This is a genomic window from Companilactobacillus nantensis DSM 16982 (assembly GCF_001435815.1).
GTDB lineage: Bacteria > Bacillota > Bacilli > Lactobacillales > Lactobacillaceae > Companilactobacillus > Companilactobacillus nantensis.
This window is the reverse complement of sequence record NZ_AZFV01000005.1, coordinates 57,672-115,342: the sequence shown is the minus strand read 5'-3', so window position 1 is coordinate 115,342 and position 57,671 is coordinate 57,672. Positions and strand designations below refer to the sequence as shown.

The following is a 57,671-nucleotide window of genomic DNA, read 5'->3' as shown; positions in this document are numbered from 1 at the left end:
CAACAACGATTGGCAAACGTAAGTTGACTGAAGGAACAGCCATCTTACCAACAACAGCTGCATCATTATTAACAGACGCTTTGGCAACTTGACTAGCTGAAATGGGTTTTACCTTGTTAAAATCAAATTGACCCTTTTTCTTAGCATTTTCTTTAGCTTTTTTAGCAGTTAAAGTCGTTAAATTTTGATTAGAAATACGTTTAACAGCATATTCTTTAATCGGTTGATTAAAAATCAAAGCTAACGCAACGATAAGCAAAAGGACAGTTCCAAAAATCGAAAAGAATTTCTTCATGTTTTTCATTCCATTCTCATGAATTTACAAAAAATATTTAATAATGCCTTCCCCAAATCTGGGAAATATCCTACGACTATAAGAAATAAGGACATAGTATCTGTCAACCTTTTTCAACCCTTACAACTAATTTGGAGGAAAGAAATAATCTAGTTTCCGGTTGTGAGTGATTAACCAGCAGTGACGTGATGTTAGGGCTTTAGCCCTTACATCTGGACGTATTTTGAAATTCGCGTATTTTGCGAAGTTCAAATCGAGGTTCGAGACCTTGGCTCGAACCGGTCCCACAGCAGGTAAAATCACTCACAACCGGAAACGGCATGCTTAATTACAATATAATTTATATTTTAGAACATTAGTCTTAAAAAGTTAAATCTTTAATTTCTTGTAATGTTTACCAAGTTTACTAAAATTAATCTTAAAGAGATAAGCTATAATAGACTTATGATATTAGAACCATAAACGAATCTGGAGGTAATTTTATGAGCATTCTTGTTTTAGGTGGTGCCGGTTATATCGGTTCCCACACTGTTGACCATCTTTGTGAACTTGGCTATGACGTAATTGTAGCAGATAATCTATCAACGGGTCACGTCCAAGCTGTTAACGAAAAAGCTAAGTTTTACGAAGGTGATGTTCGTGACAAAGAGTTTTTAATCAAACTATTCCAACATGAGACCATCACGGATGTCATTCACTTTGCGGCCTTTTCAATCGTCCCTGAATCAATGAAAGACCCTCTGAAATATTTTGATAACAACACTTATGGAATGATTACTCTACTCCAAGTGATGCATAACTTTGGCGTTAAACACATTGTCTTCTCGTCAACTGCTGCCACATATGGTGAGCCTAAACAGATTCCGATTAAGGAAACAGATCCAACCGTTCCAACTAACCCTTATGGTGAAAGCAAACTAGCTATGGAAAAAATCATGCACTGGTGTGATGTTGCCTATGGTATTAAGTTTGTTGCCTTGAGATACTTCAATGTTGGTGGCGCAAAGCCAGACGGTTCAATCGGTGAAGATCACAACCCGGAAACGCACTTGATTCCAGTTGTACTCCAAGTAGCCGCTGGTCAACGAGACGAATTGACCATTTTCGGTGATGACTATGATACTAAAGATGGTACAAATGTCCGTGACTATGTCCACGTTGAAGATTTAGCTGAAGCACATCGCCTAGCTATGGAATACTTACGTGCTGACAACGACAGTGATGTCTTTAACCTTGGTTCTTCAAATGGTTTCTCAAACAAAGAAATTTTGGAAGCCGCTAGAAAAGCTACTGGCAAGGAAATTCCCGCTAAGATTGGTCCTAGACGTCCTGGCGATCCAAGTACTTTGATTGCTGATTCAACTAAGGCAAGAACTATCCTTAAATGGCAACCTAAGTATGATGATGTTGAAAAAGTTATCAGCGATGCTTGGAACTTCAAATCAAAGCATTTAAATGGTTACGAAGAAGAATAATAAAATGTTTTCACAAAAGGAGAAACTCAAATGAGTTTCTCCTTTTTAGCGTGCTCGTAAAACAGTATGCACTATTTGCGAAATAATCATAATAACAATTACACCAAGTATTCCACTTAATATTGATTTAGTAAAAAATATTAGCCAAACGGTGATTGCCAGTAATTCAATTACAAAGATTATATATTTCATTCTAATTACTCGTTTCTATTAAGAAAGCCGTTAATTCCTGAAGGCAGCACACTACCAAAACAAAACCGTATTTAGCTTTCAACCTTTAGCAACAGATAAAATTAATTGTTTCTTTTAAAGCATCATCCGCCTGTGCGAAATCACCAACTTTATCCATAAAGGCATGAATCATCCCATTATAACGAAGATAAGTAATATCACATCCAGCTAACTTAGCCTTATTGTAGAAAGCTTCTCCCTGTAATCTCAAAGGATCAAACTCGCCAACCATAAACAATGTTTTAGGTAATTTTTTTAACATTTCCTCTGATGCATTTAATGGGGAAATATAAATGCTTTCAGGATCACTATCTTTGATATACCAACTATTAATTAGTCCTTGGCTGTCATTAAAATTATTGATGTATGTCTTAATTTCACTGGGAATTTCATTTGCAATAATCGGCTCAGGATCATCAAACATTTTTCTAAGTTGAACATTATTACCTTGATATGTTACTGGATATAAAGCAACAGCCTTATCTATATAATTTGTGCCCAATTGCCGATCTAATAATGATAACGTATAAGTCAAATTTCCACCTGCTGAGTCGCCCATTGCGGTAATTGACTTAACATGCAATTGGTTTTTATGTTGTCCCACATAATTTAAAACCTGATAACAATCAAGCAAATTTTGTGGATATGGATGTTCTGGAGCCAATCCATAGTCAATCGAAATAACTCTGACTTGACCACAATCAGCTAATTCTCGACATGGAAACTCAACGTTATCGAGACTGCCACCGAAAAAACCACCACCGTGCATGAACAAAATCACTGGTAATTCCGCATCCACTAACTTTTCTTGAACATAAATTCTTACCTTAATATTGTCCAGTTCCGTATTTTCAATTTTCAAAATATTTTTATTTTTATGATTAGCTTTTTTCCAACCCATTGTTGCACGAATATCTGCAGCATTTACATCTTGATTAACTTCACTACCAAAATCTCCTGTATCAGTCTGTTGAATAGAATCTTCCAATTCCTTTTTTGCCTGTGGATCAAGTAGTCCCTCACTTGAAAATCCCGGAACCAACTTCATTTGATAATCAGTATTTTTAACATTAATTTTTTTCATTAAATTATTTAACAATTTCCTTACCTCCTTGAGAAACTTTTTGATAAATTAAGACAATTGTTGAAACTACAAACAAAATAGCGAAACCAACTGAACAAACTTTCATATTCGTATCAGGCTGACTATTTCCTAAAAACCCAGACAAATAGTTGATCAATGTTGGCGATAAAAAGACACCAATATTAGTAAAAATAAGCATGATCGATGAGGCTAGATTCTTTGATCCTGCTGGTGCCACAGTATTTATCATAGTGTAAATATATGGAATAACTACGGCAAAACCTAAGCCAATTATGATTACACCCAATGTTACCCAAGTTAATGTGTTAGCATTTGCTAAAATCAAAAAGCCAATCGTCATAACTAAGAATCCTAACGGCAATGTTGAATTTTTCAGGAACTTATGAATCAGTCCGTAAACTAACCCTACCAACATTGAAACCATCGTAAATCCACCCAATATCGTGGCTGCCTGACTAGCTGTTCCAATATTTTTATAGGTTAACAAATCCGCCAATTTTACAGTTACGACCATGAAAAACACATAGATAAAGAAGGTCAAAATTGAAATTATCATGATGGGAACATTGATACTTTGATGTTTCGAAGCCTTTGTTGTCTCCTTTACCTCTGTCTTAACATTAGGAATAACCATCCCAAAAATTATCAATATCGGCAAAGAAATCGCATAGATCCAAAAAGTCGCATGCCAACCGAAGGTAATTAGATATCCAACAAGAAAGGACAAAACTGAACTTCCTAGTGAATTGACTGCATTTTGAAATCCCATCATTGTTGAAAGCTCATCCCCCTCATAAAAGTCCGAAATCATACTAATAGCTAACGAATTGAAAAGTCCAATCCCAAATCCTAATAATAGCCGTGATATTAAGACAATATAATAATTAGCAACGAAAACTGGTGTGATGCCAAACACTAAAGCAATCGACAATCCTAACATAACCGTCTTTTTTTGACCCATGAGATTAGTCAAAATACTACTGATAAAAATTCCGGCAATAATCCCCAAGTTGGGAATCGTTGAAATTGTTTCAATTGCTGAGGCTGACTGCCCGATAAATGTTTTACTCATTAATGGAATGGCAGCCGCTATATTAGGGGCCGCCATTAATAACATTGAAATTGATAACAACGCTATTTTAAAAATAAACGATTTTGATTTTTCCTTTGACATAATATGTTACTCCTTTAACTTATTCTCCTTGATGACAAGTTAATAATATTATGTAACCGTTTACAGTGGGCGCCATAAAGAAACCATTTTTAGGTCATTTACTGACCTTTCAGATTATTTCGATACTTTCCAGGTGTTGTTTGATAAACCTTAGTGAACAGTCTCCGAAAAGATTTAACATTAGCAAAGCCCACTGAATCCGAAATAGTTTCAATATCTTTTTCAGTATTAGTTAATATTTCAAATGCATTTTTCAAACGGATTAAATTGACATATTCCATTACACCCACACCCATTTGTTGCATAAAAATCCTAGATAAATAACCTTCACTTAAATGAACATACTGTGCTATTTGAGTCATCGATAATTCTTCTGTACTGTGCTCATTAATAAAGTCAATAACACCTGCTAACTTGTGTAATGTCGGAACTGCAGGCAAATCAATCATTTTAGATTTATTTTCTAAAAAGTAATGAAATAAATCATATAAAATCAAATAAATGTCACTCTTCAACAAAAATTTTTGCTCGACTCTGTCTGTTTGCGAATTTTTATAATAATTAAATAACGTTTGCTTTAATAAATTCACTTGCAATGAATTGTTGGATATTTTAAACCAGCAATCACCCATTGCATCCCACTCCTGTTGCAAAAATTCATATGGAAATAAAAAGGTTAACGACAAGGTATGATTCATTGTTTTTAAAGGTTGTACTGAATGAATTTCATTAGGATTAATAACTATGATATCGTCTGAAGTGGCGGTTATTTTTTGACCACTGACGACAAACTCAGCATCCCCACGAATAATATAATCAATTTCTAAAGCTTGATGCCAATGACGTAAGACATTTTGACTCTCAAGATATTCCGTATGAACGATTAATTTGACTGGTAAATCAGTTGTTGATACTTGTTCGTGCCGATACATAATTTCACCTCAAAAAAAGACTGTGATAGTTTCTCACAGTCAATTTTAAATCAACAATTTATATAACGCATTGTGCTAGTTGATTAATTACTAAAATATTAATTTTAATTACAATAACTGACTTACAGTAAAACATTTTCATCTTGTAATCTTTGAAAATTAAAACAAATATTCCAAATCACTGGCAGCTGTTGGATAAGCCATAATTTCCTTAATCACATCAGCATGCGTCATCTGGCGTTTAATGGCCATCGTCAACAAATTGATCAAACTATCAGCATTGTTGCTCAACAAAGTGGCCCCAGTGATTTCTGATTTATCATTCAAAACGATTCTAATTTTAGCCTTAGGATCATTAGTGTGGCTATAAGTAAACCAACTTGTAACTTCTTGGTCAACTACCTTAGCACCTTCTTGTGCACCAACCTTGGCTAATTTGGGGCTGCCATAAACGACGGTTGGAATCAAAGGTAATTCCAAATCTTGATCCGTCTTACCAGTCAAAAGGTCGGTTACATAATTAGCTTCAAAACCACCAACTGGTGTCAATTTGGGTTGTTTCGTTGCAACAACATCCCCAATGGCATAAATATTTTCATTAGTTGATTGCAATTTGCTGTTAACTTTCACACCATGACGCGTATATTCAACACCGGCTTTTTCCAAATCTAAAAAATCGGCATTAGCAATTCGACCAGTTGCTCCAATAATCAAATCAGTCGTTAATTCAAAATTGTCTGCTTTAATCAAGTATTGCCCATCAGCTTGTTGTTCGATGGCTTGCGTATCAATATTAAAGTTAAAATCAACACCCTTAGCCTCAAGTTGTTTAACTAATTCCAAAGCATAACTTTCATTAAATTCCTTCAATGGATGGTCATTGTGATGAATAATGTGAACCTTGGCACCTGTTGCATTAGCAATCGTTGCTAATTCAAAAGCAATGTAACCCGCACCGATAATCGTAATGTCCTCAGGCATTTTCTTCAGTGATAGAAAATCCGTACTTGAAAGCAAATGTTGCTTGCCAGGGATATTCAAATAACTAGGACGTTGCCCTGTCGCAATGATAAATTTATCAGTTTGATAATGATCTTGTCCATTTACAACAATTTCATTTGCTGAAACAAACTTTGGCTGCCCATCAACTGCTGTAATACCAGCTTTGACAATACCATTACGGCTGCCTGCTGAGACAGGATCAGTGAACGTTTCTTTAAAAGCTTCTAGCTCTTTCCAATTAACATAGGGAACATCGTCAAAGCCTTTACCTTGCAGTTGCGCTACGCGATCTCTAGCTTCAACTCCACTTAAGAGCACTTTTTTAGGATCACAGCCACGGTTCGGACAAGTTCCACCCCAAAGGTTATTTTCCACAATCGCTACCTTTTGACCATTGCCCTTCAAGTTATGTGCTGCCGCTAATCCTGCTGGACCAGCACCGATGATGATCGTATCAAATTTTTCCATAAGAATTCCTCCAACAAAAAAACGTTTATAACGTAATCAATAATTACATTATAAACGTCAATGACATATTCTTTTAAAATTGTGCTCTAACTAAATTATTTACTGTCTTCGTTTCCACGATTGAGGTTCAAGACAGCCATGAAAGCTTCTTGCGGAACAGAAACCTTACCGATTTCCTTCATCCGTTTCTTACCTTCTTTTTGCTTGTTCAAAAGCTTGTCACGACGAGTTCTATCACCACCATAAAGTTTGGCGGTAACATCCTTCCGATAAGCCTTAACATTCGAACGGGCAACAATCTTATTACCAACAGCTGCTTGAATCGGAATTTCAAACATTTGTCTAGGAATTACTTCCTTCAACTTAGCAACGATATCACGACCACGTTTTTGGGCAAAATCTTTATGAACGATGAAACTCAAGGCATCAATTGGTTCACCATTAAGCAAGATATCCATCTTAACCAATTCACTTGGCTCATAATCTTCGACATCATAATCCAATGAAGCATATCCTTTAGTGCTTGATTTCAAATCATCAAAGAAATCAAAGATAATTTCCAACAATGGCAACTTGTAAACAACGTTAACACGATATTTGTCCAAATAGTCCATTGTGACGAATTCACCACGTTTATGTTGACAAAGCTCCATAACGGGACCAACGAAATCCTCAGGCACCATAATTTCTGCTCTAACAAATGGTTCACGAATTTCTTTGATTTCTGAAGCATCTGGCAACTCAGCTGGGTTATCAACGATGACTTCAGTTCCGTCAGTAGTTGTAACATGATAATCAACTGATGGTGAAGTCGTAATCAATTCCAAATTGAAATCACGCTCTAGTCGCTCTTGAACAACATCCATGTGCAATAAGCCTAGGAACCCAACACGGAAACCAAAACCTAAAGCTTGTGATGTTTCTGGCTCATACTCAAGTGCAGCGTCATTTAGTTGTAATTTATCCAAAGCTTCATGTAAATCTTCATACTTAGCATTATCAACTGGATAAAGTCCGGCATAAACCATTGGTGTACTCTTACGATAACCTGTTAAAGGTTCATCAGTTGGATTATTTGCTAATGTGACAGTATCACCAACTTGTGTATCCTTAACGGTCTTGATAGCAGCTGTAATATAACCAACATCTCCAGCCATTAGGTAATCACGTTTAACAGCCTTAGGAGACATCACACCAACTTCTGTAACTTCAAAGGTCTTCTTATTGCTCATCAATTCAATCGTGTCTCCGACCTTTACAACTCCTTCACGGACACGTACGTCCAACACAACGCCACGATAACTGTCATAAACAGAATCAAAGATCAAAGCTTTCAGTGGTTTGTCCAGATCACCTTCGGGTGCAGGAACATCTGAAACGATGCGTTCCAACAATTCATCAACACCAATACCAGTTTTAGCACTCATCAAAATTGAAGAATCAGCTTCAATGCCAATCATTTCTTCAATTTCTTCTTTGACCTTATCTGGTTCAGCTGAAGGTAAATCGATTTTATTAATAACTGGTACAATTTCCAAATCATTATCAATCGCTAAATAGGCATTAGCTAACGTTTGGGCCTCAACACCTTGAGCAGCATCAACAACGAGTAAAGCTCCCTCACAGGCCGCTAGAGAACGTGAAACTTCGTATGAAAAGTCCACGTGTCCTGGTGTATCGATTAAATGGAAAATGTACGTTTTCCCATCTTTTGCTTCATATTCAAGTTCTACCGCATTTAACTTGATAGTAATACCACGTTCACGTTCCAAATCCATATCATCAAGGATTTGAGCTTTCATTTCACGTTTTGATACCGTCTTAGTTCTTTCCAAAATTCGATCAGCAATCGTTGATTTACCATGATCGATATGCGCTACGATAGAAAAATTACGAATTCTTTTTTGTCGTTCTTTTAATTTATCAAGATCTAAATCCATAAATTATTCCCTTCTATCAGAAATTTTCTCATTCTGTCTATTTTACACTATTTTAACCTATACCACCACGTAACAAACTATTCTTCTTTATCATCAAAATGCGGTCTAAGATTTTCTACTTGAATAATATGTAATTTGAAAATATATGCAAATAGATCACCATATCCGCTTAAAAAGAGTACCCAAATCATTACTCCAGCAGTAATTGTTAGAATCATAACGGTCTCTCCAACACTATTTTTGTTCAAAATAACTGCCAACTGTGCTATCCCGCCTGCTATTAGCGAGCCAATAATTATTTTCGACATCACATATACTATTTGAAGATTTTTAGCTCGGAGAGAAATAATATATCTTCGATTTATGTACTCTGAAGAATTAGAAATAAAAATTGGTAAATGAATATTGCCCTGATCATAACCATCTATTTCGGCGCCCTTCGAAGTCGAATGCCAACCTAATGCGTACAGAATTTTATAATTAAATTCATTAAGCAATAACAAAACAAAAATTGAAATTGTCGTTGCATAAAACATTTTCATAAAATTGCTCTTAAAAAGTACTTCTGTATAGATAATGAAATGTACCATAGCAATTACAAATGAAACCCCTTGTAAAACAATCCATCCGAAAAACGCTGTACCTGAGGAACCCAATGAGTATGTTTCATCCCTCTTTATGTCTGCAGAAACAATCACTTTATTACTCTCATGATTATCCTTTTTCAATACTTGTGTAATGTTTGAATGGGTGGCATTTTGTTCTCGTAAAAACAACTCATTAGCGTCATTATTACCACGTAATAAATTATTTATCAATGCCGCAAAGTTCTCAACCTTACGATCATCTGCACCATTGCATTTTATGTGTCTCTTAGTATCGTCTCTTAAATATAAAACCAAATTTGGAAATTCTATATTATCCTGAATAAAATATTCACATTCGCAATATTTAATATCATTCAAAGGTAAACTTTCTTTGATTGTAAAAAAATTAGCTCTAAATGAAATCCTTTGATTATCGATCAAAACAATCGGTCTTTTGGTCAAACAACCGATTGTAATGTTAAGACTAAAAAAGGATAAAATTAGTAATATAATCCCAAATATCAAATAAAATGTTGAATCATGCATAAAAATCAAAATGAATAGAGAAAAAATGAAACCAATTAATGTTTCAAAAAAGTACATCATAACTGAGTCTCTTTCCCGTGTCAAAGCATGTCTATGTTCCATAATAAATCCCCTAAAAGTACAAACTGTTTAAAGTATAACAAAAAAGAAGCTCTGGTTTCCTTAAAACCAAAACTTCTTTTTTTATAAGTATATAGATTTATTTAACCATTAAAAGCATCTTTGATCTTGTTAAAGAAATTACTATCCTTTTCCTTAACCTTATCGCCACCAGCTTCAGCAAACTTCTTCAAAGCACTACGTTGTTCAGCTGACAACTTACGTGGTGTCACGATATTAACTGTAACTTTTTCGTCACCGATACTCTTGCTATTTAAAACAGGAGCACCTTTGCCACGTAGTCTAAATGTTGTCCCTGTTTGCGTACCACTAGGAATGTTCAAGTTAACTGGCCCGTGGACTGTATTAACCTTGATTTCATCCCCTAATGTAGCTTGTGGGAAACTGATATTGACTGATGCATAAATTGTTGATCCGTCACGTCTGAACTCCTTACTTGGAGCAACGTGAAAGACGATGTACAAGTCACCATAAGGTCCACCGTTAGTTCCGGCTTCACCTTGACCATCAAGACGCATTTGTTGTCCATCTTCAACACCAGCTGGCACAGTAACCTTAAGTTCGTGCTTTTCATTTACCTTACCTGAACCATGGCAAATATTGCACTTTTCTTTGATTTCCTTACCAGTACCATTGCAGACATCACAGACAACTCGTGTACGCATACGGCCAAGTGGAGTTTGACGGTCAACTTCAACATAACCTGAACCATGACACTTCGAACATGTCTCTGGATGTGTACCAGGTTTAGCACCTGAACCATCACAAGTTGAACATTCTTCTTCACGATTGTATGAAATGTTAGTCTTCTTACCGAAAACTCCCTCTTCAAAAGTTAAATCCATGCGATATTGCAAGTCGGAACCTTGTCTTGGGGCATTAGGATTTTGACGAGCAGCACCGCCGCCACCGAAGAATTGGCTGAAGATATCTTCAAATCCACCAAATTGATCAGAGCCAGCTCCGCCACCGAAGCCGCCAAATCCACCTTGACCACCATTCATGCCGGCAGAACCATATTGATCATATTGAGCACGTTTTTGCGGATCTTTTAATATTTCGTAAGCTGCATTAACTTCCTTAAACTTAGCTTCAGCATCAGGGGCTTTATTCAAGTCGGGGTGATACTGCTTGGAAAGTTTACGGAATGCCTTTCTTATATCGTCATCAGAAGCGTTCTTATCAACGCCAAGTACGTCATATGGATTTTTATCTGCCATTAAATCACCTTTATGTAATAAGACACACAGTCTTATTCCTTTTTAACGCTCAAAAGAGCAGTTATTATTTTTACTATACCATAACTGGTTTTAGTAATTAAACCACTGCCCTTTATCACAAATATTATTTCTTGTCTTTATCAGGATCTACTTCTGAGAAGTCTCCGTCAACAGTGTTGTCGTCAGATTTCTTCTTATCGTCAGTTGAACCAGTTGCTCCATCAGCACCCTTAGCTTGTTGTGCTTCTTGAGCTTGTTGATAAAGTTTTACAGAAAGGTCTTGAACAATCTTATTCAAATCGTCACGTTTCTTCTTCATGTCTTCAAGGTCACCAGAGTCTTGAGCCTTCTTCAAAGCATCACGAGCATCTTGGGCTTTCTTGATTTCATCATCAGAAACTTTACCCTTAACGTCTTTTAGAGTCTTGTCTGTTGCAAACAATGTTTGTTCAACGTCGTTCTTAACATCAACCTCTTCCTTACGTTTGTTATCTTCTTCTTCGTGTTCCTTAGCTTCTTTCATCATCTTGTCGATTTCTTCATCGCTCAAGCCTGATGAACTCTTGATAGTAATCTTTTGTTCCTTGTTAGTACCCATATCTTTAGCAGATACATTAACAATACCGTTCTTATCGATATCAAATGTAACTTGGATTTGTGGTACGCCACGAGGTGCAGCAGGAATATCTGTTAATTGGAAACGACCTAAAGTCTTGTTGTCGGCAGCCATTGGACGTTCACCTTGTAGAACGTGAATATCAACAGCACTTTGGTTATCAGCAGCAGTTGAGAAGACTTGTGACTTGCTTGTTGGGATAGTTGTATTTCTATCGATCAACTTAGTGAAGACACCACCCATTGTTTCGATACCAAGTGACAATGGAGTAACATCAAGTAAAACAACGTCCTTAACATCACCAGAGATAACACCACCTTGGATAGCAGCACCTAAAGCAACAGCTTCGTCAGGGTTGATTGAGTGATCTGGTGCTTTACCAGTCCATTTAGCAACAGCATCTTGAACAGCAGGAATACGTGTTGAACCACCATTTAAGATAACTTTATCGATATCAGCGTTTGTTAAGTTAGCATCCTTCAAAGCATTGTCAACTGGAATCTTTGTTCTTTCAACAAGATCAGATGTCAATTCGTCGAATTTAGCACGTGTCAATGTTTCTTCCAAGTGAAGTGGGCCATTAGCACCTGATGAAATAAATGGAAGACTGATTGATGTTTGAGCAACACCTGATAAGTCCTTCTTAGCTTTTTCAGCAGCATCCTTCAAACGTTGTAAAGCCATCTTGTCTTGACCCAAATCAACGCCATTCTTAGCCTTGAATTGTTCAACTAACCAGTCGATAACCTTTTGGTCAAAGTCATCACCACCAAGATGTGTATCACCATTTGTTGAAAGTACTTCGAAGACACCATCGCCTAATTGAAGTACAGAAACATCAAATGTACCACCACCAAGGTCATAAACAAGAACTTTTTCGTCACCCTTGTCATTATCTAGACCATAAGCAAGTGCTGAAGCTGTTGGTTCGTTAACGATACGTTGAACGTTCAAACCAGCAATTTTACCAGCATCTTTAGTAGCTTGTCTTTGTGAATCATTGAAGTAGGCAGGAACTGTAATAACAGCATCTGTAACCTTTTCACCTAAGTAGTCTTCAGAGAACTTCTTGATGTGTTGCAAAATGAAAGCTGAAATTTCTTGTGGTGTGTATGACTTGCCGGCTACAGTAACCTTGTAACCTGCTTCGCCCATGTGACGCTTGATTGATGAAACTGTATCTGGGTTAGTGATTGCTTGTCTCTTTGCAACTTCACCAACTTGAATTTCACCATCTTTGAAAGCAACAACTGAAGGAGTTGTTCTTGCGCCTTCTGGGTTTGTAATAATCTTTGGAGAGCCACCTTCAAGAACGGCTACAGCAGAGTTTGTAGTACCTAAATCAATACCAATAACTTTAGACATAAACCTAAACCTCTTTTATATTTTATATTTATTATTAATTTTATTGTGCAACGACAACCATTGCTGGACGAAGTACACGATCTTCAAGTTTATAACCTTTTTGAAGAACTTGTACAACAGTATCTTTTGCATGCTTATCATCGGCTGGAACAGTTTGTACTGCTTGACTAGAAGTTGGATCAAACTTTTCACCAACATTATCAATTGCAGTCACATGGTTAGCTTCAACGGCTTTGACCAAATGTTCTTGAACCATTTCAATACCCTTTTTAAGTTGTTTGCTGGCATCATCGTCAGCTTCAACACTCAAAGCACGTTCGAGATTGTCTAAAACAGGTAGAATTTCTGTTGCCAATTTTTGACCGTCATATTTAAGGATGTCAGCGACTTCCTTGCTGTGACGTTTAGTCATATTTTGCATTTCTGCTTGGCTTCTTAGAAGATTATCCTCTAAGTCAGAATTCTTTTGCTTAAGATCGGCAATCTCTTTATCTTTGGGATCGACTTTCTTAGCCTGTTCTTTTACAGAACTTTTATCAGTCTTTGGAGCTGCTTCTTTTTTAGAAGTCTTCAAATCTTGGTCTTTTTCTTTATCTGCCATTACTTCCTCCTAAAAATTTCAAGAATCATCATACCTTGAATAATAATCAATTAGCCTTTTGGCCAACTCAACTCTAAATTCTCCAAGCAAACCGATCAATTGTGAATAATGCATTGTCGTTGGACCAAGTAAGGCAATTACACCCTTACCGTGATGTCCAACATCATAATTAGCAGTAATAATACTGTAATTCTTCAACGCATCACTTCCAAGCTCACTTCCGAGACGAACACGAATGCCGTCATCAGAAATACTTGGATCAATCAATTTTCTCAAATCAGTACTCTGATTGATGATTGAGAATAACGACTGAACTTGTGATAAGTCATCGTTGTTAGCATAATTCAATAAATTCAATTGCCCATCAACGTAATACTTTTCGGCACCAGCCTTTTTGAAAAGCTGATCCATCATATCCAACAAACCATCACTGGAGTACATGTACTCGGATAGAATTGCTGGCACATCGGTGTGTAACATTTGAATAACCTTTGGTAACGGTTGTCCAACTAATTTATCATTCACGATGTTAACAATTTTTTCAATCAATGAAGTATCAAAATCGTCATCTATTGTATAAATATTATTCTCAACATTATTATCACTTGTAACAATGATTGCCATAAGTTGATGTGGATTCAAGGGAACGATTCTAAATCCTGTTAGAAGGATCGAACTACTCTCTGGACCCAATGTGATAGCTGTGTAACTGGTCAGATGAGATAAGATTTTGGCAGATTGTTCAATGATATCATCGATTTGATGATAAGTTTTACCAAAATCATCGTCAATTCTCTGCGCTATATCTTGCGGTACGCTTGTAGGCTGTACTAAATGATCAAGATAATAACGATATCCCATCGCTGAAGGAATTCTACCAGATGAAAGATGGGTTTTCTCGAGATAACCGACTTCCTCTAGCATTGCCATTTCATTTCTGATTGTCGCAGAACTTACATGGAAAGGTAATTCATTCATCAATGTCTTCGAACCAACCGGCTGGCCGGTATCTGTAAATATGCGCACGACTTCTCTCAAGATTGCATCTTGGCGTTGTGATAGCATTATACCGTCCTCCTTTTTAGCACTATTCATACCTGAGTGCTAACAATGTAAAATATAACAATCTATCCTAATAGTGTCAAGTATGCACGCTCATTTTTTCAGACTTTTCAGCTATTATTTTCAAATTATTCGATTATGGTTAAAAAATGGCACATTTAATTAAGATAACTGCAGGTTGAACGTCTGTGGAGATAGTAATGGGCCGCCTCCAGAAGCAAGAGTTTAGGTCGCTGTGGGGACCGATTGAAGCCAAAGAACGGTCTTCAATCTCGATTTTGAACTTCGCAAAGTACGCGAATTTCAAAAGTCGTCCCGTGGTGTAAGGGATAAATCCCTAACGCCACCTTCACAGCGACCTAAACTCTTGCTTCTTCCGGCTAATCTATTCTTTGTTTTGGATTAAGAGTAAATAAATTGAAGTATTACTGTTTAGTACGGTTACTTTTACATTAGTGATGAATAGAATACCAAGGCTTAAAGGCTGTTATCATCAATCACAATTAGCAAAATAGCTATTACAGGAAAATTTATCCCTGTAATAGCTATTTTGTTAGATAACTTTTTGTAGAGCTTTTAAAGCATTAGTTTTATCAAGTTCCAATTGTTTAACAAGACCTTCAGCGTCATTGAATTTAACTTCGCCACGCAAATACTGAACCCATTCCAATTCAACGTGTTGACCATAAATTTTTTCATCAAAATCGAAGATATTGGTTTCAATCGTTACACCTGTATTTTCTTTAAAAGTCACATTATAACCAACGGATGTCATCCCACCGTACCATTTACCAGCAATTTTCATTCTCGTTGCGTATACTCCAATACCCGGAACCAACTGTGAACCATCGACTGCTAAGTTAGCTGTCGGATAACCAAGAGTTCGCCCTCGTTGTAAACCATGAATAATTTCACCTTGGTTTTGGTAATTATAACCGAGAAACATGTTGGCTGTTTGAATATGTCCTTGAGCAATAAACTCTTTGATTGCACTAGAACCGATTTTTTGACCATTAATAATTTGTTCAGGAACTGTTACCGTTTCAAATGCTCCATGAGCATACTCAGGTAATCGTTCCATATTAGCAATGTCTTTTTTACCGTAAGTATAGTCAAAACCAGCCACGACATACTTAGCTTTTAAGCCAATCATATATTGATCCACAAAATCTTGCGGTTGTAAGTGGGCAAAATCATCACTAAAGTGAACAAAATAAAGATAATCTACGCCCAACTTTTTAACTAATTGAGCCTTTCGATCCATTGTCGACAAGTATTTAAAATTTTTCTCATGTTGATAAACTGTTCTTGGCGAACAGTCAAACGTCATCAAAACAGCTTTAAGATTGTGTTCTCGAGCTAACTCAACACCAGTTTTAATAACCTTCTGATGTCCCAAGTGCACACCATCAAAGAAACCCATTATCAAGACGGTGTCACTTGCTGGGCGTTGTTGTTCCAATAACGGATGTTTAACGTTTATAATCTGCATTTTTTTACTCTTTTATTTATTATTCAATAACATTAAATCAGGAATCCACATATCTCTTACCTTATCATACTTGTAAAGGGCTTTCGTAACGCCACCACGTTGAACACGTAATTGTTTGGTCTTATCTTCGTCAGCTAATTCTAGAAAACCACCATGTAAGACGCGAACTTCCCACTCTTCATCAGTCAATTCATGACTAGGCACATCTGTTAAAACATCATCAATGGATCTAATAAAACTGTGATCGTTATTTTCCATCATTGTTTCAATTTGACCTAATGTAAATGTTTCAGCAATCGGAAAACCGGCACTCTTAACACGTGTCAATTGAGACATATAAGCTGGCAATCCTAACATATGACCGTATTCAACTGCCAAAGTTCTAACATACGTTCCTTTAGAACATTTAACGTGGAACTTTACTGTTTGGTAACCAGTTGCTTCATCGAAAACTGGTTCACCCATAATATGAAAATCAAAAATATGAATGTGACGCTCAGGGCGTTCCACTTCTAGTCCTGCTCGAGCATACTCGTAAAGTTTTTTCCCATTAACTCTGACCGCTGAAAACATTGGTGGGATTTGCGTTAAGTCACCTGTCATTTTCTCAAAAATAGGATTCAATTCGTCCAAGGTAAAAGGCTTAGTTAACTTTTGTTCATCAACTGTTTCACCCTCTCGATCCTCAGTTGTTGTTGACTTGCCTAAGGTGATTTCACCCTCATACTCCTTAGGAGAGCCTGTAAGCGTATTTACAAGTTTCGTAGCTTGTCCCACGCAAATTGGTAAAACGCCGTTCACTAGTGGGTCTAAGGTCCCTGTATGGCCAATTTTTCTTGTATGCAATATTTTTCTTAGTTTATAAACATAATCGGAACTAGTTTGTCCGATTTCTTTATTTAATGGAATTACTCCGTCCATAATAATCTCCGTATCTGTGTAATATCATCAATAATTTTACTAGTTATCGTTGAAAAAAGGTAGTAGTAAAGATGCCGTCATCGAGTGCGATAATTTAGGCTGCTGTGGGGACCGCCCGGAGCCAAGGTCTCCGAGCTCGATTTTGAACTTCGCAAAGTACGCGAATTTCAAAACTCGTCCTGTGGTGTAAAGGCTGAAGCCTTTACACCACCTGCACTGCTGCCTAAATTATCGCACTCGAAGACTAATGTATTATGTTATTTTGTTATCATCAAACGTTTTATATGCTTAATACAAAATTCGATTCGTTTATTTTTTATAACAATTAATTTAAATCAAATAACTAAACAAATAACTAAAAATTGAAAGAATCAAAACATACTTTAAGTCTTGATATTCTAGTCATTATTGGTGAAAAATAATCAGGCCAAACAGTAACACTCCAATTTATTTACATTTAATCAAAAACAAAGGATGAACTAGCCGGAGGAAGCAAGAATTTAGGTCACTGTGAAGGTGGCGTTGGTGCTTTAGCGCTTACACCACGGGACGAGTTTTGTGCGAGGTTCAAAATCGAGCCGAAAGACCTTGGCTTTCGGCGGTCCCCACAGCGACCTAAATTTCTTGCTTCTGGAGGCGGACTATTACCATATCCACAGCATATTTAACTTTCAAACTTCAGTCAAATAATAAAAAAAAAACAGACATACCAAGGTCAAATCCTTGAGTATATCTGTGTTTTTATCTGTAATTAACGATTTGCTTCGTCTTGGTGTAACTTAGCAATCAATTTATCAATCTTTTCACCATAACGAACTGATTGATCTTGTTTAAATTCCAATTCTGGAACTTTGTACAATGTTAATTTTTGACCTAATTCACGTCTGATTAAGCCCTTAGCTTTATCCAAGCCATCTTGTGTCTTTTCAACGTCACTAGCCTTTTCAGACAAGATGCTGTAATAGATGGTTGCTTGTTGCAAATCACCTGTCATTTCAACACCTGTAACTGTTACACCTTGAACACGCGGATCACGTACACGCTTTAAAAGAATGTCGTTTACTTCTTTTTGAATCTCTTGTTCTACACGACCAATACGATGTTTAACCATATCGTACCTCCTACATTATTTAAAAACTCTATTTATGCCAGTAATTTTATTCATCACTGCTTGATTATATCACATCACGCCATGAAAACTGAAAGTTGATTATTAGCTCTAATCACTAACAAGACGCCGTTCAGTATTAATTCTCTGGCATCAAAAAAGCCAAAATGTTAAAAACATCCTGGCTTTTGATTGTTATTTAAATTAATTGCTTATTTAACAGGAACTTCTTCCATTACATAAGCTTCAATTTCGTCGCCAATCTTAATATCGTTGTAGTTTTCGATTGTGACACCACATTCGAATCCTGAACCAACTTCTTTGACGTCGTCCTTGAAACGTTTAAGTGAAGCAAGCTTACCTTCATAGACAACAACGCCGTCTCTGACAAGTCTGACACCACTTTCACGTTGAATCTTACCACTGTCTACGAAACATCCAGCAATTGTACCGATCTTAGAAACATTGTATGTTTCACGAACAGTCAAGTTACCAGTAATCTTTTCTTCGTAAACTGGTTCGAGCATACCCTTCATGGCTGCTTCGATTTCATCGATAGCCTTGTAGATAACTCTGTGTAGACGAATATCAACACTTTCATCCTTAGCTTGTACTTTAGCTTGAGCTGTTGGACGAACATTAAATCCGATGATGATAGCGTTACTTGCAGAAGCAAGGTTAACATCACTTTCAGTAATAGCACCAACGGCAGAATGGATAATATTGACACGTACACCCTTAACTTCAATCTTCTTCAAACTTCCGGCAATGGCTTCAGCAGAACCTTGAACATCGGCCTTAATAATAACGTCGACTTGTTTAAGTTCTCCTTCTTTCATTGTTTCGAATAAGTTATCAAGTGTTACAGGGTTAGTATTTTGACGTTCCTTTTGAAGAGCACGACTAGCACGTTCTTCACCGGCTGCACGAGCTGTCTTTTCATCATCGAAGACAACAAACTTGTCAGCTGATTCTGGAACATCATTCAAACCTGTAACCTCAACTGGTTCAGAAGGTTTAGCGGCTTCAATATCTTTACCGTTGTAGTTAGTCATTGTTCTAACACGACCGAATGTATTACCAACAACAATTGGATCACCAACATGTAATGTACCTTGTTGTACCAATAGAGTAGCAACAGGTCCACGGCCTTTATCCAATTTGGCTTCGATAACAGTACCGATAGCTTTTTGTTCTGGATTTGCTTTCAATTCCAAAACATCAGATTCAAGTAGGACCATTTCTAGCAACTCATCAATGTTTGTTCCCATTTTGGCAGAAATATTAACGAAGATTGTATCTCCACCATAACTTTCAGGAACAAGGTCATATTTCATAAGTTCTTCAGTAACGTGTTGTGGGTTAGCACCCGGCTTATCGATCTTATTGATAGCAACGATGATAGGGTCATTTGCGGCCTTAGCATGGTTGATAGCTTCAATAGTCTGTGGCATAACACCATCATCAGCTGCAACAACTAGGATAACGATATCAGTAATATCAGCACCACGAGCACGCATATTTGTAAAGGCAGCATGTCCTGGAGTATCCAAGAATGTAATCAATCTGTCCTTTAGACGTACTTGATAGGCACCAATATGTTGTGTGATACCACCGGCTTCACCAGCAGTAACATGAGTATGTCTCAAGTGATCAAGCAAGGTTGTCTTACCATGATCAACGTGTCCCATGATTGTAACAACTGGTGGGCGTGTAACTAAGTTATCTGAATTTTCAGCTTCAGCATCAAAGTACTTGTCGATATCAGCGACATCTTCTTGTACTTTTTCTTCAGCCTTAATACCATAATCTTCAGCTAACAATTCAATAGTATCTTTATCTAATGACTTGTTTTGGTTGATCATAATACCAAGCATGAATAACTTCTTAACAATTTCAGCTGGCTCTCTGTGAATCAACTTACCAATATCTTGAGCGTTCATACCAACTGAGTAAACAAGTGTTTCTGGTAATGGACGTTCCTTTCTTTGTGGCATTGGCTTCTTAGGTTCGGTACGTTGACGTTGTTGACGCTTGCGTTCCTTCTTCTTCTTACGACTACCAAATGGGTTGGCAAGATTTTGTTTGTGGCCAAAGTCACGGTTGTTATTAGTTGGTTTTGCCTTTTTGTATTCTGGTTTTGGAATTTCAGTATGCGCAACAGTTGACTTAGGAGTTTCCTTAGCCTTAGCAGCTACATTATTGTTGTTATTAGGTCTTCTTGTTTGGTTATTGTTGTTACTGTTGTTATTGCTACGGTTATTGTTTGTATTATGGTTGTTGTTATTGTTTCTGTTAAAGCGACTTTGGTTTTCACCATTGTTGCTATTAGGACGGTGATTGTTCTTATGAGCATTATCGCTATTGTTGTTATTGCGATTATTAGGACGATTATTGTTATTTCTAGTTGGATGACTAGGAATCTTACTTGCATCAGCAATATTTGTCTTAAATTGTTCTAGATACTTGTTACCAGCACTTTGTCTTGGACGTGGTGCTTGTGATTGTGTCGTAGAACGATCACGTCTGTTATTGTTGTTACGATTGCGGTTGTCACGTGATTGACCATTACGATTGTTGTTATTATTGCGATTGTTATTGTTACGATTATCGTTTGGACGACTTTCGTTATTACGGTTATCACGTGATTGATTGTTGCGGTTATCGTTTCTGTTGTTACTATTTGCATTAGCAGTAGTAGTGTTGCCATTACGATGGTTGTTATTATTGTTATTAGGACGATTATTGCTGTTTGGACGATTACTGTTGGATGTGTGATTGTTGTTGCGATGGTCAAAGTGACCGTTACCCTTATTAGCATCTCTTCTTACAGCAGTAATCTTAATCTTAGTTTTATGATCACCTGAATTGTGATTACTACCTTCGTGTTTTTCACCAGCTTTAGCAGGTTGTTGTGCAGGTTTTGATTGTGCTGGCTTAGCTGGTTGTGCATTACGTGCAGGAGCTGGCTTAACTGCAGGTTTTGCGGCTGGCTTGCCACCCTTTAAGTTACTTACAATCTTCTTTTCTGCGCCTTCATCTACTGATGACATATGGTTTTTAACGTCAATGCCCAACTTGCTAGCGGCATCTAATACTACTTGATTCTCAACACTATTTTCTTTTGCAATAGTATAAATTCTTTTTTTGACCATCCTATCACTCTCCTTAATTGTCCATAATTTGTTTTAACCTTTTAGCAAATCCAAGATCTGTTATTCCCATAACTTTTCTATCTCTTCCAATAGCCGTTTTTAAGTCACTACTACTTATTGTATCTATCACTGGTACATTATAATAACTTGCCTTGTTGTGCAAATCTTTTTTTGTTCGAGGACTACAATCCTCGGCCATAATTACCAATTTAACCTCACCACTACGAATTCCGTTAATGGTCAGCTCAGTTCCACTAATAACTTTTCGTGCTCTAACCGCAATACCTAAGAAATTTAAGAAAGATTTCATTAATGTTTCTTCCCTAGATCTCCGAAGAGGTCCATTCTAGCTTTCTGATGATCGACAAAGTCGAATAGTTCATCATAGAAGTTCTCTGGAATTGCATGTGAGAATACTTTCTCAAGAGATTTCTTAGCTTTTGCATCTTTAATGGCTTCAGGATCCAGACCCACATAAGCACCGCGACCGGGCTTTTTTCCGGTTGGATCAATTGAAATGTTGCCTTCTTTATCTTTGACAATTCTAACCATTTCTCTTTTTGGATACATCTTGTTTGTCAAAATATCTTTACGCATTGGTATCTTACGAGTTGCCAAATCCATCACCCCTTTTTAATTTTCTGAATCAGTTGTGTCAGTGTCAGTTGTTTCGGCATCGTCTGTATCTGTTGCATCATCGTTTGATTCAGCGGCTGGATTCTTCGCATCATCAGCGTTAGCAGCATTTTCACGTGTCTTTTCAATATCGATCTTACCACTCTCAACATCAGCTAAATCAACATCTTGATCATTATCATCCACAAATTCAACTTGTGATTCTGGTTTGATATCAATCTTATAACCGGTTAATTTAGCAGCTAAACGAGCATTTTGACCCTTTTTACCAATTGCAAGTGACAAGTGGTAGTCAGGAACGATCACGATACATTGTTTCTTATCATTGTCATCGAATTGAACAGCAATTACTTCAGCGGGGTTCAAAGCGTTAGCAATGAAATCAACTGGATCATCAACGTAAGGTACAACATCAATGTTTTCGCCATTTAGTTCATCAACAACTGCTTGAACACGGGCACCCTTTGGTCCAACACAAGTACCAACAGGATCAACATCAGGATTGTCTGACTTAACAGCAATCTTTGTCCGATCACCAGCTTCACGTGCAATTGAAACAATTTCAACTGTTCCATCATAAATTTCAGGAACTTGTTGTTCAAAGAGACGTTTAACTAGACCTGGATCAGTTCTTGAAACAAAGACTTGAGGACCTTTAGTAGCATTCTCAACCTTACTTACATAGACACGGATACGATCACGTGAGTTGTATGTCTCACCAGGCATTTGGTCAGCCTTAGGCATAACTGTTTCGATACGGCCATAAGTAATGTAAACATATCTACTATCACTACGTTCAACTGTACCTTGAATGATTTCATGTTCATATTGGCTATATTCATTATAAATAATATCACGTTCAGCTTCACGAACTCTTTGCATGATAACTTGTTTAGCAGTTTGGGCAGCAATACGTCCAAAATCCTTCGGTGTTACTTCTTCTTTGATGTGATCGCCGATTTCATAACCTTTACTCTTTTGTTGAGCATCTTCCAGACTAACTTCCAAACGATCATCAACAACGTCTTCAACGACTTCTTTAACTGCATAAACATGTATATTACCCTTTTTGGCGTCAAATTCAACATCAACGTTTTGGGCTTGGTTGTAATTTCTCTTATAAGCAGCAACTAGAGCGGCTTCGAGTGATTCAATCACATATTCTTTTTTAATACCCTTTTCGCTTTCAAGCGCATCAAGGGCCTCAACCATTTCTTTACTCATGATTTTCTCCTTAGAATTCGATTGCAAGTCGAAGCTTAGCGATATTGTCTCGACTAATTTCTACTTGTTTTTTTAAATTCTTAACTTTAACGATCAAAGTTATCTTGTCAGCTGTTACTTCACTCAATGTTCCTTCAAAAGCTTTTTGACCATCTTGTTTTTGATAAAGAGAAGCGTGAATATAATCATCCACATAATCAGAAAGACTTTCGTCGTTCTTCAATGGGCGTTCGGCACCTGGAGACGAAACCTCTAGGTAATATGCAGGTTCAATCGGATTTAGTTCATCCAACTTTTCTCCGTATTCTTCACTGATAAGCGCGCAGTCATCAATGTTTATGCCACCTTTTTTATCAGCATAAACTCTTAAGTACCAGTCTCCACGTTCGTGGACAAATTCTAGATCAACAAGGAAAAAATCATGTTTCTCTAAGATTGGCTGTAAAATGGCTTTTAATTCTTCAACTTTTGTATCCAAGGACATTCCTCCAAAGTAATCGGCAATAAAAAGAGTGAGCATTTCTGCTCACTCATTAATCAATAATTAACTAGTAGTTAATTTAACATATATTACTATTTAAATCAACTTATAACAACCATACCTAGAATAATGATAACTGATTTTCGTCTGGCATACCATCTAAAACATGATTTTCTGTCATGTATTCGATAACAGTCTTCGAAACCTTACCACGTGTACCTAAATCTTGTTTAGATAGGAATGGTTGTTCTTCACGAGCAGCAATGATTTGCTTAGCAACGTTATCACCCAAACCAGGAATAGCATTGAAAGGTGCCAATAATGTCTTATCATCAATAATTTTGAACTCAAAGGCATCTGACTTTTCAATATCGACCATCTTGATTTTGAAACCACGTTCCAAGCACTCATTAGCTAATTCTAACACAGTTAACAAATTCTTTTCTTTGGTTGAAGCATCCATCCCTTTATCATTGATAGCTTTCATCGAAGCTTTAACAGCATCTTTACCAGATGTCATCGCAACTAAATCAAAGTCATCAGCACGAACTGTGAAGTAAGCACTGTAATAATAAAGTGGGTGGTGCACTTTAAAGTAAGCAATTCGAAGCGCCATGATGATGTAAGCTGTCGCATGGGCCCGGGGGAACATGTACTTGATCTTCAAACATGAATCAATGTACCAATCAGGTACATCAGCGTCTTTCATTGCTTGTTTCCAATCATCAGGAATACCACGGCCCTTACGAACGTGCTCCATGATTTGGAAAGCCATCTGTGAATCCATACCATAGTGAATCAAATCCATCATAATATTATCACGACAGCCAATAACATCTTTCAGTGTAACAACACCCTTGTCAATTAACTCTTCCGCATTTCCTAACCACACATCAGTACCATGTGATAGACCAGAAATTTGAAGTAATTCGGCAAAAGTTGTTGGATGAGTTTTCTCAAGCATCCCTCGAACAAAACGCGTCCCAAACTCTGGTACTCCTAGTGTTCCAGTCTTAGAGAAGATTTGTTCTGGCTTAACGCCTAGTGAATCAGTACTTCTAAACAATTCCATGACACCAGGATCTTTAACTGGCAAAGTCTTTGGATCAATTCCAGACAAATCTTGCAACATACGAATCATCGTAGGATCATCATGTCCCAAAATATCTAGTTTTAAGATATTATCATGGATTGAGTGGAAATCAAAGTGAGTTGTTTTCCAAAGTGCTGATTGATCATCCGCTGGATATTGAATTGGCGTGAAATCAAAGATGTCCATATAATCAGGCACAACGATAATTCCGGCCGGATGTTGTCCAGTCGTTCGCTTAACACCAGTTGAACCGATAGCTAAACGCTCCACTTCAGCATTACGTAAGTTTTGACCAGTCAACTCTTGATAATTCTTTACGTAACCAAAAGCTGTTCGGTCAGCAATTGTACCAATGGTACCAGCCCGGAATACGTGATCTTCCCCAAACAAAACTTTGGTATAGTTATGTGCTACTGGTTGGTAGTCACCAGAGAAGTTCAAATCAATATCCGGAACCTTATCACCCTTGAAACCAAGGAAAGTTTCGAACGGAATATCTTGACCATCTTTTTCTAATTCAGTACCACATTTAGGACAATTCTTGTCTGGCAAGTCATATCCGGAACCAACTTCACCTTTAGTGAAGAATTCAGAATACTTACACTTAGGACAACGATAATGTGGTGGTAATGGATTAACTTCGGTAATACCAGTCATTGTAGCAACGAAACTGGAACCAACGGAACCACGGGAACCAACCAAATACCCATCTTTATTAGATTTATAAACTAAGCGTTGGGCAATCAGGTAAATAACTGAGAATCCATTACCAATAATACTCTTCAACTCACGGTCCATTCGCTTTTGAACAATTTCAGGTAGCGGATCACCATAGAGTTCATGTGCCTTATCCATCGTTAACTTATGGATTTCATCTTCGGCACCCTCCATTTTCGGAGTATAAAGTTTATCTTTAACCGGTGAAATTTCATCAATCGAATCCATAATTTTCTTTGGATTATCAACGATGATTTCTTGTTCAGTGGCTTCATCCATATAATCGAACTCATCGAACATTTCATTGGTAGTTCTAAATTGCACATCAGGCAATTGTGGACGACGGCCCAAAGCATTACTCTTAACCGCCTTGATGACGATATCACGGTAAACTTTGTCATGTTCATCAAGATAATGAACATCCCCAGTCGCTACAACTGGTTTCTTCAATTCTTTACCAAGCTTAACGATGTTCTTCAAAATTTCTTTCAAAGCATCTTCATCTTTAATAATCTTGATATCAATTAAATGTTGATACAACGAACGTGGCATAACTTCCAAATAATCATAATATTGGGCTAATTCACGCGTATCGTCATAACCTTTTTGCATCATACTAGTGAAAACTTCACCATTTTCACAGGCAGAACCAACAATGATACCTTCACGATATTTGTTCAACATACGTCTAGGAACACGCGCTGTTCGATAGTAATACTGAGTCATAGAATATGACACGATCTTGAACATATTCTTTAAACCAGCTTGTGTCTTAGCTAACAAAATTGCGTGAGTTGGACGAGCTTGTTTATAAGCTTCCTCCCCACCAATGTGATCATTTAATTGCTCGACATTAGTTGTATCGAATTTATCTTCCAATTCCTCAAACAACTTGTACATTAAGTAACCAGTTGTTTCGGCATCGGAATCAGCTCTATGGTGATGTTCCAAAACAATATTGTAACGTTTAGCTAATGAATCCAACTTGTGATTTCGATATTCAGAATGCAACGTCCGCGACATTTCCAAGGTATCAATGACTGGCATAGATAGTCTTTCACGACCCATTCGTGTCAAAGCGGCATTCATGAAGCCCATATCAAAAGTAACGTTGTGACCAACTAAAATGTCATCACCGATAAAGTCCATGAATTCACCGATAATAACTGTTTCGTCAGGTGCATCTTTCACCATGTCATCAGTAATACTTGTCAAATTGGTTGTGACGTCAGATAGTGGATGACCAGGATTGATAAATTTATCAAAACGGTCGATTACTTCACCGTCTTTCATCTTCGTTGCACCAATTTCAATGATTGAATCATAAACAGCTGATAATCCAGTTGTTTCAGTATCAAAGATAACGTACTCTGAACCAATCAATTTTTGATCTCGCAAGTTATAGGCAATTGGATTACCTTCATCAACTAAATCAACTTCAACACCATAGGCAATTTTAACGCCAAACTTTTTACCAGCATTGTAAGCTTCTGGGAAAGCCTGTAAAGCACGGTGATCGGTGATAGCAATTCCTGTTTGACCCCAATCACTAGCACGTTTGATCAAAGCAGTCGCACTTGGAATAGCATCCATTTGACTCATATTAGTATGGGCATGCAATTCGATTCGTTTGTTACCTTCTTCAGCGGTATCTTGACGTGAAGCATGCTTAATAACGTTAATATCTTGCGCCATGATAACCAATTCACGGGAGAAGTTATCCTCCTGGACACTACCACGAACCCGAATCCAAGCACCTTTATCAAGTGAATTGAAAAAGGCCTCATCATCTTCACCATTTGAAAACTTCTTAATACTGAATGATGATGTGTAATCAGTTACTTTGAGAATCAACAATGATCGACCTGATTTAAGTTTTCTAACATCAATATCGAAGACATATCCTTCGACAACTTTGCCACGGTCCTCTTCAATAATATCGACCATTTGCGTGATTTCTTGATCATCAGGAATCTTGCGGCCGACCTTTGAAACATTAGCAACCGGCTTAGCTGCTTTCTTTTCACTGACTTCTTTAGCCTTAGCTTGGAATTGCTTCGTCTTTTCAGCATTGGCGGCCTTCATTGCAGCTTCTTTTTCTTGTGACTTATTTTGATCGATATTAGTTCTGATCTTAAAGTCAGGGAAACCTAAACTGCTGTACTCTGCCTGCAATCCATTCATCAAATTACCATCAATCACATCAGCCATGAAATCATTGGTTACATCAAAGAAAACATGCCCATCTTGCATATATGGTGGTGTTTGACTAATTCGACTGATAACCATTGGTGAATTGACACCACAGTCATTTAAGACATAATTCCAATAATCTTTAATATCTTTTTCTCTTAATTCAGCTCTGGTGGTAGTTATCTCAAAATTAACTTGAGCAATTCCATCAAAACTAGCCTTTAGTGCTTTCACAAAAGTTAAAAATTCATTGAATGGTAAAACATCTTGGAACTCGAAGAAAAAAGTCCAACGTTTACTATTCTTGTGAACTTCCAACTTATTTAATTTACCTTCGGCAAACGAATCTTGTGATTCTAACAAACTCTCTAGTTTGATTTGCTTAGCAAGTATTTCAAAAAGTTGTTTTGTATCTGCCATATTCTACCCTTCACAAAATAAAAAAGGCCTAAGCCTCATTTACTGATTCTTAAGCAATATTTTTACTGAATTTACTAATTCATCTTTACTTACTTCAATTGTTTCGCCAGTACTTCTGATCTTAAGTTCAACAATTCCGTCAGCAGCCTTTTTACCAACTGTGATGCGGATTGGAAGACCAATCAAATCAGAGTCTGCAAACTTAACACCTGGACGTTCTTTACGATCGTCAAGAAGTACATCGTAACCCTCGTCTTGTAATAATTCAACGATTTCGTCACTCAACTTACCTTGAACATCATTGTTGTACTTAATTGGCACAACGTGAACTTGATATGGAGCCAAACTTTCAGGCCAAATAATACCATTTTCATCGCTGTGTTGTTCAACAATGGCAGTCAATAGACGAGAAATACCAATACCATAACTACCCATAATGATAGGATTTGATTTTCCATTTTCATCCAAGAAGTTAGCACCGAGTGCCTTTGAGAACTTAGTACCCAACTTGAAAATATGACCAATTTCGATACCACGAGTAAATTTGATATTACCGTGACCATCTGGTGAAACTTCACCTTCCTTGATAACACGGAAATCTCTAAATTCAGGCATTTCATCAGTAATATCTTCAAAGTTAGCATTGATAAAGTGTCGGTCAGCCTTATTAGGTCCAACAACGAAGTTAGTTAAACCAACAAGTGAACTATCATAAAGTACCTTAACCTTATCATCCATACCCTTAGGTCCGATAAATCCAGGCACACTGTGGAAGACATCTTTAACTTCATCAGCTGTAGCTTCACGTAAGAAGTCAGCACCTAAATAATTCTTCAACTTAACGTCGTTGACATCATAATCGCCACGAATCATTACCATTACAGGTTCTTCGTCAGCAATATAAGCAACTGCCTTCATAATTCTTGCAGCGTCAACTTTCAACAATTCAGCCAAAGCATCAATTGTATGTACGTTTGGTGTATCAACTTCCTCAACTGATAATTTATCTTCTTGAGGATTTTCATCCATTTTACTTGCAGCCATTTCTAGGTTGGCTGAGTAATCTGAGTCATCAGAATAAGCAATTGTATCTTCACCAATAGCAGCGATAGCAGAAAATTCTTTTGAATCTGTACCACCCATGGCACCAGCATCACCGATAATCGCACGATAGTTCAAACCACAAATATCAAAAATATTACGATAAGCTTGTTCCATTTGATTAAAGATAACATCTAGTTGTTCTTTATTAGCAGAGAATGAATAAGCATCTTTCATAATAAATTCACGGCCACGTAACAAACCATTACGAGGACGATCTTCATCACGATATTTCATTTGCATTTGATATAAAACAAGAGGTAATTTCTTGTAACTATTCAAACCTTCCTTAACAACACTAGTAAATGTTTCCTCGTGTGTAGGTCCTAAAATGAAATCACGTTCATGACGATCCTTAAACTTAAAGAGGTTGTCACCATAAGTTTCGTAACGGCCACTTTCCTTCCAAAGATCAGCTGGCAAGATTGCAGGCATGCGCATTTCGGCAGCATCAATCTTTGTCATTTCTTTACGAACGATATTTTCAATTCTTTGAATTACTGACCAAGCTAATGGCAAGTATGCGTAAACACCAGCAGAAACCTGGCGAATATAACCTGCTCGCAACATCAACTGGTGACTAATAGCCTCAGCATCTGAAGGAGTTTGTTTTAGTGTTGGAATATATAATTTTGATTGTTTCAAGTTCTCTTATCCCCCTATTTTATAAAGAAGCGCTGGATATCATTCCATGTTACAGCAACCATCAACAAGACTAAGATACCGACACCAATTAAGGTGATGACATTTTCGTATTGTTCTGGAATTGGTTTTCTTCTGATTGCTTCAACAATATTTAACAAGATTTTTCCACCATCTAAGGCAGGAATTGGTATCAAATTAACAATCCCCAAGTTCATTGACAACATTGATGTGAACAAAATAATATTGATCAAACCAGTTGAGGCAACTTTCGATGTCATTGAATAAATACCGACCGGTCCTGACAACTGATTAATATTAAATCCACCTGAAACCATCTTACCTAAGGCGTGGAAAATCGTTAATGAAGTACTCCAGCTATATGTAAAGCCATATTTAATCTTCCCAAGGACACTTGAATCCAATTTTGCAGTAATTCCAATCATGCCATATTTTTGACCTGATTGTTTAACTGTTTTTGGAGTCAACTTAACTTGTTCAGTTTTATTACCTGATTCGACATTTAGCGTCATGTTTTTACCAGGATTATTTTGAATACTCTCAGTCAACGTTGCCCAAGAGTTCGTTTTCTTTCCGTTGACGCTTAAAATTTTATCATTAGCCTTTAAACCAGCTTTTTGAGCTACAGAGCCGTTTTGAACTCCGCCTAGTTGATTTGTACCAGTACCAACTGAACCCATCATAAAGGCAGCGATAATCGCTGCTACGATAGCTAGAATAAAGTTATTGAATGGTCCAGCAAAGTTTGTAATCATTCGCTTCCAGACAGAAACTGATTGCAATTGCACATCACGTGGTGCAATTTGGACTTCAGTTCCATCCTCTTCAACGATTGTTGCATCATGATCAACCGAATACTTCTTAGTAACAGTTTCGTCACCATTCTCGTATCCTTCAATGACTAGATCATCGACAAGATCAGCTTTTGAGATTTGAACTGGAACCGCGTTTGCATCGTAAACTTTACTTGAAGTTATTATCTTTGTTACTTTGTCGTCATCATTCAGTACTAAAGATGCCATCGTTCCGGGTTGAATCTCAGAATCATCTTCTTGGGCACCAGCCATCCGGACATAACCACCCAAAGGCAACAGTCTTAACGTATATGTCGTATGATTTTTGCGGTATGCCACAATTTTGGGACCCATTCCAACAGAAAATTCCCGAACTAAAATTCCGGATTTTTTTGCTGCATAATAGTGTCCAAATTCATGAACAATCACTAAGATTCCAAAAACGATTATAAATGTAATTATCGCGGTCATTCTTTACCTCCACGAGCTGTTTATACTAAACCAAAAATGTGTAACAAAGGTAGCACAATCAACATGCTATCGAAACGATCCAAGATACCACCATGTCCTGGTAGGATATTACCTGAATCCTTTACTTTGTAAAATCTCTTATAAGCAGACTCAATCAAGTCACCCATTTGTCCCATAATTGAGAGCACAAAGGCAATCATCAACATAGTTGTCATTGAGTACTCTTGAGGGACGAAGTACATGTAAACACCAGAAATTAATAAAGCCATAATAATTCCGGCAATTGTACCTTCCCAAGTCTTATTAGGGCTAATTGCAGGCCATAACTTATGCTTACCGATTTTTCTACCAAATGAGTAAGCAAAAATATCAGTTGACCAAACAACAATCAAGGCATACATCAAAAGTCCCAGACCAGGAGCTGAATTTCTAACAGCAGCTAGGTAGTGGAATCCTGTACCGATATAAAGCATTGATACGACTGACACACCTGCATCTTCGAAATTGAATTTGTTCTTTGTCAAAACTGTAATGATCAAAAGAATGATCGAGAAGACGTAAAACAAATCAAGTCGTGTAAAACTCTTGGGGAACCAGCCACGATAAAAGCCATCTGGCACAACTAAGGCCAATGTTCCCAAGATAGTTACTAAAAAGTCCATGGAAACAATAATTCGTTTACGCATGATATAAACTTCAAAAACACCAACGGCGGCTAAAGCTACCGCAGCAACTTCAAGCCACACTCCACCAGCAAGCAATATGGGAATAAAGATTGCTAGTGCAATAACGGCGGTGATTACACGTTGTTTCATAATTTTCCCCCAAACTAACTAAACAGATCCAAAGCGACGATCTCGTCTGTCAAATTCCTTAATATCTTCAACTAAATTATCAACAGTATAGTTGGGCCAGTATGCCTTATCAAAGACCATCTCTGAATAAGCTAATTGCCACAACATAAAATTGGAGATTCTTTCTTCGCCACTAGTTCTGATTAATAAATCAGGATCGGCTAAATCTCCCAATTGATTAGTTAATAAATGGTTTGCAAACATTGCGTCGTCAATTTTATCTGGATCTATTGAACCATTAACGGCATCGATTGCCAAACTTTTGGCAGCATGCACGATTTCAGCACGACCACCATAATTAAAAGCAAAGTTGAGGATCATTCCAGTATTATCCTTTGTGTCCTCAACTGCTTTTAATACTACTTTTCGTGTTCGGTCAGGCAAATGATCCGTAAAACCTGTTACCATTACCTGAATATTTTCTTTAATTAAATCTGGCATAAATGTTCCAAAGAAATCTACCGGCAAGCGCATCAAGAAGTTAACTTCCTTACTTGGCCGACTCCAGTTTTCCGTTGAAAAAGCATAGAGACTTAAAACCTTTACTCCCAAATGACTCGCTGCAGTTGCAATTGTTTTGACATTATTCATGCCCTCTTTATGTCCAGCAATTCTTGGTTGGCCTTTTTCTTTAGCCCAACGACCATTACCATCCATAATAATTGCAATATGTTTAGGAACAGATATTTCAGGATCTAATTGTCTCTTATTATCCTCTGTCATCGAAATTAACCTTCAGTAATTTCCTTTTCTTTATCTGCAGCCAATTTATCCATTTTAGCAATCGCATCGTCAGTTACTTTTTGCACATCTTTTTCAAGTGTGTGGAATTCATCTTCAGTAACATCGTTAGCTTTCAATTGCTTCTTCAAATCATCCATAGCTTCACGACGGACGTTTCTAACGGCAATACGGCCACCTTCGGCCTCTTTACCTACTTGCTTAGCGATTTCTTGTCTACGTTCACCAGTAAGTTGTGGGATAACCAAACGAATAACAGTACCATCGTTAGCTGGGTTCAAGCCAAGGTCTGATGAGTTGATAGCATGTTCAATATCATCAAGTGATGACTTGTCATAAGGTGTGATCAAAAGAACACGTGCTTCAGGAATGTTGATTGAAGCAACTTGGTTCAAAGGAACATCACTACCGTAGTATGAAACTACGACATTACTCAAAATTGAAGCATTAGCTTTACCAGCTCGGATATTAGCTAAATCACGACTTAAAACGTCGATTGATTTATTCATATTTTCTTTTGCTTTTGTAATAGCTTTATTTGTCATCATTACCACCCTTTATAATTGTTCCGATATTTTCACCTTGAACAACCTTCTTGATGTTTTCTGGCTTATTCAAGTTGAATACGATCAATGGAATGTTGTTGTCCATTGACAATGATGATGCAGTTGTATCCATAACGCCAAGATTCTTATTGATAATATCAAGTTGTGTTAATTCTGAATACTTCTTAGCATTTGGATCCTTCTTAGGATCAGCTGAGTAAACACCGTCAACGTTGTTCTTAGCCATAAGAATAACATCAGCTTCAATTTCAGCGGCACGTAAAACAGAAGTTGTGTCAGTTGAGAAGTAAGGATTACCAGTACCACCAGCAAAAATCACAACACGGCCTTTTTCAAGGTGTCTAACAGCCTTTCTTCTGATATATGGTTCAGCAACTTGGCGCATTTCAATTGAAGTTTGCACACGTGTAGGCACACCGATATGTTCTAGTCCATCTTGTAGAGCTAGACCATTCATAACTGTCGCCATCATACCCATGTAATCAGCTTGGGCACGGTCCATTCCCATTTCAGCACCTGTTTCACCACGCCAGATGTTACCACCACCACACACGATGGCTACTTGAACACCTAGATCATGAACACTCTTAATTTGTTCAGCTATCTTTTTGATAACTGGAGGGTTAATTCCAAATCCTTTTTCTCCGGCCAATGCTTCACCAGAAACTTTTAAAATTACTCTTTTATACTTGATATCAGGCATAAGTACTCTCCTTTAATTTTGCTACTAAACATTTTAACATATTCGATACACTAAAATTATCTAAACACTATTTTTAAATAAAATTAGCTAAGATACAACCCTTTATATAAAGAAAAGGTCGTTTAATTCAAAAATGAATTAAGCGACCTTTCTCAAAAATAAATTTTTATTTATTAGTTGTTCATTTGGTTCTTTACTTCTTCAGCGAAATCTTCTTGTTTCTTTTCGATTCCTTCACCGACTTCGTAACGAACGTATGAAACTAGTTTACTGTTCTTTGATTCAACGAATTGTTGAACAGTCATATCTGAATCCTTAACAAATTCTTGGTCAGCCAAACTAATTTCTGACAAGTACTTGTTTACACGGCCTTCAACGATTCTTGGGATGATCTTTTCAGGTTTACCTTCAGCTTTTGTTTCTTCAGTAAAGATAGCCTTTTCATGTTCAAGAACATCAGCAGGAACTTGTTCGCGACTCATGTACTTAGGGTTGATAGCAGCAACGTGCATAGCAACATCCTTAGCAGCATCTTCGTCAGTACCTTCAAGTGTAACAACGGCACCAATTAGGCCACCATTGTGTAGGTATGAACCGAATACTTGTGCATCAGTCTTATCAAGAACTTGGAAACGTCTCAAGCTAATCTTTTCACCGATAACAGCTGTTAAGCCTGTGATAGCGTCGTTAACTGAACCTTCGCCAAGACTTAAAGCTAATGCTTCGTCCATAGTCTTTGGTTCGTTTTCAACGATAGCCTTACCAATTGAGTTAACAAGATTGATAAATTTATCATTTGATGAAACGAAATCAGTTTCTGAGTTAACTTCGATAATAGCAGCTTTGTTACCTGAAATTTCGATATGTGTTAAACCTTCAGCAGCGATGTTTCCACTCTTCTTAGCAGCTTTAGCAATACCCTTTTCACGTAGCAAGTCAACAGCTTTGTCCATGTCACCATCAGCAGAAACCAATGCCTTTTTAGCATCCATCATACCAACGCTTGTCTTATCACGTAATTCTTTAACTTGAGCAGCAGTAATTTTAGCCATTCGTAAATCCTCCAGTCGTATAAATAAAGCCATCTTACACAGATGACTCTATTTTACGGATATTATTTTAATTATTTGTTATTGTTGTTTGTTGCGTTTGCCAAATCTTCGATTGATTTGTCATCAGCAGCGTCTGAATCTTTGTTATCATCTTTCTTGTCAGCGAAGTCTGCATCTGAAACAGCTTCTTCACCTTGCTTACCTTCAACGATAGCGTCAGCCATCTTAGCAGTAATCAATCTTACGGCACGGATAGCATCATCGTTTGAAGGAATGATAACATCGATAGGATCTGGATCTGTGTTTGTATCAACCATAGCTACGATAGGAATGTTAAGCTTCTTAGCTTCGTTAACAGCAATGTTTTCTTTGTGAGGGTCAACAATGAACATAACATCAGGAATTCTTGGCATATCTTCGATACCACCAAGGAATTTTTCAAGCTTAGCTTGTTGCTTTGTAAGTAAAGCAACTTCTTTCTTAGGTAGACGATCAAAAGTACCATCAGTGGCCATAGCCTTGATTTCCTTTAATCTCTTGATACGTTTTTGGATTGTATTCCAGTTAGTCAAAGTACCACCTAACCAACGGTGGTTAACGTAGTATTGGCCTGCACGTGTAGCTTCTTCAGCAACAGCATCTTGGGCTTGCTTCTTTGTACCAACGAATAGGAAAATTCCGTCATCACCGGCAACAGCCTTCATATAGTTGTAGGCATCGTCGATCATGCGTACTGTTTTTTGTAAATCAATGATGTAAATACCATTTCTTTGTGTAAAGATAAATGGCTTCATCTTAGGGTTCCAACGTCTTGTTTGGTGACCAAAATGTACACCGGCTTCAAGCAATTGTTTCATAGAAATAACTGACATAAAATAGTTCCTCCTGGTTTTTACCTCCACTCAAGTCATGTCTGACTGAAACGCATTCGCGCACCATCAATCAAATCGTTGAGTGTGTGTATTCAATACAGGTAAATATTATATGGGAAAACAATCATGAAATCAAGTAGTCTTGCCAATTTATTCCATGACTTTTTAACAAAGTAACTTTTTGTTGACGACTGAGTTTCTTAATCGCAATTTCTCGCTTCAAAGCTTCAGACTTATTGGCAAGTTCTTCGCTATACATCAATTTAACTGGTCGCCTGATTTTCGTATACTTTGCACCCTTACCTGCATTGTGTGTAGCAACTCGTTTTTCAACATTATTGCTAGTACCAGTATAAAAGTTTCGGTCATGGCAGAGCAACATATAAACGTAATATTTTTTATTTTCCATTGATTATTAAACTAGCCTCTTTTGTTAACTGATGTTTCTTATCATAAATCACTAAATCGGGTTCTACACGTAACGAAGCAGCTTTGACTGTTTTGACTACATCAAGCAAAACTAAGTTAGCATCCTTATTTGCCATTGATCTAACAAAACGCATCCGCTTTGGTTGCAATTTTTCCTGAGTCATAATACTAAACAATTCACTGAGACGTTCTGGTCGATAAACAATAAATGCATGCGAATTTTCTTTTAACAGTATTTTAATAGTAGAAAGAATATCGGTAAGATCTGCTTTTAGTTCATGACGAGCTATCGCCAAAACGGGATTTTCTTTGATAGACGTTTTGTCTGATAATTTAAAATATGGTGGATTACAGACAATCGTGTCAATCGTATCATGAGCTAAATATTGTTGAACATTTTTCAAATCATCGTTAATTAAATGAACTTGCTTTTCTAGATGATTATCTAAAATACTCTGCTGTGATAATGTAGCTAACTCTTTTTGGATCTCAACTAAATAAATTTGAGCCCGTGTTTTAGCTGCTAATGATAAACCAATTGCACCATTGCCAGCACATAAATCAACGACTTTGCCTTTTTTTACTGGTTTAGCAAAATTATAGAGTAAAATAGTATCAAGGTTAAATGAATAAAGTTGTTTATCCTGATTAATGATGATTCCACTATTAGAAATAACATCTTGCGAATTAATCGACATATTGCACCTGCTTTATGGTATTTTAAATAAGACAAAATTATTTTTGGGAGAATGATATTTTTATGTTTTATAAAGTTATTCGTGCTTTAGTACGGGGATTAGTCTTTTTATTGAATGGACGATTTGATGTCATCGGTAAAGAAAATCTGCCTGATAAACCATATATTTTGGTTGCCCCTCATCGAACATGGTGGGAACCCATTTTCTTCGCCCTCGTGATTGCACCCCGCGATGCCACTTTTATGGCAAAAAAAGAACTTTTCAAAAATCCAATTTTACGATATATCTTAGTTCACGCCCACGCCTTCCCAGTTGATCGTGCCCATCCAGGACCATCCGCTATCAAGACACCTGTTAAAGCCTTGAAAAAAGAGGGACGCGTTTTAATTATGTTTCCTTCTGGAACACGTTACTCAGAAGAACTTAAAGGTGGTGCTTCTTTAATTGCTAAACTATCAAAAGCTCCATTAGTTCCTTTTGTATACCAAGGACCATTAACTTTCGGTGGTTTAATGATGCATAAGAAAATCACCGTTGGCATTGGACCTGAAATCGACTTTGATTTTAAAGCAAAATTGAATGATGAACAAACAAAACAAGTTAATGATGACATGGAAGAAGCTTGGAAAAAAATCGACAATGAAATTGATCCTAGTTTCGAATATATTCCACCAAAGAAAAAAGATTAATCAACGTCGTTTGTACACTTAGATAAATAATTATATAACAAAATAGCCTCAGATTCCGTTATGGATTCTGAGGCTATTATTTTGCTAAAAATTAATTGGACTAACCTTTAAATAAATTAGGCCAAAAATCATTTTGATGACTCCATCACTTACAAAAATCATATCTAATGGAAAATGAGCTAGTATACCAATCAATCCATTTAAAATCGTGACGATTCCTAAAATTCCGATGATTTTACCATGAACTGGTATAAAAGCGAAAAAATGCAATCCAACTGCGATTAAAACCATTATCCATGTCATGTAAACTGACTGAATGGCATTCAAATACATTAATTTTACAGATAAAAAACTGATTATGATTAATATCATTAAAATAATAATTGACATATTAGCCCAACGTTTTTTGCTTAGTAGTTCCCGGTCCTACACTGAAACGTTTACGTGTTCTCGAGTTTAACTGCCAAAACATCCCTAATGCATAAATTATTTCAAAATATGTTGCATTGGGAGTACCATTTGGCATTTTAACAACTAATGTCATCATGGCAATTCCAACTATCACCAACCAAATCCCAACAATAAATTGTCTGGGATAGGTATATATTTGTTTTTCCATTTAAATCTCCCCGATATTAATAAGTCTAAAATTATACTAATAAACTTTTACTACGACAATAAGTATCTGATTAAACTTAATTAAAATATTGCAACAAAAAAACTAGCAATCTTCTCACAATTACTAGTTTCTTCATTTAATTCAAATCGAATTTTTACCAATATCACGACGGTAAAAAATATTTGTTTGATTTAGTTTACCTAATTCTTGATAGATTTCTGTTTGAGCATCCACTAAACTATTTGCTTGCGTTTGGATTAAATACAAACGACCACCATTACTAATCAAACGATGATTTTCTTTGCGAACACTTGCATAGTTAACTGTTAATGGACAATTTCTAAACTCGTCAGTACTGCCAAGATCACCAGAAATTTGCTTACCGGGATATCCTTGGCTGACGGCAAAGACACCTAAGTTTAGTCCTTCTGTCGACCAGTTTATTTCTGTAACTTTTTTATGATGTAACATTTGATAAATCATTTCTGATAAATCAGATTGCAGGCGTGGTAAAACAACTTCCGTTTCCGGATCACCAAAACGAGCGTTAAACTCAATTACTTTGATGCCACTCTTAGTTAAAATCAATCCGGCATAAATTATCCCCGTATACTTAATGCCTTGATTATATAGTTCTTTGACAAAGGGTTTAATGACCGTCGTAATCGCTTCTTGTTCAATTGCTTCACTGATATTAGCAACTGGACAAACGGCTCCCATACCACCAGTATTTGGTCCCTTATCGTTCTCAAAAATCTTTTTATAATCTTGAGCTAATGGCATTGGATAAAAACGCTTGTGATCTACAAATGCCATCAGTGAGAACTCTTCACCCTCTAAAAATTCTTCAATAACAATTTTACGTGTATTAAATTTGTGTCCTTCTAACAATTCAGTAACTTTAATTAAGGCATCAGATAAATCTGGTGAAATATAAACACCTTTTCCGGCCGCTAAACCATCAGCTTTAATGACGATTGGAAAATTCGCATCATTATTCAAAAAATCTATTGCTACTTGTAAATCAGTAAATTCTTGATAGTCAGCTGTTGGAATATCTGCATCAGCCATTAATTTTTTCGTAAATGATTTTGACCCTTCAACTTGAGCGCCTTCTTTGGTAGGTCCAAAAATCAATAACTTACGGCTCTTGAAAAAATCGACAATCCCATTCACTAATGGTTCTTCAGGTCCAACAATCGTGTAGTCAACATTATTCGTAATTGCAAAGTTTGCTAAATGATCGAATTCATCTTCATTAATCGAAATAGTTTTGATACCATTCAATTTCATTCCATCATTTCCGGGAGCACAAAAGACAACATTATCAGTATTTTTTAACAACGACTGACAAATCGCATCTTCTCTGGCTCCTGAACCAATAACAAGTATTTTCATTAAAAGACCTCTCTTCTAGTGTTTGAAATGTCTTCTGCCAGTGAAGACCATTGCGATACCGTGTTTATCAGCCATATCAATTGAATCTTGATCCTTGATTGAACCACCAGGTTGAACAATTGCAGTGATGCCGTGTTCAGCAGCATATTGAACACAGTCATCCATTGGGAAGAATGCATCCGAGGCCATAATCAATGGAGTATGAGCATCTGCCTGTTCTTCTTGTTCGATAGCAATTTTAACTGAACCAATTCGGTTCATCTGACCAGCACCAATACCAAGTGTCTTATCAGTCGTTGTAATAACAATCGCATTACTCTTCACATGCTTAACAACTTGTTGACCGAATAAGAGAGCCTTCATTTCTTCGTCAGTTGGGGCTTTTTTAGTAACAACTTTAAATTCACTCAATTGATCTACAGTTGTATCACGTTCTTGAACTAACAAGCCACCCATAACTGACACATATTCGTGTTTGTCAGCATCTTTTGCTTTTGAGAAATCAAGTGTCAATAGACGAATATTCTTCTTTGCTTCAAGAATTTCCAAAGCTTCATCAGTAAAACTAGGAGCAATAACAATTTCCAAGAAAATCTTGTGCATTTCTTCAGCAATTTCTTTAGTAACTTCACGGTTCACCGCAACGATACCACCAAAGATTGACATTGTATCGGCTGTATAAGCTTTACGCCATGCTTTGTAGATACATTCATCATCAACACCAACACCACATGGATTCATGTGTTTCAATGCAGCAACACAAGGTTGATCGAAGTCAGCCACAATTCTCAAAGCAGCATCAGAATCTTTGATGTTGTTGAATGAGAGTTCTTTACCATGAAGTTGTTTGGCTGAGGCAATTGAATATTCAGTAGGCATAGCACTCTTATAAAAGGCAGCTTTTTGGTGAGAATTTTCACCGTAACGTAATTCTTGATGATAGTCATAACCAAGTACTTCAACGTCAGGGAATTCATCCCCATTCAAATCAGTTAGATAATGAGCAATGATACTGTCGTATTCAGCAGTATGACGGAATGCTTTAGCAGCTAGGCGACGACGTAAAATCGTATCATCTTCGTCAGATTGAAGACTTTCAAGAACTGTTTCATAATCATTTGCATCAATCACAACGTAAACACTCTTGAAGTTCTTTGAAGCTGAACGAATCATTGAAGGACCACCAATATCAATTTGTTCAATTGCTTCGGCTGGTGTGACATCTTCTTTTGAGATTGTTTCTTTAAATGGATAGAGATTGACACAGACAAGGTCAATTGTTTGAATGTTTAAATCTTCCAAGGTTTTCATGTGTTCTGGATTATCGCGTTTAGCAAGCAATCCGGCATGAACCATTGGATGTAAAGTCTTAACACGACCGTCTAAAATTTCAGGAAATTGGGTTACTTCGTCAATTTCCATAACTTCAACGCCATTTTCTTGTAACTTCTTGTATGTACCACCAGTTGAGATGATTTCAAAACCATTGGCAATTAAACCTTTAGCAAATTCAACGACACCTGTCTTATCAGAAACACTAATCAAAGCTCTTTTCATTTTTTATCTACCCCATTAGTTTTTTTTAGTAAATCAAGAATCACTTGACGATACATTTGATGCTCCGTTTGATGAATCCTTGCTTCCAAACTAGCTTCCGTATCATTCGATAAACGGACAACCTTCTCTTGCTTGATAATGGGACCAGTATCGACCCCTTCATCAATGTAATGAATTGTTACTCCCGTTATAGGATCACCAGCTTCATAAGCTCGTTCAATCGCTTCTAAGCCAGAAAATTTTGGTAATAATGATGGATGAATATTGATGATATGATTCGGATAAGCTGCCAAAAGGACTGGCGTTACTACTCGCATATAACCAGCTAACAAAATATACTCAATTTGAAGTGGCTGAAGTTTCTCAATAATTGCTTGTTCATAGGCACCACGATTAGGATAATCAGTCAGTTGATTAACAAAAACAGGAATATGATATTTTTCAGCTCGTTGAATGACATGAGCATCTTTTTTATCACAAACCAACAATTCGATTTCTAAACCAGCTTGGCGTAATTCATCTGATTTTGCGATGGTTTCAAAATTACTGCCATTGCCGGAAGCAAAAACTGCTACTCGCATAGTTGGTCCCCTTTCAAAATCAAACTATCAGTGGTCTTAGGTACAACTTCACCAATCGTAAAACCAACAGTTTCCTTTTCATTTAATAGCTCAAGAACTTCCAATTCTTTAGAAGCATCGACCGCAATAACCATTCCGATACCCATGTTGAAAATATGGTACATGTCAGCAGTTGCTAACTGCCCATATTTTTGTAAGAGTTCAAAAACTGGTAATTGGGGCCAAATATCAACATTGATTTCCGCTGCTAAATTGTCTGGCAACATTCGTGGTACATTTTCATAAAAACCACCACCAGTAATGTGCGAGATACCTTTGATTAAACGTTCATCGAGTAATGGAACAATATCTTGAATATAAATCTTTGTTGGTGTTAACAATAATTCACCTAATGTTTGATAAGGATATTCTGGCAAGACACTATCAACTGTCAAATCATGTTCTTGGAAGAAAATCTTTCGTACTAATGAATAACCGTTAGAATGAATCCCACTTGATTTCAAACCAATCAAGACATTACCTGCTTGGATATTCTCTTTTCGTAAAAGATCATCCTTTTCACAAATACCAACAGAAAAACCTGCAATATCGTAATCTTTAGCATCGTAAACGCCGGGCATTTCTGCTGTTTCGCCACCAATCAAATTCGCATTGGCTTGATTACAGCCTTCGATGACGCCTTTGAGAATTTCTTCAATTTTGTCATCAACTTTTCCAGTTGACAGATAATCCAAGAAATACTGTGGTGTTGCACCTTGAGCCAAAATATCATTGACACACATAGCGACACAATCAATACCAATGGTGTCCCATTTCTTAGCCTCAGTCGTCAAAAGTAATTTGGTTCCAACACCATCATCACTCGATACTAAAACGGGGTGCTTGTACCCTTCAGGAATTTCGTAAACACCGCCAAAATTGCCGATGTTATTATTGTGGGTATTTTGTTTAACGAATTTAGAAATTTTGTAACCTGACTCGACATCGACGCCAGCATCTTGATAGGGATTAGACATTGAATGCCTCCTTATTTTTTTGACTCATAATCATAAAGATAAGTTGGATAATCACCGTTAAAATACGACATATCCAAACCAGAATACGGTGCATCTGAATCCAATCCAATTGCATCGATCAAACCATCTTCGCTCAGGAACTCCAATGAATCAGAGCCAAACATTTGGTTCATTTCTGGAATTGACTTATGAGCAGCAATCAATTCACTCTTTTCTTGAATATCGATGCCATAAAAACATGGATGCATAAATCTTGGTGAAGCGATTCGTAAATGAACTTCAGTCGCACCTGCATCTTTCAGCAATTGCACGATATAAGCACAGGTAGTTCCGCGAACGATTGAATCATCAACTAAAATGACACGTTTGCCACGAACAACACCTTTTACGGCAGCAAGTTTTTGACGAACACTCTTTTCACGCAATTCTTTAGTAGGTTGAATGAACTCTCGACCCATATACTGGTTTTTGATCAGACCCATTTCGTATGGCAAACCACTTGCTTCAGCGTATCCACTGGCAGCTGACAATGATGAATTGGGAACACCAACAACTATGTCACCAGGAGCTGGATATTCTTTAGCTAAATTGGCCCCCATGCGCTTACGAGCAGAGTGAACATTAACGCCTAAGATATCTGAATCTGGACGAGCAAAGTAGATGAATTCCATTGAACAAATTGCCAATGTCGTATCAGTTGTCCAACGGTCAAGTTTCATACCATCGTTATTGATTGTAATTAATTCACCTGGTTGAACATTGTGAACTAACTTAGCTCCAACAGCGTCTAAGGCACAAGTTTCACTAGCGACGACATAAGCTCCGTTATCTAACTGACCAATTGACAAGGGACGGAAACCATGCGAGTCCAAAGCAACAATCATTTCATCCTTAGTCATTAATAAATACGCAAAACCACCTTGGATTTTATTCAATGCTTCAATCATTTTTTCACGGAAAGTCGGTGCATTAGAAACTTTGATCAAATGAACTAAAACTTCTGAATCGGAACTAGATTTAAAGATGTGACCTTTTTCTTCAAGTTCTTTTTTTAGAGTTATCGCATTCGTCAAATTACCATTGTGTGCTAAGGCGATTTGATTATCGGTAAAGTCGAATAACAAAGGTTGCACATTTTCAATCTTATTTTCGCCTGCTGTTGAATAACGAACGTGTCCGATTGCAGCATCCCCAACTAAAGAGTTTAGATATTCAGGCTTCGAAAAAACTTGTGTCAATAATCCTAGGTTACGGTAAGCACGCAATTTTTGACCGTCATTAGCAACGATTCCGGCACCTTCTTGACCACGATGTTGCAAACTGTGGAGACCTAAGTATGTTAAATAGTTAGCATTTTCAGCACCCCAAACACCAAAGACACCACATTCTTCATTTAAACTTCTTACTTCATTAGGCACGCAATTGCCTCCTTCCAACTTTTAGCAGCAATCTTACCGTCAACGACAACGGAGTCAGTTGCTGTTGTTACTTTATATTCTGGTTCAGTAGTAACTGTTCCGAGATATTCAAAATCGGTTTGGAGCATTTTTTCAAAGTCAGCTTGCTTGTCTGGTGCGATGGATACTAAGAAACGTGATTGTGTTTCCGAGAACATTTGAGCTGTTGTTAGTTTTGTCTTAATGTCAAAACCAAAGTCATTATCAAAAGCTGATTTAGCTAAGGCAATTGATAAACCTCCTTCAGATAAATCGTGACAACTCTTAATTAATTTTTGAGAAATAGCCTGTCTAATTAAATCTTGGTTGAGTTTTTCTTGATCAAGGTCTAAGTCACGTAAGTTACCTTTTAATTGACCCATTTGAGCCATTTGTAACTCTGAACCATTAAAGTCATCTTGTGTTTGACCTACTAGATAAATCAAATCACCGTTATCTTTAAAAGCACTTGTCGTAACATTATCAATATCAGAAATTAAACCGACCATTCCTACCATAGGACTTGGATAAATGGCCACATCGTTGTATTCGTTATAGAGCGAAACGTTACCGGAAATAACTGGTGTATTGATTTTTTCACAAGCACTAGCAATTCCTTCAACACTCTTATCTAATTCCCAGAAAGCTTCTGGATTTTCGGGATTACCGTAGTTCAAGCAATCAGTAATACCGATTGGTTCACCACCACTGGCAACAATATTTCTGGCAGCTTCCATAACAGTAATTTGTCCACCTACATATGGATTCAAATAAACATATTTTGAATTGCTATCGTTTGTCATGGCGATAGCTTTTTTTGTACCACGAATTCTGACAACACCAGCATCACTACCTGGACGAACTACTGTATCAGCGCGAACTTGTGAATCATAAGTTTGATAGAAATGCTTTTTACTAGCAATATTAGGCCGTTGTAACATCTCAATCCATGTTGCTGCTAAATCAGTGATTTCTGGGGCAAAATGATAATCTTGTTCATCAATCATCCGTTGTGGTTGCACTTCTTCACGGTCATATTCAGGAACATCTTCGGTCAAACTATCTACTGGAATATCTGTCACTAATTGATCCAGATGATAAATCTTATATTGCTTATCGTTTGTTACTTGGCCGATAACTACTGCATCAAGTTCATAGTTTTCAAAGAAAGCTAAAACATCTTCGACAAATTCCGGTTTAACACAGAGGACCATTCGTTCTTGTGATTCAGAAAGCATCATTTCGTAAGCTGACATTTCTGTTTCACGTTGTGGCACTTTATCAAGATTCAAAATCAGACCAGAACCGGCCTTTGAAGCCATTTCAGCTGTCGAAGAAACTAATCCAGCAGCACCCATGTCTTGAATACCTAAAATCCATTCGGAGTGTTTTTCAATAATTTCAACACAGGCATCCATCAATAATTTTTCAATAAAGGGATTACCAACTTGGACAGCTGATCTTTGCTTGTTCTTAGTGTCAGTGAATTCATCTGAAGCAAATGTAGCCCCGTGAATTCCGTCACGACCGGTTTTAGCACCAACGTAAACAATCAGGTTCTTATCACCACTAGCTGTTCCGTGTTTGAAATCAGTACTATTAAGCAGACCAACACACATTGCGTTAACTAGTGGATTATGTTCGTAACAATCTTCAAAGGCAATTTCGCCACCAACAGTTGGTAAACCAATACAGTTACCATAACCACCAATACCAGCAACGACTTCGTTAACTAAGTGCTTCGTTTGACCATCTTTGAGTGGACCAAACTTCAAACTGTTCATGACTGCGATTGGTTGAGCACCCATGGAGAAAATGTCACGGATAATTCCACCAACACCAGTTGCAGCACCTTGATAAGGTTCAACAGCTGATGGATGATTATGACTTTCAGCTTTGAAAACAACCGCTTGATTATCACCAATATCTAAAATACCTGCATCCTCACCGGGACCTGCGATAACTCGGTCACTCTTATTAGGCATTTTACGAAGTACTTTTTTAGAGTTTTTATATGAACAATGTTCGCTCCACATTACTGAATAAAGTCCTGTTTCAGTATAGTTAGGCAAGCGTTTAAGGATTTTGGCACTGATCAATTCATATTCCCAATCAGTCAAACCCCATTGTTGATATAACTTTTCATCTTTAATTTGTTTTGCCGTTGGCTCAGTCATTAATTATTCACCCTTACCTGATAATTGATTATTGATTGGAACAACTTTAGTCCATCATCAGAACCTAAGATTTCCTCAATTGCACGTTCTGGATGGGGCATCATACCTAAAACATTCTTTTGTTGATTCATTACACCAGCAATATGTTCCACACTACCGTTAACGTTCTCACAATATTGGAAAGCAATTTGGTTGTTAGCTTGTAACTCTTTTAAAGTTGTTTCATCACAGTAATAACGGCCTTCACCATGCGCAATTGGAACATTGATAACTTCATTGGCCTGATACTCACTCGTAAAGGCTGTCTCATTATTAACTACCTTTAATGCAACTGTTTCACAGATAAAGCGACCTTTTTCATTCTTGATCAAGGCCCCTGGCAATAAACCTAATTCAGTGAGGATTTGGAAACCATTACAGATTCCGAGAACAATCTTGCCTTCATTCGCAAAACGGATAATCTCTTTAACAATTGGTGCTTGAGAAGCGATGGCTCCACTTCGTAAATAATCACCATATGAGAAACCACCAGGAATTAAGACTCCGTCAAAACCAGCTAAACTCTCTGATCGATAATCAACGAGTTCAACTGGTTGTTTGATTCCATCACGAATGGCGTAATACAAATCCATATCGCAATTTGAACCAGGAAAGTTAATTACGGCAAATTTCATTATTCAGCCTCCAGAATTTCGTAACGATAGGTTTCAATATTGGGATTGGCTAAAAGATCATCACAGATTGCATCAACGTCTTTTTCTAAATCAGCATAATCATCAGCAAAATTTAATTCGAAATATTTTCCCATATGAACATCAGCAACTTGGCTGTATCCCATTGAATGGATAGCTGATTTAATTGCTTCACCTTGGGCATCAAGGACGGATTTTTTTAGAGTGACATAAACTTTAACTAATTTCATAATTCTCTCCTATTTGTCTTGTAGTCGTTGTAAGACTGTTTGATAAGTTTTAACTAAATCGCCTTCGTGTTTACGGAAAACATCTTTATCCATTGAGTGTTGATCACTCTTATTCCAAAGACGGCAATTATCTGGTGAAAATTCATCAACTAGGATAATTCCACCGTCATATTTGCCAAATTCCAATTTGAAATCGACTAAATCAAAGTCTGCTTGGTCAAAGAATGGAATCAACAACTGATTGATGGCCAAAGCCTGTTCCTTGATATATTCAATTTCTGTTTTATCAGCAATTTTTAAAGCATGAATTTGTGATTCGTTGATAACAGGATCATCCAAAGCATCACTCTTGTAATAAAATTCAATAATTGGATCAGTCAGTCTCTGACCTTCCTCAATTCCAAACTTACGCACTAGTGAACCAGACGTAATATTTCTTAAAACGACTTCTAATGGAAATACTTGAGTTTTTTTAACCAATTGCTCATGGTCAGATAAATTTTTCACCAAATGTGTTTTGATGCCGTTCTCAATCAAGTAATTAAAAACGATTTGTGAAATTTGACAATCAAGGACACCTTTTCCTGGTAGAATTTCTTTTTTCTTACCATTTAAAGCAGTCGCTTGATCTTTATAAACAATCAAAACCTCATCGTCATTGTCAGCTTGATAAACATTCTTAGCCTTACCGGTATAAAGCAACTTATCTTCTGTCATGATTTACACATCCCAAATTGAATTATTTTCGATAGCTTGTTTTGTAGAATCTAAATCAGAACTCAAAATCGTAATATGACCCATCTTACGGTTTTCTTTAATAGCTTCTTTACCGTAATCGTGGAAATGCCATTCTGGATGATTAACTAATTCTGCTTTAGCATTTTCCAAATGTTGACCTAGTAAATTAACCATCGCTGCTGGCTGTAATAGTTCAACCTTTGGCATTGCCAAATTGCAGACACCACGAATATGGGCATCAAACTGAGAAATGTTACAAGCCTCAATCGTCAGGTGTCCAGAGTTATGTGGGCGGGGTGCAATTTCGTTCACATAAACCTCGTCATTACTAGATACGAAAAATTCGATACACATTGTTCCAACTAGCTCAAGTTTTTTTGCTAAACCTTCACCAACTTGATAAATATGTTGTTCGGTAGCTGAACTAATTACCGCTGGACAAGTGCTAAGGTGCAAAATATTGTGTCGATGAACATTTTCAATAACTGGAAAAATTGATGTTTCACCTCGTAAATTGGCTGCAACCACGACCGAAACTTCTTTTTTCAAATCAATTTTCTTTTCTAACATACAAGGACCTTGCATCAACAGCTCTTCGATGTCGGCGTAACAAACTTTTTCGGGATCTTCAATCAAAATTTGACCTTTACCATCGTATCCACCACGAATCGTCTTCAATATCACTGGTGTTCCTAATTTCTCAACGCCACGATGATATTCAAAAATGTTTTTAATGACGACATGTGGAACAACGTTAAATCCACTAGCTTCGATGAATTCTTTTTCAGAAACTCGATTTTGTGTCACACTTAAGGCTTTAGTGCCTTGGGGAACTTGTGTGTATTTTTTAACTTCATTAATGGCAGTAGCGTCAACATTTTCAAACTCGTAAGTTAACACATCACACGCTTGAGCTAATTCAATCAATTTAGCTAAATCGTCGTATTCGGCAACAATTTGACCATCTGAGACTTGAGCGGCTGGACAATTAACTTGTGGGTCCAAAATAATAACTTTATAACCCATTTCTTTGGCTGAAAATGACATCATCTGGCCTAATTGACCACCACCGATAATGCCGATTGTTGTTCCTGGTAATAACGTATTATCCAAGGTTTTCCCCACTTTCGATTGATTTATCATGCATTGCTTGAACGTATTCAGATAAATTTTTTTGATAAGTTTGATTATTTAAAGCACAGATCTTAGTGGCTAAAATGGCCGCATTCTTGGCACCAGCTTCTCCGATTGAAACGGTTGCTACAGGAACCCCTGCGGGCATTTGAACGATTGACAAGAGTGAGTCCATTCCTTTAAGGTACTTGGAAGGAACCGGTACCCCAATGACAGGCAAGCTAGTTGAAGAAGCAATCATTCCTGGTAAGTGAGCCGCACCTCCAGCTCCAGCTATGATAACCTGATAATTTTCATGAGCATGATTGGCAAAATCCAACATCTCATGTGGCATCCGATGTGCCGAAATTACTTTTGCTTCAAAACTAACTCCTAGTTCCGTCAAAACATCGAGCGTGTTTTGCATGATCTTCAAGTCAGATATTGATCCCATAACTATTGCTACGTCGTGCATTTCTTTTTCCACCTTTCTTGCTTTGGTATCCAAAGTTTATCAGGGATTGAAAATTCTTTCAATGCTAAATACGCATTTTAATCATTTATTTTTGTCTATTGTTCGTATTTAACGTTTACATTTTGTATTTAATAATTATAAAAATATTAATAGTTCGTGTTTAAATGAGCATTTGTTTTTAAAGATAAAAAATAAGATGTCATCACATAACTATTTTTGTCTTAAACATGCAGCATAAACGTGCAACAAAACATAGCTTTTTCCGCTCAAAACAAATAGGACAAGTAATCCAAAAATCGGATTACTTGTCCTATTTGTCTTAATACTCGAAAGCTGACCATGTTTTGTCACACTCTAAAAAAAATAAGCGATACGCATATAAAAATATGCATATCACTTACTGGACCTGACTATTTGTTATTCTTTTGTGAATTCTTCATAGTATTCATTAATTGATTAAGCTTCTTTTGTGAAGGCTTTTGGCCCATTTGTGCCATCATTTGTCTGATCATATCAGCACTGATTGGTGGATTGTCTTGGAAGTATTTCTTCATGTACCATCTGGCAGCGAAGAAACCACCGACTAAACCAACCAACAAAGCTATAACACCAACGACGATTGTTGTACCCATTTATGTTCTCACCCTTTCCATATACCTATTAATATTACAAAAAAAGTTAGCTAATTGAAAGTCTAATCGTCACGTAATCCTTTTTTCCGTTGAATTTCTCGAACTTTTTCAGGTGTGACTTCTTTTCCATCTTTATCATAGACCTGCATCATCTCTACTTGAGACCTAAATGCAGCACGGAAGTTCTTCAAGTATTCCTTACGTAATTGAGCTTGTTGATCTTCCTCTTCTTTAGTAATAGTACCAGCTTTAGCCTTGTGGGCTAATTCATTAATTTTTTTGAGCAATTCATCTTGTTCGTTCATAATTTCAATTCCCCTCGATACAATCGAACACTTGTTTGAAGTTGTATTCAAATTTTGATACAATCTATTTAAGATATTAACAATGAGGTGTTCTAATGTCAAAAGCTGAAGGCTCTAAACAGTCACAAATTTTACAATGCATTTATGATTATTTAGATGAACATGGATATCCGCCAACTGTTAGAGAAATCTGCGAAGCTGTAGATCTATCTTCAACATCAACGGTCCATGGTCACCTATCTCGTCTTGAGAAAAAAGGATTTATCCAACGTGACCCAACTAAACCCCGTGCTATCGAACTTACGGGTGCTGGTTTGAATTCAATTGGTATCAAATCCAAACAAATTCCAATTCTTGGTGCAGTTGCCGCTGGTCAACCAATCACGGCCGAAAGAAATCCAGATGGATACTTCCCTATCCCACCAGACCTTACTCGAGAATCTGGCGAATTATTCATGTTGGAAATTCACGGTGAAAGTATGATCAACGCCGGAATCTTCGATGGCGACCATGTTATTGTACATGAACAAAATTTTGCCAATAACGGTGAAATTATTATTGCGATGACTGAAGATATTGAATCAACATGTAAGAGATTCTATCAAGAAAACGGACATTACCGCCTACAACCAGAAAATGATACAATGGATCCAATCATTTTAGACAACGTCGAAATCCTTGGTAAAGTTGTGGGATTATATCGTTCACAAATATTTTAAATTATTGACCATGCGTGAAAAAAACGTATGGTTTTTTTGTTGGCCACCTCCAGGAACGTGGAGAAACTGACCTGCTGTGAGGACCGGTGCAAGCCAAGGCCTTGCGCCTCGATTTTGAGCTTCGCAAAAAACGCGAATCTCAAAATACGTCCTGTGCTGTAAGAACGACAAAAACAGCCGTCCTAACACCACTGCCACTGCTGGTCTGTTTCTCCACGTTCCTTCCGGCTAGTTTATTCGTTAATGTTTAATATTACCCTTTAAAAAATCACGGACAAGATTATCCAATACAAATATAAAAGAATATTTACAATATCTTTCTATTTATGCTTAATAACCCGAACCCGATACACTTCTTTAATCGATTCTAACGTTGCTATTAAAGCACTTTGGTTATCTTCTTGCAAACCGTCAACATCAATTATTGTGTAGGCTACTTTTTCTTTGGCTGCATTTGACATATTTTCGATATTAATACCACGTGTGGCAATTTGTGTACTGATTTGTCCAACCATATTAGGTACATTTTGATGAATCACTGTCACTCGATAAGTTGTTTCAAACGGAACTTGCATATTTGGTAAGTTGACACAATTGGTTGTATCGCCATTTTCCAGATAATCCATTACGGTGTTAGCTCCTTGTACGGCTCCGTTTGATTCTGCTTCTATGGTTGAACCTCCGATATGTGGTGTGATAGTAATATTTGGTTGATCCGCGATTATGGGTTCTCCAAAATCTGTACAGTAATGGCTGATTTTTTGACTGCGCATTGCTTTAACTACCGATTGATTATCAACGATACCGATTCTTGAATAATTAAATAAAACTACGCCATCTTTCATTTCTGAAATTTCTTTGGTGGCTAATAAACCAATGGTCTCGTTATTCTTTGGTACATGGACGGTAACAAAATCAGCACCTTTAACCGCTTTTTTGATTGAATCAACTCGCTTAACACGATTATTGATTCTCCAAGCAGCATTGGCTGATAAATATGGGTCATAACCGATAACTTTCATACCTAAGGCTAAGGCGGCATTGGCAACGAGTGAACCGACATTTCCTAGTCCAATCACGGCAATACGTTTTCCGGCTAATTCGGTTCCATTAAACTTTGTTTTATCCTTTTCCGTTCGTTGGGAAACGTCAGCTTCAGTATGTTCATCTGAATAATCATGCGCTGCAAATAAATTTCTGGCAGTAGCAATCATTAAGGAAATCACCAGCTCTTTGACGGCATTTGCGTTACTCCCCGGTGTATTAAAAACAGCAATACCTTGTTCCGTTGCCCGACCTAATGGCACATTATTGACACCTGCTCCGGCACGGACAATTGTTTTAAGGCTTTCGGGAAAATCAGCTTTTAATAAATTAACCGATCTTATCAAATATGCATCAGGTTCATCTGTTTGATTGATTGTAAAATCATCGGTAAAAGTATCCAATCCGACTTGAGCGATTGCGTTAAAAGTTTTTACTGCGTACATTAGTGTTTCCCCCTGTAATCTTTTTCAAATTTAGTTAGAAAATCAACCAATCTTTCAACTCCAACATAAGGCATTGCATTATACAAACTAGCTCGCATACCACCTACTGAACGGTGTCCTTTGATGTTGACTAATCCATTTTCGGCTGCTTGTGCAACGACCTGTTGATCAATTTCAGGATTGCCTGTAACAAACACGACATTAGTCAATGAGCGGTCGGCTTTAACGACTGGTGCGGTAAATAAGGTTGAATTATCCAAAAAATCATATAATAAAGCTGATTTTTGGCGATTACGACGTTCCATTTCAGCAATTCCACCTTGATTCTTCAACCACTGTAAAACTAATCCTGCTGCATAAATAGCAAAAACTGGTGGTGTGTTAAACATTGAGTCTTTTTTAGCAAACAGTTGATAATCGACCATGCTTGGTAAATTTTGTGCTTGACCAATCAAATCATCTCGGACGATAACCACCGTTAAGCCAGCAATACCAAGGTTCTTTTGAGCGCCAGCCATAATAGCTCCAAATTTTTTCACATCGTATTGTTGCCCCATAAAATTAGATGACATATCGCCGACTAATTCTGTGGTTCCAGTTACTGGCAAATCACTATATGCCGTACCTTCAATTGTATTATTCGTTGTAATGTGCAAATAATCGTAAGTATCGGCTGGCAAATTAGTTAACGTGGGTAATTTAGTATAATGGTCAGCTTTAGTAGAATCCAAAACATCAACTTCAACACCAACTCTTTTTGCTTCGTCCCCTGCCCTATCAGCCCAATGACCACTATCTAACAAGGCAATCTTATGATATTTAGTAGCTAAATTAAGTGGTGCGGCTGTGAATTGTAATGTACAGCCACCTTGGAAAAAGAGTACTTGATAATTATCAGGAATCTTCAATAAATCACGCATATCTTGTTGAGCTTTCTGGAAAACATCGTCAAAAAGAGCGGAACGATGGGAAATTTCCATAATGCTCATACCTGAATCCTTATATGAAGGTAAATCAGCTTTAATTTGTTGGATCACTTCAGCTGGCATTGTTGCTGGACCAGCCGCAAAATTATAAATTGTCATAGTTTTTCCACTCCTGAATTAAATTTTGGATAAAAAAATCCTCACAGAATAATTTCTGTGAGGAGTCGTGTTTACTTAAGAATTCATCAACCTCACAGATGTAAAAATGTCTTTACATACATGAGGGTTTACTAATTAGTTAATAAGCCTACATGTATAGTATGTAGACTTGGAGGAGACTGTTTGAATATTAAAATTTAAGTTTTTCATATTAAAATACCTCCAATTAACTTAAAAATACTTTAACATTTTTATTGTGATTGTCAACCATTTTTTACTAACTACAACATAATCATAATATAAGGTATTGATTGTAATGCACACATAATTTATGTAACATTAAATTACCAAATCAATTAAATGGCACTTTAATCTCTATAAGCCACTATTTATTTCCAACAAAAGGGAGCTTTCATATGACAGAATTTTACTTTATTCGTCACGGTCAAACCGCTGCTAACGTGATGAAAATGAAACAAGGTACCATTAATACTGAGATAACCTATCTGAATGATAATGGTAAAAAACAAGCACAACATTTGGCTGATAATTTTGATATTAATTTTGCAGATCGTATTATCTGTAGTCCTTTGGAACGTACTAAGCAAACTGCCGCTATTTTGAACACTGATGCTAATTTACCAATCACTTATGATAAACGTCTGATTGAAATTTCTTATGGCGAATGGGACGGTCATCAAAACGCTGAACTACGAAAATTACATCCTGATGCTTACAATAGCTATCTCAATGACGTTTTGCCACTGTACGTTAAATATGCTCCACATGGGGAGACTTTTGAGGACGTTATTAGCCGTGTCCATGACTTCGTTATTGATGCGATGCAAAAATATCCTGATGATAAAATTATCTGCGTTACACATGGTTTTACAGTTAAAGCACTAGCTTTAGACGTATTGAAGCCACAAGATCCAATGACTTTGCCCGAACCACGTAATACTAGTGTTACGAAAGTTGTTGCCTTACCAAAAACTCAAGAATTTTACTTGGAATATTATAATCAAGCTTTTAATTAAACCGAAAAAATAGTGTAGAAACACGAAATCACCAGATTCCTTTTGATATCTGGTGATTTTTGTTTGTAATTAAATCGGAAATTGTGCTATACAATCATCTTACAATTCTTCAACAAAATGATTGTCATACATATTCCAATATTTTTTATATACAAAATTATCATTGTCATTAAAATTGAGTTGATACATTCTGAATATGACAGGGAAATCTTTGGGTTGCCACTGTTCTTCATATGAGTAGCAATACTTCATTCCAACTTTCTGCATAACATTTCCACTTCTTAGATTGTTTCTATCATGTGTTGCCGTAATATATGGGAGACCATCTTTTTTTATCTGCTCCACAACAGCTTTACTTGCCTCAGTAACAATCCCATTATTCCAGAATTCTTTGCGAAGTCCATAACCCAAATCATGATGTTCTTCCATATCAACATTAATATAGCCAATCGGAAGATCATCTCTTTTAAGGCAGATAGCATAAGCATAGGCTTGTGTCTGTTTATATTTATTCGCATATCTTTGTTCATAAAATTTCTTGGTTTCCTCAATATCTTTCATTGGATACCATGGCAAAAACTTATTCACTTCGTCATCTTTAAGAATAAGAAAAAGAGCTTCCATATCTTCTTCAGTAAATTTTCTCAGAATTAAACGTTCTGTCTCTAATGTGGGAGTATTCATAACATTTTACCTCCATATATTTCGAATTACTTAGTTATATCAGAGACTGAAATAAAATGAAACATTGTATATTTATACTCTATAAAAAATATATAGGTAATTTTTGTTACTTATAAAATAGTTTATTTAAATACCCTAACCCCAAATGATGGTGCGAAAGCTGATGAAATTTTATCAATTTTGACATTTGTTCCTGGGCGCAATGCATTGAGATATTCATTGTTACCTAAGTACAAAGCCACGTGATAACTGGCCCCAGCAGGTCCCCAGAACACAAGATCACCTGGTTGTAGTTCACTAATCGAAACTTTTGTCCCAGCTGTTTCTTGTGGAACTGTCCATGAACCAATATTTTGACCAGTTGCTTGACGGAAAACATATTGCATCAAGCCTGAACAGTCGAATCCATCTGGTCCCTTGGCATTCCAAATATAAGGTTTACCAAGTTGACCTTTAGCTGCTGCAATAACATCGCTGATTACTTGTTGTTTACTCTTGCCATTTAACGAAACAGGTTCACGATAATTTGTCATTTCGGTTGTCACACTCGATGGAATCCAACCGCCATTACTCAATTCATACCAAATCAAATTACCTGTCTGCTCAGTTGAAGCTACTTGCAACAAAGTTCCTTTAGCTGAAGATTCCTTAACCCCAGAATTATAATTACTATCGTTGTATACTGAAGCCTTTTGGTTAACCTTTACAACCGCAAAGTTAGGATCCCAATTTTGGGCAGCTGTCGTATCAAAAACTTGGTTGGTAATTTTCGTATAAGTTCCTTCAATCCATTGATTATTACCAATCATATACCAAGCATCACCATTAACATCGACAACCTTTTTCGAAAAGTTCCATGATGAACCATTCTTCAATTTTTGACCGGTAGCTACCTTGTTTGGACCATATCCATTCCACAAATCGATGCCACTGTCAGGAGCATAACTGATTTTAGCAACTCCAGCGTTATTAATAAATGTTGACGTTGAAGCATCATCACTATTTATCCAGCCATCACTTGTGACTTGATACCATGTCTTGCCATTAGCATTATCAACTCGACTGTAGCGCCAAGCACTGTGAGCGTCCAGTTTAGCAGAAGTTGACGTATAATTTCCAGCTGCATAATTGTAAATTAAAGCACCATTTGAGCCTGTTTTAACAATCCCACTCTCGGCGTGACCATGTTGTAATTGAACATCACTTGTTTTGACAAATTCATGTGTTGCAACACGATAAAAACTGCCTTGATCTCCAATTTGAATTTCTTGATCATAAGCCCAGGCAGTGCTTGGAGCTAGTGCTCGATCTTTGACCAATTCACCTTTTTCATTGTATAAAAAAGTCATCTTGGAGGTATTAACGACACCTTTTGTAGCAGCATCAACGTTCAATTGATTACTGAAAAGCATCCCGCCAATAACTCCACTTCCAATTAAAAAGGTGGTTATTAATTTCTTAGACATATTTAATTCCCCTATCATCTGAATATATCCTGAATTCCATATTTCACTTATTCAGATTAGCACCTATTAACAAGCCAATCAATTAGATTTTATTATTATATTTGTTTAATAAAAAAGATAAGCGTTCCCATTTTTAGGAATCACTTATCTCTTTTTGACTACTATCGAAAGACTAAATGTTAAATATGTTTTAATAGCACTTCCACAAATTGTCCCAATTCAGCTTCATTTTCTTCTGTAAAACGATTCAAAGATGGTGAATCAATATCTAAAACACCTATTTTTTTGCCATCTTTGGTAATTGGCACCACAATTTCAGAATTGCTGGCACTGTCACAGGCAATGTGGCCTGGAAATTCATGAACATTAGCTACGCGATGAATTTGTTGGTCTGCAAAGGCTGTTCCCA

General features: G+C 36.9%; 54 protein-coding genes (2 of these 54 cut by a window edge). 4 read left to right on the top strand and 50 right to left on the bottom strand.

Features of this window, described 5'->3' with window-relative positions; genetic code table 11:
- Positions 1–295, bottom strand: partial view of a class A sortase gene (locus FD31_RS03510; RefSeq protein WP_083483573.1) — the beginning only. 365 nt of this gene lie to the left of the window's left edge; only the first 295 of its 660 coding nucleotides appear in the window; its start codon is at positions 293–295; the stop codon falls past the left edge of the window.
- 482 nt (positions 296–777) lie between these two features.
- Between FD31_RS03510 and galE the strand changes: the two genes are divergently transcribed.
- The gene (gene galE, locus FD31_RS03505; protein WP_057891378.1) at positions 778–1,770 is read left to right on the top strand and encodes a UDP-glucose 4-epimerase GalE; all 993 of its coding nucleotides are present in this window, start codon (positions 778–780) and stop codon (positions 1,768–1,770) included.
- Between the two features lie 277 nt (positions 1,771–2,047).
- On the opposite strand, the gene FD31_RS03500 is transcribed toward galE, so the two are convergent.
- The 29 genes from FD31_RS03500 to FD31_RS03360 all read right to left on the bottom strand — a co-directional run bounded on the left by FD31_RS03500 (position 2,048) and on the right by FD31_RS03360 (position 37,123).
- A complete protein-coding gene (locus FD31_RS03500; protein ID WP_057891377.1) occupies positions 2,048–3,100 on the bottom strand; it encodes an alpha/beta hydrolase in 1,053 nt (350 codons plus the stop codon).
- Positions 3,090–4,280, bottom strand: coding sequence for an MFS transporter (locus tag FD31_RS03495; RefSeq protein ID WP_057891376.1), 1,191 nt, complete (start codon positions 4,278–4,280; stop codon positions 3,090–3,092). Before FD31_RS03495 ends, FD31_RS03500 begins: the two co-directional genes overlap by 11 nt.
- Positions 4,281–4,378: 98 nt before the next feature.
- A complete protein-coding gene (locus FD31_RS03490; RefSeq protein ID WP_057891375.1) occupies positions 4,379–5,212 on the bottom strand; it encodes a helix-turn-helix domain-containing protein in 834 nt (277 codons plus the stop codon).
- A gap of 159 nt (positions 5,213–5,371) precedes the next feature.
- On the bottom strand, positions 5,372–6,682 hold the full coding sequence (locus FD31_RS03485) for a dihydrolipoyl dehydrogenase family protein (RefSeq protein WP_057891374.1): 1,311 nt from the start codon (positions 6,680–6,682) through the stop codon (positions 5,372–5,374).
- Positions 6,683–6,777: 95 nt separating this feature from the next.
- Positions 6,778–8,622: a translation elongation factor 4 gene (gene lepA / locus FD31_RS03480; protein ID WP_057891373.1), complete on the bottom strand. Its 1,845-nt coding sequence runs from the start codon at positions 8,620–8,622 to the stop codon at positions 6,778–6,780.
- 77 nt (positions 8,623–8,699) lie between these two features.
- Entirely contained in the window at positions 8,700–9,857 is a 1,158-nt protein-coding gene (locus tag FD31_RS03475) for a hypothetical protein (RefSeq protein ID WP_057891372.1), read from the bottom strand.
- 101 nt (positions 9,858–9,958) lie between these two features.
- Positions 9,959–11,095, bottom strand: a complete 1,137-nt coding sequence (dnaJ, locus tag FD31_RS03470) for a molecular chaperone DnaJ (protein WP_057891371.1) — start codon at positions 11,093–11,095, stop codon at positions 9,959–9,961.
- 124 nt (positions 11,096–11,219) lie between these two features.
- Positions 11,220–13,076 (bottom strand): molecular chaperone DnaK, encoded by a 1,857-nt coding sequence (gene dnaK / locus FD31_RS03465; RefSeq protein WP_057891370.1) that lies wholly within the window; start codon positions 13,074–13,076, stop codon positions 11,220–11,222.
- 40 nt (positions 13,077–13,116) lie between these two features.
- On the bottom strand, positions 13,117–13,677 hold the full coding sequence (grpE, locus tag FD31_RS03460) for a nucleotide exchange factor GrpE (protein ID WP_057891369.1): 561 nt from the start codon (positions 13,675–13,677) through the stop codon (positions 13,117–13,119).
- A gap of 18 nt (positions 13,678–13,695) precedes the next feature.
- Entirely contained in the window at positions 13,696–14,742 is a 1,047-nt protein-coding gene (hrcA, locus tag FD31_RS03455; protein WP_057891368.1) for a heat-inducible transcriptional repressor HrcA, read from the bottom strand.
- A gap of 550 nt (positions 14,743–15,292) precedes the next feature.
- Positions 15,293–16,231 carry a bifunctional riboflavin kinase/FAD synthetase gene (locus FD31_RS03450; RefSeq protein WP_057891367.1) on the bottom strand — a complete coding sequence of 313 codons (939 nt, stop codon included), beginning with the start codon at positions 16,229–16,231 and terminating at the stop codon, positions 15,293–15,295.
- A 12-nt stretch (positions 16,232–16,243) separates the two neighbouring features.
- Entirely contained in the window at positions 16,244–17,152 is a 909-nt protein-coding gene (gene truB / locus FD31_RS03445) for a tRNA pseudouridine(55) synthase TruB (RefSeq protein WP_057891366.1), read from the bottom strand.
- 751 nt (positions 17,153–17,903) lie between these two features.
- Complete coding sequence (rbfA, locus tag FD31_RS03440) at positions 17,904–18,263, bottom strand: 30S ribosome-binding factor RbfA (protein WP_057891365.1); 360 nt, start codon at positions 18,261–18,263, stop codon at positions 17,904–17,906.
- 209 nt (positions 18,264–18,472) lie between these two features.
- Complete coding sequence (infB, locus tag FD31_RS03435; protein WP_057891364.1) at positions 18,473–21,415, bottom strand: translation initiation factor IF-2; 2,943 nt, start codon at positions 21,413–21,415, stop codon at positions 18,473–18,475.
- A gap of 13 nt (positions 21,416–21,428) precedes the next feature.
- Positions 21,429–21,725, bottom strand: a complete 297-nt coding sequence (locus FD31_RS03430; RefSeq protein ID WP_057891363.1) for a L7Ae/L30e/S12e/Gadd45 family ribosomal protein — start codon at positions 21,723–21,725, stop codon at positions 21,429–21,431.
- Positions 21,725–22,033, bottom strand: coding sequence for an RNase P modulator RnpM (rnpM, locus tag FD31_RS03425; protein WP_186811230.1), 309 nt, complete (start codon positions 22,031–22,033; stop codon positions 21,725–21,727). The genes FD31_RS03430 and rnpM overlap by 1 nt, the downstream gene beginning before the upstream one ends.
- Positions 22,034–22,048: 15 nt before the next feature.
- Positions 22,049–23,275, bottom strand: a complete 1,227-nt coding sequence (gene nusA / locus FD31_RS03420) for a transcription termination factor NusA (RefSeq protein ID WP_057891362.1) — start codon at positions 23,273–23,275, stop codon at positions 22,049–22,051.
- A gap of 10 nt (positions 23,276–23,285) precedes the next feature.
- The gene (gene rimP, locus FD31_RS03415) at positions 23,286–23,759 is read right to left on the bottom strand and encodes a ribosome maturation factor RimP (protein WP_057891385.1); all 474 of its coding nucleotides are present in this window, start codon (positions 23,757–23,759) and stop codon (positions 23,286–23,288) included.
- Positions 23,760–23,877: 118 nt separating this feature from the next.
- Positions 23,878–28,179: a PolC-type DNA polymerase III gene (locus FD31_RS03410; RefSeq protein ID WP_057891361.1), complete on the bottom strand. Its 4,302-nt coding sequence runs from the start codon at positions 28,177–28,179 to the stop codon at positions 23,878–23,880.
- A 39-nt stretch (positions 28,180–28,218) separates the two neighbouring features.
- Positions 28,219–29,925 (bottom strand): proline--tRNA ligase, encoded by a 1,707-nt coding sequence (locus FD31_RS03405; RefSeq protein ID WP_057891360.1) that lies wholly within the window; start codon positions 29,923–29,925, stop codon positions 28,219–28,221.
- 14 nt (positions 29,926–29,939) lie between these two features.
- Positions 29,940–31,208, bottom strand: a complete 1,269-nt coding sequence (gene rseP / locus FD31_RS03400; protein ID WP_057891359.1) for an RIP metalloprotease RseP — start codon at positions 31,206–31,208, stop codon at positions 29,940–29,942.
- Between the two features lie 20 nt (positions 31,209–31,228).
- Positions 31,229–32,023: a phosphatidate cytidylyltransferase gene (locus FD31_RS03395; RefSeq protein WP_057891358.1), complete on the bottom strand. Its 795-nt coding sequence runs from the start codon at positions 32,021–32,023 to the stop codon at positions 31,229–31,231.
- Between the two features lie 18 nt (positions 32,024–32,041).
- Positions 32,042–32,791 carry an isoprenyl transferase gene (locus tag FD31_RS03390; RefSeq protein WP_057891357.1) on the bottom strand — a complete coding sequence of 250 codons (750 nt, stop codon included), beginning with the start codon at positions 32,789–32,791 and terminating at the stop codon, positions 32,042–32,044.
- A complete protein-coding gene (frr, locus tag FD31_RS03385; RefSeq protein ID WP_057891356.1) occupies positions 32,791–33,348 on the bottom strand; it encodes a ribosome recycling factor in 558 nt (185 codons plus the stop codon). Before frr ends, FD31_RS03390 begins: the two co-directional genes overlap by 1 nt.
- Entirely contained in the window at positions 33,338–34,072 is a 735-nt protein-coding gene (gene pyrH / locus FD31_RS03380; protein ID WP_057891355.1) for a UMP kinase, read from the bottom strand. Before pyrH ends, frr begins: the two co-directional genes overlap by 11 nt.
- 173 nt (positions 34,073–34,245) lie before the next feature.
- Complete coding sequence (gene tsf, locus FD31_RS03375) at positions 34,246–35,124, bottom strand: translation elongation factor Ts (protein ID WP_057891354.1); 879 nt, start codon at positions 35,122–35,124, stop codon at positions 34,246–34,248.
- A 71-nt stretch (positions 35,125–35,195) separates the two neighbouring features.
- Entirely contained in the window at positions 35,196–35,996 is an 801-nt protein-coding gene (gene rpsB / locus FD31_RS03370; protein WP_057891353.1) for a 30S ribosomal protein S2, read from the bottom strand.
- Between the two features lie 124 nt (positions 35,997–36,120).
- Positions 36,121–36,405: a GIY-YIG nuclease family protein gene (locus tag FD31_RS03365; protein ID WP_057891352.1), complete on the bottom strand. Its 285-nt coding sequence runs from the start codon at positions 36,403–36,405 to the stop codon at positions 36,121–36,123.
- On the bottom strand, positions 36,395–37,123 hold the full coding sequence (locus FD31_RS03360; protein ID WP_057891351.1) for a tRNA1(Val) (adenine(37)-N6)-methyltransferase: 729 nt from the start codon (positions 37,121–37,123) through the stop codon (positions 36,395–36,397). The genes FD31_RS03365 and FD31_RS03360 overlap by 11 nt, the downstream gene beginning before the upstream one ends.
- Positions 37,124–37,185: 62 nt before the next feature.
- Between FD31_RS03360 and FD31_RS03355 the strand changes: the two genes are divergently transcribed.
- Positions 37,186–37,812, top strand: a complete 627-nt coding sequence (locus FD31_RS03355; RefSeq protein WP_057891350.1) for a lysophospholipid acyltransferase family protein — start codon at positions 37,186–37,188, stop codon at positions 37,810–37,812.
- An 84-nt stretch (positions 37,813–37,896) separates the two neighbouring features.
- Here FD31_RS03355 and FD31_RS14315 read toward each other — a convergent pair whose 3' ends face one another.
- The 15 genes from FD31_RS14315 to FD31_RS03285 form a co-directional block, all read right to left on the bottom strand.
- Positions 37,897–38,184, bottom strand: a complete 288-nt coding sequence (locus tag FD31_RS14315) for a DUF6609 family protein (protein ID WP_222592671.1) — start codon at positions 38,182–38,184, stop codon at positions 37,897–37,899.
- A 19-nt stretch (positions 38,185–38,203) separates the two neighbouring features.
- Complete coding sequence (locus FD31_RS14310; protein WP_201782108.1) at positions 38,204–38,431, bottom strand: DUF6609 family protein; 228 nt, start codon at positions 38,429–38,431, stop codon at positions 38,204–38,206.
- 141 nt (positions 38,432–38,572) lie between these two features.
- Positions 38,573–39,829 carry a phosphoribosylamine--glycine ligase gene (gene purD / locus FD31_RS03345; RefSeq protein ID WP_057891349.1) on the bottom strand — a complete coding sequence of 419 codons (1,257 nt, stop codon included), beginning with the start codon at positions 39,827–39,829 and terminating at the stop codon, positions 38,573–38,575.
- A 15-nt stretch (positions 39,830–39,844) separates the two neighbouring features.
- Complete coding sequence (purH, locus tag FD31_RS03340; protein ID WP_057891348.1) at positions 39,845–41,386, bottom strand: bifunctional phosphoribosylaminoimidazolecarboxamide formyltransferase/IMP cyclohydrolase; 1,542 nt, start codon at positions 41,384–41,386, stop codon at positions 39,845–39,847.
- Positions 41,383–41,967 (bottom strand): phosphoribosylglycinamide formyltransferase, encoded by a 585-nt coding sequence (gene purN, locus FD31_RS03335; RefSeq protein ID WP_057891347.1) that lies wholly within the window; start codon positions 41,965–41,967, stop codon positions 41,383–41,385. The genes purH and purN overlap by 4 nt, the downstream gene beginning before the upstream one ends.
- Positions 41,958–42,983: a phosphoribosylformylglycinamidine cyclo-ligase gene (gene purM / locus FD31_RS03330; protein ID WP_057891346.1), complete on the bottom strand. Its 1,026-nt coding sequence runs from the start codon at positions 42,981–42,983 to the stop codon at positions 41,958–41,960. Before purM ends, purN begins: the two co-directional genes overlap by 10 nt.
- 11 nt (positions 42,984–42,994) lie before the next feature.
- Positions 42,995–44,401, bottom strand: a complete 1,407-nt coding sequence (purF, locus tag FD31_RS03325) for an amidophosphoribosyltransferase (RefSeq protein WP_057891345.1) — start codon at positions 44,399–44,401, stop codon at positions 42,995–42,997.
- On the bottom strand, positions 44,386–46,596 hold the full coding sequence (gene purL, locus FD31_RS03320) for a phosphoribosylformylglycinamidine synthase subunit PurL (RefSeq protein WP_057891344.1): 2,211 nt from the start codon (positions 46,594–46,596) through the stop codon (positions 44,386–44,388). Before purL ends, purF begins: the two co-directional genes overlap by 16 nt.
- The gene (gene purQ, locus FD31_RS03315) at positions 46,596–47,270 is read right to left on the bottom strand and encodes a phosphoribosylformylglycinamidine synthase subunit PurQ (protein WP_057891343.1); all 675 of its coding nucleotides are present in this window, start codon (positions 47,268–47,270) and stop codon (positions 46,596–46,598) included. Before purQ ends, purL begins: the two co-directional genes overlap by 1 nt.
- Positions 47,270–47,518, bottom strand: a complete 249-nt coding sequence (gene purS / locus FD31_RS03310; RefSeq protein WP_057891342.1) for a phosphoribosylformylglycinamidine synthase subunit PurS — start codon at positions 47,516–47,518, stop codon at positions 47,270–47,272. Before purS ends, purQ begins: the two co-directional genes overlap by 1 nt.
- Before the next feature lie 9 nt (positions 47,519–47,527).
- Positions 47,528–48,235 carry a phosphoribosylaminoimidazolesuccinocarboxamide synthase gene (gene purC, locus FD31_RS03305; protein WP_057891341.1) on the bottom strand — a complete coding sequence of 236 codons (708 nt, stop codon included), beginning with the start codon at positions 48,233–48,235 and terminating at the stop codon, positions 47,528–47,530.
- Positions 48,236–48,238: 3 nt separating this feature from the next.
- Complete coding sequence (gene purK / locus FD31_RS03300; RefSeq protein ID WP_057891340.1) at positions 48,239–49,369, bottom strand: 5-(carboxyamino)imidazole ribonucleotide synthase; 1,131 nt, start codon at positions 49,367–49,369, stop codon at positions 48,239–48,241.
- Complete coding sequence (purE, locus tag FD31_RS03295) at positions 49,362–49,844, bottom strand: 5-(carboxyamino)imidazole ribonucleotide mutase (RefSeq protein WP_057891339.1); 483 nt, start codon at positions 49,842–49,844, stop codon at positions 49,362–49,364. The genes purK and purE overlap by 8 nt, the downstream gene beginning before the upstream one ends.
- A gap of 410 nt (positions 49,845–50,254) precedes the next feature.
- Entirely contained in the window at positions 50,255–50,476 is a 222-nt protein-coding gene (locus FD31_RS03290; protein WP_057891338.1) for a YneF family protein, read from the bottom strand.
- Between the two features lie 62 nt (positions 50,477–50,538).
- Positions 50,539–50,781 carry a DUF896 domain-containing protein gene (locus FD31_RS03285; protein WP_057891337.1) on the bottom strand — a complete coding sequence of 81 codons (243 nt, stop codon included), beginning with the start codon at positions 50,779–50,781 and terminating at the stop codon, positions 50,539–50,541.
- 95 nt (positions 50,782–50,876) lie between these two features.
- Between FD31_RS03285 and lexA the strand changes: the two genes are divergently transcribed.
- Positions 50,877–51,500: a transcriptional repressor LexA gene (lexA, locus tag FD31_RS03280; RefSeq protein WP_057891336.1), complete on the top strand. Its 624-nt coding sequence runs from the start codon at positions 50,877–50,879 to the stop codon at positions 51,498–51,500.
- Positions 51,501–51,820: 320 nt separating this feature from the next.
- Here lexA and FD31_RS03270 read toward each other — a convergent pair whose 3' ends face one another.
- A complete protein-coding gene (locus FD31_RS03270; protein ID WP_057891334.1) occupies positions 51,821–52,990 on the bottom strand; it encodes a phosphoglycerate dehydrogenase in 1,170 nt (389 codons plus the stop codon).
- Complete coding sequence (gene serC / locus FD31_RS03265; protein WP_057891333.1) at positions 52,990–54,075, bottom strand: 3-phosphoserine/phosphohydroxythreonine transaminase; 1,086 nt, start codon at positions 54,073–54,075, stop codon at positions 52,990–52,992. The genes FD31_RS03270 and serC overlap by 1 nt, the downstream gene beginning before the upstream one ends.
- Before the next feature lie 416 nt (positions 54,076–54,491).
- On the opposite strand from serC, the gene FD31_RS03260 reads away from it, so the two are divergent.
- Positions 54,492–55,112, top strand: coding sequence for a histidine phosphatase family protein (locus FD31_RS03260; RefSeq protein WP_057891332.1), 621 nt, complete (start codon positions 54,492–54,494; stop codon positions 55,110–55,112).
- Between the two features lie 99 nt (positions 55,113–55,211).
- Here the strand turns inward: FD31_RS03260 and FD31_RS03255 are convergent, their stop codons facing one another.
- The 3 genes from FD31_RS03255 to FD31_RS03245 form a co-directional block, all read right to left on the bottom strand.
- Complete coding sequence (locus tag FD31_RS03255) at positions 55,212–55,796, bottom strand: GNAT family N-acetyltransferase (protein WP_057891331.1); 585 nt, start codon at positions 55,794–55,796, stop codon at positions 55,212–55,214.
- A 122-nt stretch (positions 55,797–55,918) separates the two neighbouring features.
- Positions 55,919–57,262, bottom strand: a complete 1,344-nt coding sequence (locus FD31_RS03250) for a C40 family peptidase (protein WP_057891330.1) — start codon at positions 57,260–57,262, stop codon at positions 55,919–55,921.
- A 179-nt stretch (positions 57,263–57,441) separates the two neighbouring features.
- A protein-coding gene (locus FD31_RS03245; protein ID WP_057891329.1) for a GAF domain-containing protein crosses the window boundary here: on the bottom strand, positions 57,442–57,671 show its 3' portion. Its footprint extends 223 nt past the window's final position; 230 of the gene's 453 nt are visible here — the last part of the coding sequence; the start codon falls outside the window, past its right edge — the gene reads right to left on this strand; its stop codon occupies positions 57,442–57,444.

What these genes read in the sequence shown, in the direction of transcription:
- galE (WP_057891378.1), top strand. Translation starts at nt 778, where the DNA reads ATGAGCATTCTTGTTTTAGGTGGTGCCGGTTATATCGGTTCCCACACT.
- FD31_RS03495 (WP_057891376.1), bottom strand. Translation starts at nt 4,280, where the DNA reads ATGTCAAAGGAAAAATCAAAATCGTTTATTTTTAAAATAGCGTTGTTA.
- FD31_RS03490 (WP_057891375.1), bottom strand. Translation starts at nt 5,212, where the DNA reads ATGTATCGGCACGAACAAGTATCAACAACTGATTTACCAGTCAAATTA.
- FD31_RS03485 (WP_057891374.1), bottom strand. Translation starts at nt 6,682, where the DNA reads ATGGAAAAATTTGATACGATCATCATCGGTGCTGGTCCAGCAGGATTA.
- lepA (WP_057891373.1), bottom strand. Translation starts at nt 8,622, where the DNA reads ATGGATTTAGATCTTGATAAATTAAAAGAACGACAAAAAAGAATTCGT.
- FD31_RS03475 (WP_057891372.1), bottom strand. Translation starts at nt 9,857, where the DNA reads ATGGAACATAGACATGCTTTGACACGGGAAAGAGACTCAGTTATGATG.
- dnaJ (WP_057891371.1), bottom strand. Translation starts at nt 11,095, where the DNA reads ATGGCAGATAAAAATCCATATGACGTACTTGGCGTTGATAAGAACGCT.
- dnaK (WP_057891370.1), bottom strand. Translation starts at nt 13,076, where the DNA reads ATGTCTAAAGTTATTGGTATTGATTTAGGTACTACAAACTCTGCTGTA.
- grpE (WP_057891369.1), bottom strand. Translation starts at nt 13,677, where the DNA reads ATGGCAGATAAAGAAAAAGACCAAGATTTGAAGACTTCTAAAAAAGAA.
- hrcA (WP_057891368.1), bottom strand. Translation starts at nt 14,742, where the DNA reads ATGCTATCACAACGCCAAGATGCAATCTTGAGAGAAGTCGTGCGCATA.
- FD31_RS03450 (WP_057891367.1), bottom strand. Translation starts at nt 16,231, where the DNA reads ATGCAGATTATAAACGTTAAACATCCGTTATTGGAACAACAACGCCCA.
- truB (WP_057891366.1), bottom strand. Translation starts at nt 17,152, where the DNA reads ATGGACGGAGTAATTCCATTAAATAAAGAAATCGGACAAACTAGTTCC.
- rbfA (WP_057891365.1), bottom strand. Translation starts at nt 18,263, where the DNA reads ATGGTTAAACATCGTATTGGTCGTGTAGAACAAGAGATTCAAAAAGAA.
- infB (WP_057891364.1), bottom strand. Translation starts at nt 21,415, where the DNA reads ATGGTCAAAAAAAGAATTTATACTATTGCAAAAGAAAATAGTGTTGAG.
- FD31_RS03430 (WP_057891363.1), bottom strand. Translation starts at nt 21,725, where the DNA reads ATGAAATCTTTCTTAAATTTCTTAGGTATTGCGGTTAGAGCACGAAAA.
- nusA (WP_057891362.1), bottom strand. Translation starts at nt 23,275, where the DNA reads ATGAGTAAAGAAATGGTTGAGGCCCTTGATGCGCTTGAAAGCGAAAAG.
- rimP (WP_057891385.1), bottom strand. Translation starts at nt 23,759, where the DNA reads ATGTCCTTGGATACAAAAGTTGAAGAATTAAAAGCCATTTTACAGCCA.
- FD31_RS03410 (WP_057891361.1), bottom strand. Translation starts at nt 28,179, where the DNA reads ATGGCAGATACAAAACAACTTTTTGAAATACTTGCTAAGCAAATCAAA.
- rseP (WP_057891359.1), bottom strand. Translation starts at nt 31,208, where the DNA reads ATGACCGCGATAATTACATTTATAATCGTTTTTGGAATCTTAGTGATT.
- FD31_RS03395 (WP_057891358.1), bottom strand. Translation starts at nt 32,023, where the DNA reads ATGAAACAACGTGTAATCACCGCCGTTATTGCACTAGCAATCTTTATT.
- frr (WP_057891356.1), bottom strand. Translation starts at nt 33,348, where the DNA reads ATGACAAATAAAGCTATTACAAAAGCAAAAGAAAATATGAATAAATCA.
- pyrH (WP_057891355.1), bottom strand. Translation starts at nt 34,072, where the DNA reads ATGCCTGATATCAAGTATAAAAGAGTAATTTTAAAAGTTTCTGGTGAA.
- tsf (WP_057891354.1), bottom strand. Translation starts at nt 35,124, where the DNA reads ATGGCTAAAATTACTGCTGCTCAAGTTAAAGAATTACGTGATAAGACA.
- rpsB (WP_057891353.1), bottom strand. Translation starts at nt 35,996, where the DNA reads ATGTCAGTTATTTCTATGAAACAATTGCTTGAAGCCGGTGTACATTTT.
- FD31_RS03365 (WP_057891352.1), bottom strand. Translation starts at nt 36,405, where the DNA reads ATGGAAAATAAAAAATATTACGTTTATATGTTGCTCTGCCATGACCGA.
- FD31_RS03360 (WP_057891351.1), bottom strand. Translation starts at nt 37,123, where the DNA reads ATGTCGATTAATTCGCAAGATGTTATTTCTAATAGTGGAATCATCATT.
- FD31_RS03355 (WP_057891350.1), top strand. Translation starts at nt 37,186, where the DNA reads ATGTTTTATAAAGTTATTCGTGCTTTAGTACGGGGATTAGTCTTTTTA.
- FD31_RS14315 (WP_222592671.1), bottom strand. Translation starts at nt 38,184, where the DNA reads ATGATATTAATCATAATCAGTTTTTTATCTGTAAAATTAATGTATTTG.
- FD31_RS14310 (WP_201782108.1), bottom strand. Translation starts at nt 38,431, where the DNA reads ATGGAAAAACAAATATATACCTATCCCAGACAATTTATTGTTGGGATT.
- purD (WP_057891349.1), bottom strand. Translation starts at nt 39,829, where the DNA reads ATGAAAATACTTGTTATTGGTTCAGGAGCCAGAGAAGATGCGATTTGT.
- purH (WP_057891348.1), bottom strand. Translation starts at nt 41,386, where the DNA reads ATGAAAAGAGCTTTGATTAGTGTTTCTGATAAGACAGGTGTCGTTGAA.
- purN (WP_057891347.1), bottom strand. Translation starts at nt 41,967, where the DNA reads ATGCGAGTAGCAGTTTTTGCTTCCGGCAATGGCAGTAATTTTGAAACC.
- purM (WP_057891346.1), bottom strand. Translation starts at nt 42,983, where the DNA reads ATGTCTAATCCCTATCAAGATGCTGGCGTCGATGTCGAGTCAGGTTAC.
- purL (WP_057891344.1), bottom strand. Translation starts at nt 46,596, where the DNA reads ATGACTGAGCCAACGGCAAAACAAATTAAAGATGAAAAGTTATATCAA.
- purQ (WP_057891343.1), bottom strand. Translation starts at nt 47,270, where the DNA reads ATGAAATTTGCCGTAATTAACTTTCCTGGTTCAAATTGCGATATGGAT.
- purS (WP_057891342.1), bottom strand. Translation starts at nt 47,518, where the DNA reads ATGAAATTAGTTAAAGTTTATGTCACTCTAAAAAAATCCGTCCTTGAT.
- purC (WP_057891341.1), bottom strand. Translation starts at nt 48,235, where the DNA reads ATGACAGAAGATAAGTTGCTTTATACCGGTAAGGCTAAGAATGTTTAT.
- purE (WP_057891339.1), bottom strand. Translation starts at nt 49,844, where the DNA reads ATGCACGACGTAGCAATAGTTATGGGATCAATATCTGACTTGAAGATC.
- FD31_RS03290 (WP_057891338.1), bottom strand. Translation starts at nt 50,476, where the DNA reads ATGGGTACAACAATCGTCGTTGGTGTTATAGCTTTGTTGGTTGGTTTA.
- FD31_RS03285 (WP_057891337.1), bottom strand. Translation starts at nt 50,781, where the DNA reads ATGAACGAACAAGATGAATTGCTCAAAAAAATTAATGAATTAGCCCAC.
- lexA (WP_057891336.1), top strand. Translation starts at nt 50,877, where the DNA reads ATGTCAAAAGCTGAAGGCTCTAAACAGTCACAAATTTTACAATGCATT.
- FD31_RS03270 (WP_057891334.1), bottom strand. Translation starts at nt 52,990, where the DNA reads ATGTACGCAGTAAAAACTTTTAACGCAATCGCTCAAGTCGGATTGGAT.
- serC (WP_057891333.1), bottom strand. Translation starts at nt 54,075, where the DNA reads ATGACAATTTATAATTTTGCGGCTGGTCCAGCAACAATGCCAGCTGAA.
- FD31_RS03260 (WP_057891332.1), top strand. Translation starts at nt 54,492, where the DNA reads ATGACAGAATTTTACTTTATTCGTCACGGTCAAACCGCTGCTAACGTG.
- FD31_RS03255 (WP_057891331.1), bottom strand. Translation starts at nt 55,796, where the DNA reads ATGAATACTCCCACATTAGAGACAGAACGTTTAATTCTGAGAAAATTT.
- FD31_RS03250 (WP_057891330.1), bottom strand. Translation starts at nt 57,262, where the DNA reads ATGTCTAAGAAATTAATAACCACCTTTTTAATTGGAAGTGGAGTTATT.